The sequence below is a fragment of the Actinomadura luzonensis genome, assembly GCF_022664455.2.
GTDB lineage: Bacteria > Actinomycetota > Actinomycetes > Streptosporangiales > Streptosporangiaceae > Nonomuraea > Nonomuraea luzonensis.
Window position 1 is genome coordinate 1969093 of the sequence record NZ_JAKRKC020000002.1, and the last position, 56649, is coordinate 2025741.

Here is a 56649-nt window from a genome sequence, read left to right on the forward strand (position 1 = left end):
CCACGACTTCCGCCGCGACCCCTGTTACGCCTTCCTGGACCGGCTCACCCGATAGCGGGTGACCCGTGGGCGCGCCGGCCGGACCGGCGCGCCCCACCGGAGGGCTCAGTCGTCGTCGGCCTCGCCCTGGTCGTCGTCCGGCTCGGCCTGGGCGGCGGCCTGCTGGGTGACCGCGCCGCTGGCGGAGTCCACGGCCACCTCGTACACCTGCGTGCCCTTGGTCAGCTCGATCTCCCACTTGCCGGAGTCGTCGTGGTCCACCTCGCTCACCCAGGCGCCCTGGACCTTCTGGTGGGCCAGCTCGATGGCCTTCTCCGCGGTGACCTTGGGGGCCTCGGGCGCGGCGGTGGCGGCGTAGGCGGCGGCCCCGCCGCCCGCGAGCAGCGCGACGACCCCGGCACCGGCAACAATGATCTTCTTCGTGATTCGCATGACCCCAGGACATCGCGGACGCCGATAACCGCGCGCTAAGCCGCTCCTAAAACCACCTCAACCCGCGCCCCGCCCCCTTCCGCCGCGGAGACCTCCAGCCGGCCGCCGGACGACTCGGCGGTGCGCCGGACGATGTCCAGGCCGAGGCCGGTCGAGCCGCCGCCGCTGGTGCCGCGTTCCAGGAGGGCGGGCTCGAAACCGGGCCCGGCGTCGCGCACGGTGAGCAGCGCCCCCTCGGGGTGCCGCGCCAGCCGTACGGACAGGGCGGCGCCCTCGGGCGTGTGCGCGAAGACGTTGCCGAGCAACGCGTCCACGACCGCCGCCAGCTCCTCGGCCCCCACCGCGACCGGCAGCGGCCCGTCCGGCAGCGACACCGCGACCTCCCGCCCCTGGTCCTCGGCCAGCACCGACCAGAACCGCACCCGCTCGCGCACCACCGCGCCCGCCTCGCACGACCCCCGCCCGGCCGTGCGCTGCCGCGCCTCGGTGATGACGGCGCTCACCGCCCGCTCCAGCGCGTCGACCCTGGCCTGCAGCCGGGCCGCCTCCTCCGGGTCGCGCAGCGCCTCGGCGTCCAGCCGGAGGCCGGTCAGAGGCGTGCGCAGCCGGTGCGACAGGTCCGCCACCGACTCCCGCTCGGCGGCCAGCAGCGCGTCGATCCGCCCGGCCAGGTGGTTGAGCGCCAGCGCCACCGAGCGCACCTCGGGCGGCCCGCCGGGCTCGGCCCGCGCGGCGAGGTCGCCCCCGGCCAGCCGGTGCGAGACCCTGGCCAGCCCGTCCACCGGCCGCGTCACGGCCAGCGCCAGCCGGTCGGCCAGCACGATCCCCAGCACCACCAGCGCCAGCCCCAGCACCAGCAGCGCCGCCCACGCCTCGCGCACGCCCCTCATCAGCTCGGCGTCGGACACGAACACCCTGATCACCGCCGTGCCCTGCGGCGACTGCGCGGAGACCAGCACCTCCCGGCCGCCGCCGGCCTCGGCGGTCACGCTGCGCCCGGTCGCGGCCAGCCGCACCGCGGCCGAGCGCGGGGCGGGCGCGCCGAGCGTGCCGCCGTCCGGCAGGAACACCGTCACCGGCCGCGCCACCTGCTCCACCGCCACCGCGAGGTCGGGCGTGCCGGCGGCCACCGCGACGGACCCGGCCGCGGCCGTGGCCCGCTCCATCGCCCCGTTCGCGGCCACGGCCCTGATGAGCAGCGCCATCGGCACCAGCAGCGCGACCAGCACCAGCGACGTGGTGGCCGCCACCAGCAGCGCCAGCCAGCGCCTCACGCCGGCCCGACCAGCTTGACGCCGACCCCGCGCACGGTGTGCAGGTAGCGGGGCTCGGCGGCGGTCTCGCCGAGCTTCCTGCGCAGCCACGACAGGTGCACGTCCACCGTCTTGTCCGCGCCCCCGTAAGGGAGCTGCCACACCTCGGTCAGCAGCTCCCGCTTGGTCACCACCTCGCCCGGCCGGGCGGCCAGGTAGTGCAGCACGTCGAACTCGCGCGGCGTGAGGTCCAGCGGCGCGCCGTCCAGCGTCGCGGTGCGGGCCCGCGGGTCCACCCGCAGCGTCCCCACCGCCAGCGGCTCGGGCGCCGGGCCGCCGCCGGCCCGCCGCAGCACCGCCCGCACCCGGGCGTCGAGCTGCGCCGCGCTGTACGGCTTGACCACGTAGTCGTCGGCCCCGGCGTCGAGGACGGGCACCATCTCGGCGTCGCCGTCGCGCGCGGTGGCCACGATGACCGGCACCCGGCTGACCGCGCGCAGCATGCGCAGCAGCTCCACGCCGTCCAGGTCGGGCAGGCCGAGGTCGAGCACGATGAGGTCGGGCCGGTCCGCGACGGCCAGCTTCAGCCCGTCGAGCGCGGTCGGCGAGGAGGACACCGCGTGCCCCAGCTCCCTCAGCCCCCGGCTGAGCGCCGTGCGGATCGCCACGTCGTCCTCGATGAGCAGGATGTCGGCCATAGCACGAACGTAGCCGGTCGCGGCCCCTGGCCAGGAACGTCTTATCGTGCCCTTAACGTGGTCTTAGCCCGGCGTGGGGGAAGCTGGGAGCGATGAAGAAGTACCTGCTGGCCTGGGCGGCCACCGCGGTCGCCGCCACCGGGGCGTCCCTGGCCGTGCTCGGCCTGCTGGGCACCGGCGTGACCGGCACGCCCGGGCGCGTCCTCAGCGAGGAGGAGGTCGCCGCGGCGCTCGCCACCGCCACCGCCCGCGCCGCCGCCACCCCGGCGGGCACGCCGGGCCAGGGCCAGGAGGGCCGGCTGATCCGCGGCGCGGGCGGCACGGTCATCGCCTCCTGCGACGCCGCCGGCCTGGTGACGCTGCGCTCCTGGAGCCCCGCCCAGGACTGGTCGGTGGACGGCGTCGAGCCGGGCCCGGCCCCGGAGGCGAAGGTCGAGTTCGAGCCGCCCGAGGGCGAGGACGTCGAGCTGACGATCGCCTGCTCGGCGGGCCGTCCCGTGCTGCGCCAAGGCTGATCACGTGGGCCCCGCGGCTACCTGGTCTTCGAGGAGGCTCCCGCTGAGGCTCACGCCTCGGCGGTCAGCGCCGTCCTGGTCAGCTCGGCCTGCCGGGTGATCTGGCCCAGCACGATCGGGTTGACGCCTCTGGCCGTGAACAGCGCGACCATCTCCTCCAGCACCGCCCCGGCCCGGGCCAGGTCGCCCTGCCGGGCCTCGGCCCTGGCCAGGCGGCGCATGACGAGGTTGAGCGTGATGTTGTCCACGGTGCCGTCCCGCGCGACCCGGCTCAGGTGCTCGATGCCCTGCTTCGGGTCGGGCGGCCGCACCCGCAGGCGCTTGCCCGTGGTCAGCGCCTTGAACTCGCTCTCCGCGTTCAGTCCCTTCACCAGCCGCGCGTACGTGGCGAGCGGATGCTCGCCGTAGCGGTCGATGACCTCGTCCAGCGCCTGGTTGCCGGCCCGCAGCGCCGGCGAGTCGGAGCCCAGCAGGGAGAACAGCTTGCCCTGCTCCTCGCCCAGCATCAGCTCCGCCACCTGGTGGTCGTCGCGGGTGACCGGCAGCCGCACCCGCACGAGGCAGGCGGGGGAGACGATGCGCGAGCCGTCGGCCGCGACGTACTGGGCGCGGACCCGGTACTCGCCGGGCTGCTGGAAGTAGTGCCCGTCGCGGCCGTGCCCGATGTACGCGCTGCGGTACATGGCCGGGTTGCCCCCGTCCAGGCGGATGCCGGGCGAGGTGTCCACGCAGTGCCGCATCATCGGCCGGTAGAGCACGGTCCGGCCGCCCGGCTGGGTGATCGACACCTGGGTGAACTCGGTGTCGGGGTGCAGGTGCCCGTGCGTGACGGCGGGCCCGCCGGGCGCGGACAGCCTCAGCTCGACCACGACCGGCTCGCCCAGCTCGAACGACTCCTTGGCGCGCAGTTCCAGCCGCAGCCCGGAACGGTCCTCCACGGGCTGCTCGAACGGCGCGATCTCGGTCGCGCCGGTGCCGAAGGCGTTCGCGCCCATCGCCACGTCCCGGTAGCGGCCGTGGCGCAGGTGCACCAGCTCGGCGTCGGTGAACTGGAAGGGGAAGGCCGCCCAGTAGCCGCGCTCGCCGTCCGGGCGGTAGTTCTGCGCGTGGTTCATCCAGCTCAGGTCGCCGAAGCCGCCCTCGGGGCCGAGCGGCTGCGGCGGGACCGCGAGGTTCTTCTGCCAGGGGTGCAGCAGGTTGAAGGCGTGCCCGAGCTCGTGCACGTACGCCCGGAGCTGCGCCCGCCGCGCCTCCGGCGTCGTGCCCTTGATCGCGTCGTGGCACACGGCGGCGCCCTGGCGCTGGTGGGCGTCGTCGTAGTCGAACATGACGCCCCGGTAGCCGCCGACGTGCCGGCCGGCCACCAGCAGCCACACCCGCCAGGCCGGCGCGTCGGCGAACGCGCCGAACTGCTGCGTCATCGCGTGGTGCAGCTCGGCGTCGCTCCACGCCAGGTCATCCCCCGAGCCGTCCACCGGGATCACGCCGGGCTCGGCGAGGGTCAGCTCGACGCCCGCCTCCGCGTACGCGGTGACCACGCTCAGCTCGCGCGGCGGCGCGCCGCCCGGGGCCGGCAGCGACCCGGTGTGGTACGACCCGAACGGCACCGGCCCCACCACCGAGTCGACCTCCAGCCGCACCCGGCGGAAGCACGGCGAGGCGAAGGCCACCTGGAACGCGCGCCCGGCCAGCGCCGCCGTGCCCGCGCCCGCGCTGATCGTGACGCTCACGTCCTTGACCGGCGTCTCGAACGTGAACGTCCCCGCCCCCTCGATCCTGGCCCGCGACCCCTCCGCGTGCACGGCGGGGGCGTTGACCACGAACGAGCCGACGTAGGAGGTGGTGGCGCCGGTCACGGCGAACAGGTCGCCGCTCACCCGCCCGGTCGGCCTGCTCCCGTCGACGTCGACCCGGAGCGCCAGCCGCGCGTCGCCGCTCTGTCCCTCGTACAGCCCGCTGATCATGGGGAGCTCCCGGAGGTAGCTGGGGATGCCTGTCCGCGAAACGTCCCCCCGCCGGCGGGGCCTGTCAACGACTCCCGCGAACTTCGAGCGCGCCGAGCAGCTCCTCCGACGCCTTGGTGATCGCCTCGACGGCCCGCTCGAACGCCTCGGCGTTGTGCGCGGCCGGCGCCCGGAACCCGGAGATCTTCCTGACGTACTGCAGCGCCGCCGCCCGCACGTCGTCCTCGCTGACGCTCTCGACGTACGGGGGCCGCAGGGTCTTGATGCTCCTACACATGGCTCAACCGTAATAGCCGATGCGCTGGCTTATCTCCCGAGCGCCCCTGACCAGCAGCTCGCCCACTTCTGGCAGCCGCTCGGGCGTCAGCCGGTAGGACGGCCCCGACGCGCTCACCGCCGCCACCACGGCCCCGTCGCCGCCGCGCACCGGCGCGGCCACGGCGTTCAGCCCGACCTCCAGCTCCTCCACCGTGCAGGCCCAGCCGCGCTCCCTGACCTCGGCCAGCTCCAGCTCGGCGGCGGAGGTGCGGGTGCGCGGCGTGTAGCGCTCCAGCTCGCCCGCGGGCAGCCGCAGCGCGCCGAAGGCCAGCAGCACCTTGCCGCTGGAGGTGGCGTGGGACGGGGTGCGCTGGCCGACCCAGTTGTGGCCGCTGATCGCGGCCGGGCCGCGGACCTGGCTGATGTTGACCGTGGCGCCGTCCTGCGGCACCGCCACGTTGACGGTCTCGCCGATCGCCGACGCCAGCCGCAGGCACACGGGCCGGCTCTCGCGGGCCAGGTCGAGCTGGGCCGTGGCGGCGCCGGCCAGCCTGATGACCCCGAACCCCAGCCGGTAGCGGCCCCGGTCGCCGCTCTGCTCCACCAGACCGCCCTGCTCCAGCGCGGCCAGCAGCCGGAACGCCGTGGACTTGTGCACGTCGAGCTCCGCCGCGAGGTCGGTCACCCGGGTGGCGCCCTCGCGGGCGAGGATCTCCAGGATCGCGATGGCCCGGTCCACCGACTGGACCGTCGTGCTGTTGCTCATAGCGCAACAGGTTACTCGGCGTGCGGGCCGAACTCCCCGCCGAAGCCGCTCGCGATCCGCCGCAGGCCCGCGGCCAGCTCGGCGCGGTCCAGCGCGTCGATGCGCTCGGCCGGCCCCGACACCGACATCGCCGCCACCACCCGCCCGCCGTCGCACACCGGCACGGCCAGGCAGTGCACGCCCAGCTCCTCCTCGCCGAGGTCCATCGCCCAGCCGCGCTCGCGCACCGCGTCCAGCTCGGCGAGCATGTCGGTGACGGCGGTGATCGTGTTGGGGGTGCGGCGGGGCATGCCGGTGCGCTCGAACACCGCGAGCGCCTCCTGCGGCGGCCGGCCCGCCAGCAGCACCTTGCCCACGGCCGTGCTGTGCGGCAGCACCCGCCGCCCCACCTCGGCGAACATGCGCAGCCGGCGCGGCGAGGGCACCTGCGCCACGTAGACGACGAAGTCGCCTTCGAGCACCGCCAGGTTCGCCGTCTCGCCGGACAGCTCCACCATCTTCGCCAGGTACGGCTGCGCCCACACGCCGACCATGCCCCCCGCGACGCCGCCCAGCCGGACCAGGCCGCCGCCGAGCGCGTACCGCCGGTCGGTGTCCTGGCGCACGTAGCCGCGGGCGAGCAGCGTCTGCAGCAGCCGGTGGATGGTCCCGTACGGCAGGCCGGTGCGGGCCGCGAGCTCCGACAGCCCCGCCTCGCCGCCGTGCTCGGCCAGCGCCTCCAGCACGTCGAGCGCCCGCTCCACGGACTGCACGCTCACAGCGCGACCCCGCGCAGCGAGGCGTCCAGGACCTCGGCCGTGTGCGCGACCCGGATCTCCCGCCCGGCCCGCCGCATCGCCGCCGCGATCTGCATCGTGCACCCCGGGTTGGCCGACACCAGCAGCTCGGCTCCGGCCGCCGCCACCGCCCGCGCCTTGCGGTCGCCGAGCTCGCGCGCCGCCTCCGGCTGGAAGATGTTGTACGTGCCGGCCGAGCCGCAGCAGATCGCCGACTCCGGCACCTCGCGCAGCTCCAGGTCGGGGATGCCGGCCAGCAGCTCGCGCGGCTGGGACCGCACGCCCTGTGCGTGGGCCAGGTGGCAGGCGTCGTGGTAGGCCACGCTGAGCGGCAGCGGGTGCCGCTTGGCCGCCGGCCCCAGCTCGGCCAGGAACTCCGACAGGTCGCGCACCTCGAACCCCGGCTCGCGGCCCAGCAGCTCGCCGTACTCCTTCATGGACGAGCCGCAGCCGGCCGCGTTCACCACGACCGTGCGCACCCCGGCCCGCTCGAAGGCCCGCACCGTGCGCGCCGCCAGCCGCCTGGCCTGCTCCGCCCGCCCGGAGTGCACGCTGAGCGCGCCGCAGCAGCCCTGCGGCGGGATCACCACGTCGCAGCCCTCCAGCGCCAGCACCCGCGCGGTGGCCGCGTTGACCTGCGGGAAGAACTCGCGCTGCACACAGCCGGTGAGCATGCCGACCACCGCCCGGCGCTCGCCCCGCGCCCGCACCAGGCGCGGCAGCCGCTGCCGCCGCCCGGCCTCGGGCGCGAGCGCGGCCATCGCGCCGAGGCTCGCGTCCGCCCTGCCGAGGTAGCCCGCCATGCGCCGGCCCAGGGCCGCCGCCGGGCGCGCCAGCCGCAGCCGCCGCGGGTAGGGGAACAGGCTGAACACGATGCCGCGCACCGCCCGCTCCCGGGGGTCGCGCTCGTGCCGCCGCTCCACCTCCACCCGGGTCGACTCGATCAGCCGGTCGTAGCGCACCCCGGACGGGCAGGCGGTCACGCAGGCCATGCAGCCGAGGCAGGCGTCGAAGTGCCCGGCCATCTCCGGCGTCACCGGGGTGCCCTCGACGTGCTGCTTCATCAGGTGGATGCGGCCGCGCGGCGAGTCCATCTCCTCGCCCCACAACACGTACGTGGGACACGTCGGCAGGCAGAACCCGCAGTGCACGCAGTCGTCGATCAGCTTCGGGTCCATGCTCACATTCCTCCGACGAACCGGCCGGGAGACATCCTGCGCCCGGGGTCGAACCGTTCCTTGACCCGCCGCATCAGCGGCAGCCCGCTCACCTGCCCCCACCGGTCGAGGCCCGCGCACGGCGGCGCGGCGGTCACGCTCACCCGCCCGCCCGCGGCCTCCACCCGCCGCCGCAGCCCGGCGACCGTCGCGGCCAGCTCGTCACCGCCGACCGGCCGCCACGCCTCCAGCCACACGCGCCCGGCCAGCACCGACCCGCGCAGCGCCAGCCCGGCGCGCGCCGCCGCCTCCAGCACGGCGGCCAGGCCCGTGGCCGGGAAGCGCACCTCGACCAGCACCTCGTCCCGGGTGATCAGCCCCCACCAGGGCGGCGGCGCGTCGGTGACCTCGCCGCCACCGATCAGCTCCCGCACGGCCGCGGCGCGGCTGTCCGCCGCCGCGCCCTCGACCAGCACCGACAGGACCGGGGGCGCGTCCGGCTCGGGCCGGTCCACCTCGGCGGCGCTCGGCTCGGCCTGCGCGGCGGCCAGCGCGGCGGCCAGGCCCGGCAGCTCGGCGGCCGCGACCTCGGCGCTCACCCAGCGGCGCGCGGCGGGCAGCGGGTGCAGCCGGAACGTGGCCTCGGCGATGACGCCGAGCGTGCCGTGGGAGCCGGTGAAGAGCTTGCCGAGGTCGTAGCCGGCGACGTTCTTGACGACCTTGCCGCCCGAGCGGGCGACCGTGCCGTCCGGCAGCACGACGGTGACGCCGATGAGCAGGTCGCGGGCGGTGCCGTAGCGGAAGGCGCGCGGGCCGGCGGTCGCGGTGGCGAGCGTGCCGCCGACCGTCGCGCCCTCGCTGAAGGGCACGTCGAGCGCCAGCTCCTGGCCCTCGCCGGCGAGCGCGGCGGCCAGGGCGTCCATGGTGACCCCGGCCTGGGCGCGGACCACGAGGTCGCCGGCCGCGTGCTCCAGGATCTCGTTGAGGCAGCACAGGTCGAGCAGCACGTCGCAGCGCTCCGGCGGCAGGCCCCAGTGGAGCTTGGTGCCGCCGCCCGCGGGCACGACCGCGAGGTCCCGCGCGGCGCAGGCCCGCAGCACCGCCGCGACCTCCTCGACGCTCTCCGGCAGCGCCACCCACCGGGGGAGGACCCCGCCGACCGCGTCCTCGGCGTCCGCCGGCCGGACCGTCACGCCCTCGATCAAAACTGCTCCGCCTTCCCCGACTCGACCAGCGGGTGCACGCCCTTGCGCACGCCCGGCACCTCGCCGCACAGCCGCGGCGTGGGGAACACCTTGCCGGGGTTCGCCAGGCCCCGGGGGTCGAACGCGCACCGGACGAGCTGCATGGTGTCCAGGTCGGCCGCGCTGAACATGCGCGGCATGTAGCGCGCCTTGTCGACGCCGACGCCGTGCTCGCCGGTGATCGAGCCGCCGTGCTCGATGCACAGGTCCAGGATCGCGCCCGAGACCGCCTCGGCCCGCTCGCCCGCGCCCGGCTCGGCGTCGTCGAACAGCACCAGCGGGTGCAGGTTGCCGTCGCCGGCGTGGAAGACGTTGGCCACCCTGATGCCGTGCTCGGCCGAGAGCCGGTCGATGGCGGCCAGCACGCCGGGCAGCGCGGTGCGCGGCACCACGCCGTCCTGGACGATGTAGGCCGGGCTGATCCGGCCCACCGCCGCGAACGCCGACTTGCGGCCCTTCCAGATGGCCGCCCGCTCGGCCGCGTCCGCCGCCACGCGCAGCTCGAACGCGCCCGCGCACAGCTCTCTGAGCCGGGCGAACTGCCGCTCGACCTCGGCGGCCGGCCCGTCCAGCTCGACGATCAGCACGGCCCCCGCGCCCGCCGGGTAGGAGCAGGCCACGGCGGCCTCGGCCGCCTCGATCGCGAGGGCGTCCATCATCTCGATCGCGGCCGGCACGATGCCCGCCCCGATGATCGCCGAGACCGCCTGGCCGCCCTGCTCGATGCTCTCGAACGCGGCCAGCACCGTGGTGACGGCCTCCGGCGCGCGGCTCAGCCGTACCGTGATCTTGGTGGCGACGCCGAGCGTGCCCTCCGATCCGATGAACGCGCCCAGCAGGTCGTAGCCGGGGTCCATGCGGTCGAGCGTGACCAGGTCGCCGTCGGGGGTGACGATCTCGCACGCCTCGACGTGGTTGACGGTGAAGCCGTACTTGAGGCAGTGCGCGCCGCCCGAGTTCTCCGCCACGTTGCCGCCGATCGAGCAGACCTGCTGGCTGGAGGGGTCGGGCGCGTAGTAGTAGCCCTGCTCGCGCACGGCCTCGGTGATGGCCAGGTTCGTCACGCCCGGCTCCACCACCGCCCGCCGGTTCGGCAGGTCGATCTCCAGGATCGCGCGCATCTTGGAGGTGACGATGAGCACGCCGTCCTCGCGGGGCAGCGCGCCGCCCGACAGGCCCGTGCCCGAGCCCCTGGCCACGAACGGCACGCCGAAGTCGTTGCACAGCCGCACCACCCGCGCGACCTGCTCGGCCGTCGCGGGCAGCACGACCACGCCGGGGGTGGCCCGGTGGTAGGTCAGGCCGTCGCACTCGTACGTCCGCAGGCGCACCGGGTCGGTGATCACCGCGTCGCGGGGCAGCACCGAGCGCAACGCCGCCGTGAGCGTCTCCATCAGGCCTTTTTACGGCATCCGGGCATAGGCCGGAAGGGTCAGGAACTCGGCGAAGTCGTCGTCCAGCGCGACCTCCTTGAACAGCGCCGTGGCCTGGGCGAACAGCTTCTCGTCGTAGCCGGGCTCCATCGCGATTCTGGCCAGCTCCTCGGTGATGATGTGCTCGACCAGCTCCTTGGTCACCTGGTGGCCGGTGTCGGCGAGCTTGATGTCGTTGTGGATCCACTGCCAGATCTGCGAGCGGGAGATCTCGGCGGTGGCGGCGTCCTCCATCAGGTTGTGGATGGCCACCGCGCCCGAGCCGCCCATCCACGCGGCCAGGTAGCGGAGCGCCACGTCCACGTTGTTGCGCAGGCCGGCGTCGGTGATGTCGCCCGGGGTCTGCGCGACCGACAGCAGGTCGGCGGCCGTGACGGCGACGTCCTCGCGCAGCCGGTCGAGCTGGTTGGGCCGCGAGCCCAGCACGCCGTCGAACACCTCGCGGCAGATCGGCACCAGGTCCGGGTGCGCGACCCACGAGCCGTCGAACCCGTCGCCCGACTCGCGCGTCTTGTCCGCCCGCACCTTGTCGAGTGCCACCGCGTTGACCTCGGGGTCGCGGCGCGAGGGGATGAACGCCGCCATGCCGCCGATGGCGTGCGCGCCGCGCTTGTGGCAGGTGCGCACCAGCAGCTCGGTGTACGCGCGCATGAACGGCGCCGTCATCGTCACCGCGTTCCGCTCCGGCAGCAGGAACTCCCGGCCCCGGGTGCGGAACTTCTTGATCACGCTGAACAGGTAGTCCCAGCGGCCCGCGTTCAGCCCCGCCGAGTGCTCGCGCAGCTCGTACAGGATCTCCTCCATCTCGAACGCGGCCGGGTAGGTCTCGATGAGCACGGTGGCCCTGATCGTGCCGTGCGGGATGCCCAGCAGCTCCTGCGCCCGGGTGAAGACGTCGTTCCAGAGCCGCGCCTCCAGGTGCGACTCGATCTTCGGCAGGTAGAAGTACGGCCCCTTGCCCTTGTCGAGCTGGCGCTGGGCGCAGTGGAAGAAGTAGAGCCCGAAGTCGAACAGCGAGCCCGACACCGGCCGGCCGTCCACGCTCGCGTGCTTCTCGTCCAGGTGCCAGCCGCGCGGGCGGACCACGATCGTGGCCAGCTCGTCGTCGGGGCGCAGCGCGTACGACTTGCCGCCGGTCTCGAAGTCGATCGTGCGGTCGAGGGCGTCGCGCAGGTTGAGCTGGCCGCCGACGCAGTTCTCCCACAGCGGGGAGTTGGCGTCCTCGAAGTCGGCCAGCCACACCTTCGCGCCCGAGTTGAGCGCGTTGATGGTCATCTTCTTGTCCACCGGGCCGGTGATCTCCACCCGCCGGTCCTCCAGGCCCGGCGCCGGGGGAGCGACCCGCCAGTCGCCCTCCCTGATCTCCTTCGTCCCGGGCATGAAGTCGAGCGTGCCGCCCGCCGACAGCTCGGCCTGCCGCTCCTGACGGGCCTCCAGCAGCTCCAGCCGCCTCGCGCCGAACTCCCGCTGGAGAGCCGCCACGAACGCGAGCGCCTGCGGGGTGAGGATCTCGTCGAACCGGTCGAGCATCGGGCCGCTGATCTCCATTTTTTCCGCCTCGTGGAAAATAGATTCTGGATTGTGGAAGTGAAGCTACTCTGCTCGGGGTTCCCGGGTCAAAGACAGGGGTTCTTCCGGGGCGTCCTGGGGGGCATCCCGGATGGGAAGAGGGGGTCCGCGGCGCGACGATCGGAGCATGAGAACGATCGTGATCGCGGGCGGCCTGCTGGCCGGCGCCGCGCTGCTGACCGGGTGCGGCCTGGAGAGCCTGGCCGGGCCCACCAACCAGGACGTCGCGTCCTACGAGGTGACCGACCAGGTCACCGGGCTGCGCCTCACCAGCGGCTCCGGCGACACCGTGGTCACCGAGACCGGCGGCAAGGCCGTCAAGGTCACCGAGACGCTGCGCTGGCGCGGCGACGCCAAGCCGAAGGCCGAGCACAAGGTCGACGGCGGCGCGCTGGCCCTGTCCTACTCGTGCCCGTCCAACATCGGGACCTGCTCCGTCGACTACAAGATCGAGGTCCCCAAGGGGGTCGCCGTCGACCTCGACAGCGGCTCGGGCGACGTCACGCTGCGCGCCCTCAGCGGCGACGTGAAGGTCCACGTGGGCTCCGGCGACGTGGACGCCAGCGGCCTGGCCGGCAGGAACGTCGTGGCCGACGCCGGCTCGGGCGACGTCGAGCTCGCCTACGTCAGCGCCCCCGCCAGCGCGCGGCTCGAGGCCGGCTCCGGCGACATCACCCTCAACGTCCCCGACGGCGCCTACGACGTGACGACCGACCTGGGCTCGGGCGACGCGAACGTCTCGGTCAAGACCGACCGCTCCTCGCCGAACAAGATCTCGCTGAAGGCCGGCTCCGGCAACGTCAGCGTGTCAGCGGGATAACCAGGTGCTTACCCGGGGGATGTCGTGCCACCATCGGGGAAGACACCGAGGTGTCCAGACGTTCCCTCATAGAGATGACACGAATGCACGAAAACACCGCGCTCGACGAGTTCGAGACCACCGGCTTCGACACCGGGGAATTCGACCTTGAGGAGCGCCAGGCGCTGCGGCGCGTGGCAGGCCTCTCCACCGAGCTCCAGGACGTCTCCGAGGTCGAGTACCGGCAGCTGCGGCTTGAACGGGTCGTGCTGGTCGGCGTCTGGACCTCGGGCACCGCGGAGGAGGCCGACAACTCCCTGCTGGAGCTCAAGCTCCTGGCCGAGACCGCCGGCTCCCAGGTGCTCGACGGCCTCGTCCAGCGACGTCAGAAGCCCGATCCCGCTACCTACATCGGCTCCGGCAAGGCGCTGGAGCTCCGCGACGTGGTCGAGTCCAGCGGCGCCGACACCGTGATCTGCGACGGCGAGCTGACCCCCGGCCAGCTCCGCCAGCTCGAGGAGATCGTCAAGGTGAAGGTCATCGACCGCACGGCGCTGATCCTCGACATCTTCGCCCAGCACGCCAAGAGCCGCGAGGGCAAGGCCCAGGTCGAGCTGGCGCAGCTCCAATACCTGCTGCCGCGCCTGCGAGGCTGGGGCGGCAACCTGTCCCGGCAGGTCGGCGGCCGGGCGGCCGGCGGCGTCGGCATCGGCGGCCGCGGCCCCGGTGAGACCAAGATCGAGCTGGACCGCCGCCGCATCCGCGAGCGCATGGCCAAGCTGCGCCGCCAGATCGGCGGCATGTCCACCGCCCGCGACACCAAGCGCCACGCGCGCCAGCAGCGCGAGGTGCCGGCCGTCGCCATCGCGGGCTACACCAACGCCGGCAAGTCCTCGCTGCTCAACCGCATCACCGGCGCGGGCGTGCTGGTGGAGGACGCGCTGTTCGCCACCCTCGACCCGACCGTGCGCCGCGCGCGCACGCCGGAGGGCCGGCTGTTCACGATCGCCGACACCGTCGGCTTCGTGCGCCACCTGCCCCACCAGCTCGTCGAGGCGTTCCGCTCCACGCTGGAGGAGGTCGCCGACGCCGACCTGATCCTGCACGTGGTCGACGGCTCGCACCCCGACCCCGAAGGACAGCTCGCCGCCGTCCGGGAGGTCCTGGGCGACATCGACGGCGCCGCCGACATCCCCGAGATCGTCGTGGTCAACAAGGCCGACGCGGCCGACCAGGAGGTCATCGACCGGATCACGCGGCGCGAGCGGCACAGCATCGTGGTCTCGGCGCGCACCGGCAAGGGCATCCCCGAGCTCATGGAGCTCATCGAGCGGGAGCTGCCGCGGCTCGACCACGAGGTGCACCTGCTGGTGCCGTACGAGCGGGGCGACCTGATCTCACGGGCCCACAAGGAGGGCGAGGTGCTCTCCGTGGACCACGTCGAGGACGGCACGATCCTGCACGCCCGGGTGCTGGCCGGCCTGTCCCAGGAGCTGGAGCGGGTCGGGAAGCCGGTCGAGCGGGTCTCGTAGCGCCTCGCAGTTCGTAGAAGGACTTTCACGATTTACCGGGGACGCCCCGCCGTGCTGCGGTACGGTGGGGCGGTCCGGTTGTCGGGGTCATGTCACCGGCGAGACCGTCCGACCGGGGGGGCCTGGGATGGGCGGGCAGTCGGCGGCACGTCACGGCACGGTTGGGGAGGTCTTGCCGCAAAGCGTGCAGGGCTGCCCAAAAGCGGCAGTGGTCCCGGAACCCCGGCTATTGCTACGATTGGCCAGACCTGATGGAGGTCTGGCTGTCTTGGCTTAGGGTTCGGCTCTTGGGTTGCTCATGATGACTGTTGGTGTCGAAGTCGTCAGCGGGGGCCGCGTGAACGAGGTGGGGCTGGGTGACGGTTGGGATGTCTGGTCTTTCTTCCGAATAACCCTGTACACCGGCCCGATATGTGAAATAACGTAACTGAACTGAAATCGCCGGATCATGACTCCGGCGGTACGGTCACCGCACAACAAACGCGGATGAGAGCAGGAGACCCCCCATGTCGTCCGGACCCGGAGCGGACTCAGTGGGCGCGGCACAGGCCGTGCGCTGGGCGATGCGCTCGCGCGGGGGCTCGCGCAGGGCGGTGATGCGGTGACCGTTCGGCTCCTGACCAACATCGGCCGTCTGTGGACCGGCAACGAGGTCCTCAGCAACGCGGCCATCCTCGTGCACAACGACCGCATCGCGTGGGTCGGGCGGGCGCCCGACCTGCCGCAGAGCGTGCCCGGAGTCGTCGACGACATCGTCGACGTCGACCACGTCGAGAACCTCGGCGGCGCGCTCGTCACGCCCGGCCTCATCGACGCCCACACGCACCCCGTCTACGCCGGCAACCGCTACGCGGAGCTGGCCATCCGCACCGGCGGCTCCAGCGCCGCCTCCATCACCGCGGCGGGCGGCGGCGTCGGCTCGACCGTCACCGTGACCCGCGGCACCGACCCCTGGACGCTGTGCAACGGCGTGCGCGAGCGGCTGCGCTCCTGGCTGCTCAGCGGCACCACCACCGTCGAGGCCAAGACCGGCTACCACCTCACCCGCGACGGCGAGCTCGCCGACGTGCGGCTCCTGCGCGAGCTGGAGAAGGAGCCGATGATGCCGCGGGTGCACGTCACGTTCCTCGCGGCGCACGTCGTGCCGCCCGAGTACTTCGGCCGCCAGCGCGAGTACGTCGAGGCCGTGGGCGCCTGGTGCGCCGACGCCGCGGCGGCCGGGGCCGACAGCGTCGACGTCTACTGCGACGAGGGCCACTTCACCACCGAGGAATCCCGCTGGGTCCTCGCCTCCGGCCGCAACGTCGGCCTGCTGCCCCGCGTCCACGCCGGCATCTTCGCCCGGCGCGGCGCCGTCCAGCTCGCCGCCGAGCTCGGCTGCGCCTCCGCCGACGGCCTGCACCACATGTCCGACGAGGACATCGCGATCATGTCGCGCTACGGGGTGCCCGCCGTCGTCTGCCCCGCCACCGCCCTCCAGCGCGGCCACCTGCCGCCGGTGCGGCAGATGATCAAGCACGGCGTGCAGATCGCGCTCGGCAGCGACCACAACCCCGGCTACTGCGGCATCACCTCGATGTCGCTGGTCATCGCCATGGCGGTGTCGGCGTTCGGGATGAGCGTCAACGACGCGCTGCGGGCCGCCACGCTGGGCGGCGCGACCGTCCTCGGCGCCCCCGACCGCGGCGTCCTCGCTCCCGGGCGGCTCGCCGACATCGTCCAGTGGGACGCCGACCACGAGGGCGCCTTCGCCTGGTCCTTCGGCCTGCGGCCGCGCCGGGTGTGGCGGGGTGGGACGCCCGTCCAGTAGTTAAGCTCGGGTCCATGCCGCCGCACATCGCCGTCGTCACCGACTCGACCGCGTCGCTGGGCGGGGTGGTGGCGGGGGTCACGGTGGTCCCGATCACGGTCATCGTCAACGGCACCCCGTACGACGACCCCACCCCCTCCACCCCGTCGGCCTCCTTGCCCGCCCTCGATCCAGCCGACGAGGACACCTCCACCTCCCGCCCTTCCCCGGCCCGCTTCGCCGCCTGCTACGCCGCCCTCGCCGAGTCCGGTGCCACGGCCGTCGTCTCCGTCCACCTGTCGGCGGAGATGTCCGGCACCGTCGACTCCGCCCGCGCCGCGGCCCGCGACGCCCCCATCCCCGTCGAGGTGATCGACAGCCGCTCCATCGCGATGGGCCTCGGCTACCCGGTCCTCGCCGCCGCCCGCGCGGCCGCCTCCGGCGCTCCCTTAGCAGAGGTGGCGTCGGCCGCCCGTCACTCCGCCGCGTCCACCACGACGTACTTCTACGTCGACACCCTGGACAACCTGCGCCGCAGCGGCCGCATAGGCGCCGCCGCCCATCTCTTCGGCTCCGCCCTCATGATCAAGCCTCTGCTCCACATAGTGGACGGCCGGATCTCCCTCCTCGAAAAGGTCCGCACCGCCGCCCGCGCGATCGCCCGCCTGGAGGACCTGGCGGTGGAAGCCGCCGGCCACGCTCCCGTGAACGTCGCGGTCCAGCACCTTGCGGCCCGCCCCCGAGCCGAAGCCCTGGCCGAACGCCTCCGGAAACGCCTGCCCGCCCTGGCCGACCTGCAGGTGGTCGAAGTCGGTCCGGTGATCGGCGTGCACGTCGGCCCAGGGATGCTCGGCATCACCCTGACCCCGCGCACCTGACCGCGAAGGCAGCAGCGCACCCCCCAACCCCGAACTGCCACCACTATCCACAGAACGCCGCTCGGCCCCGCCCCGCACCCGCCCGCGGCCGTACGTTCTCTCGCGTGCGAACCCCCGATCCGGCCGCAGAGCGCGCCATAGCCGAGTCCCGGCTACGGTCGATCATCAACCCACCTCGCCGCCCCCGCCGTCTGTTCCCCTACCGCCACACCACGGACGCGACGAGCCACCCCGGCCTGCGCCAGATCACCACCCTCATCGCACAGCACAACGACGACCTCTCCGCCACCCGCACCCCTCTGCCCCCATCCCGTCCGAACACCTCCACCACCGCCTCACCACCAACCCCCCGTCCACCGGCTCCCGAGAGCGAAACCTCCACCTCGCCCCAACGCTGGGACGACCACCCTTCCCGGCACGCCCTGCCCAACGACGACCCCCACCCACCAGCGGCCGCCCTGGACAACCACCGGCCACCATCCACTGAGCCCCCGGCGCTTCAAGACCACAAGCATCGAGCCGAACCGCCTCCCTCCCCTCACCCGAGCTCCGGTCCAGCCCCCATCCCGCCCTCCTTCCAGGCATTCCGCGCCGCCCTGACCGCCCAGGCACCCACCCTCGACCCCGGCAGACCGGGCCTACGCGTACTCCTCGCCGTCGGAGCCCTGGCAATCGCCGTCGCCGCCTACTTCGCCTGGCGCTCACAGCCCACCCCGCAGCCCCTGCCACCCCCCACCCAGACCACTCCCATGGCGCCCCTGGCCACCGCCACCGCCACCGCCACCGCCAAGGTGACGGTCCACGTCACCGGCAAGGTCCGCAAGCCGGGCGTCTACCTGCTCCCGTCGGGCACCCGGGTAGCGGACGCGGTGAAGGCGGCCGGCGGCGTGCCCCGCCATGCCGCCACAGGCTCCCTCAACCTCGCCAGACGCCTGCTCGACGGCGAACAGATCGTGGTCGGCGCCCCCCAACCCAGCACCGTCGCCGCGGGCCCGAACCCCGCAGAGACGATCCTCGACCTGAACGCCGCAACCACCGACCAACTAGAACAACTCCCCGGCGTAGGGGAGGTCCTCGCCGCCCGCATAGCCGAGTTCCGCGACTCCCATGGCGGCTTCTCCAGCATCGAACAACTACGCGAGGTCTCCGGCATAGGCCCGCGCAAGTTCGAGGAGATCAAGCCGAAGGTCCGCCTCTGATGCCCCACCACCCCCGATGCGCACGTGCCGAAGCACCCGCCCACCCTCAAGGAGCTCCCACCCCATCCGCCGTTCCGCCCCGCAGCCCCGACACACGGACCGCGACCTCCGCCCGGGACGCGACCCCCGTGCAGGGCGCACCCCCCGTGCAGGGCGCACCCTTCGAAGCCCACAAACCATCCTGGCCACTCATGCTGCCGGCCCTGGCCGCCTGGGCCGGCGTCCTGACCCTCCCGGGCCATTCCGCGACCACGGCCACGATCACCGCAGCCTGCGCAACCGCAGCCGCGTTCACAATCGCCTGGCACACCCGCACCCACACTCGCACCCGCACCCGCACCCGCACCCAGACTCGCACCGGCCGCAGCCCTGGCTCCCGCACCGACACCTACACTGGCGCTTCTTCCCGCCGCCACCATGCCCGTCCTCCTTCCTCCCCCCGCCTCTGGCGCTGCCTGCTCCTCACACCCGCCTGGCGCAACATCACCCTCGCCACCCTGATCGCCACAGCAGCGGCCTCGGCATCGATCGCCCTCCGCATACACGCCCTCACCACCGGGCCGATCACCGACCTGGCGGCCCGGAACGCGACCATCACAGCCCAGATCACGATCACCGACGACCCAAGACGCAGACCCCGCCACCAAGGCCAACGGCGGCACTTCGACCAGGACAGCTACGTCGTACCGGCCACCCTCACCACCTTCGACCCCCCACCTTTCGCCCCCACGTCCGCCAACCCCAACCCCAACCTCGACCAGGACCGGTATCGACAACGACAGGAGACCAACGTCCCGATCACGGTCTTCGCCGACGGCCGCACCTGGGGCACACTGCTGCCCAGCCAGCAGGTAGAGGTCACCGGCCGCCTCGCGCTCCCCACCCCCGGCGACCTGGAAGCGGCCATCCTCCTGGTCCGCGACCCGCCACGCGTCCTGACCCCTCCCTCACCACTCCAAACAGTGGCCGGCAACCTGCGCACCGGCCTGCGCACCGCCGCCGGCATCCTCCCCCCGGACCAGCGCGGCCTCCTGCCGGGCCTGGTGGTCGGCGACGTCTCCCAGATGGACCCTCAGGTGTCAGCCGACCTCAAAGACACCGGCATGAGCCACCTCAACGCCGTCAGCGGCGCCAACCTCGCCATCGTCGCGGGCGCAACGCTCGCGATCTCCCGGCTGATCGGCCTCTCCCTCCCCATGAGAGCCGGGTTCGCCGCTCTCGCGATGCTCGGCTTCGCCGTCGTGGCCCGTCCCTCGCCAAGCGTCCTCCGGGCGCTCCTCATGGGCCTGGCCGCCTGCGTCGCCCTGGCCACCGGCCGCGCGAAGGACGGTCTGGCGGCGCTCTCGGCGACGGTGCTGCTGCTGACGTTGTTCGCTCCCGAGCCGGCCCGTTCCTACGGCTTCGCCCTCTCGACCGCGGCCACCGCCGGCATCCTGCTCCTCGCCCCCCGCTGGCGCGACCGCTGGTCCAAGGGCAGGGACAAGGACGACCACAAGGACGACCACAAGGACGACCACAAGCACGACGCACGAGCGGCGGAACGCCGGTCCCGCCGCCTCCGGCTGCCCCGCTGGGCGGCCGAAGCGGTGGCCGTGCCCGCGGCGGCGCAGGTCGCGGTGACCCCTGTCCTCGTGCTGATGGCGGGCCAGCTGACGCCGGTGGCGCTGCTCGCCAACCTGCTCGTCGCCCCGGCCGTGGCCCCGGCGACCTTGCTCGGGTTCGGGGCGGCGCTCGTCGCGCCTTTCTGGCCCGACGCCGCAGAACTACTGGTCATACCGGCCGGGTACGCGGTCGGCTGGATCATCATGGTCGCCGCCTGGGCAGTCGACCTGCCGCTCGCCACGGTGCCGTGGCCGGGCGGGCTCACGGGCCTCGGGCTGCTGGCGGTCACCGCGGCCACGTCGCTGTTCATCCTCCGTCGCCGCGCGTGGCGAGCGCTGGCCTTGACGATCGCGGCCGCTGCCCTGGTGGCCGTACTGGTCGTCCGCCCGCTCGTCGGACCCTGGCCGCCGAAAGGCTGGCTCATGATCATGTGCGACGTCGGGCAGGGCGACGGGATGATCATCGCTGCCGGCGCAGGCCGGGGCGTCGTGGTCGACACCGGTCCGGACCCGATCGTCATGGACAAATGCCTGCGAAAAGCTGGCGTGGACGAGGTGCCGCTGCTCGTCCTCACCCACCCACACGCCGATCACGTGGACGGCCTGACCGGCGTCCTCAGGAACCGGCGGGTGAGCGCGGTGCTCGTCACCCCGCAACGCACGAACGCGGCGACGAGCGCCCGCATCGCGGCCGATCTGGCCGGCCGCCGTATCCCGGAGTGGACGGCGGTCCCGGGCAGCCGGTGGAGGTTCGGGCCGTCGGAGGTGAGCGTGATCGCGCCCGAGCCCGGCCGGGCCGCGTCCCCGGGGCAAGGTCAGGGCAGCGAGATCAACAACGCGAGCGTCGTGCTGTACGTGCGCTGGCGCGCCGGCTCGATGCTCTTCGGCGGCGACCTGGAAACCGAGGCCCAGGACGAGCTGCTGCATCGGTTCCCGGTACGGGCCGACATCCTCAAGACACCGCACCACGGATCCAACCGGCAGTCGCCCGCCTTCCTGGCCTCCCTCGGGGCCCGGGCGGCACTGATCAGCGTGGGCGCCCGCAACGACTACGGCCACCCCGCACCGTCCACCCTCGCCCTGCTGCGACGCATCGGCGCAACCCCGTACCGCACCGACCGCTCGGGCGACCTGGCCGTGGTGGAGCGCGACGGCCGACTGGCAGTCCTCGCCCACGGCAACCCCACAGCCCCACCCGACCCAGTTCAATGACCGCCCTACCGCCCCTGCGTCCCGCCGTGTCACGCCACGTCCGTCGTGTCCGGCCGTGTCCCGCTACGTCCGTCGTGTCCCGCTGTCCCGCCGTGTCCCGCCGTGTCCCGCCGTGTCTCCGTGTCTTCGTGTCACCGCGTCTCCGTAGCGCTGAGTCGCTGGGCCGCCGCGCCTGCGCCTTGCCGCCGTCTCCGTCCCTGTCGGCGTCTCCGTTCCGTCGCGCTGCCGTCTCGCCGCCTGAGCACCCCTTGGCCGCACAGCCTCGCCGTCGCGGCACGCCTTCGCTGCGGAGCCTCGCCGTCGCGGCACCCCTTCGCTGTGGGGTCTCGCCGCCGCGAAGTCTCGCCAGGCCGCCAGACCGCTGCGCTGCCGCCCCGCTTCGCCGCCGCGTTGTCGGCGTCTCGGTCCCCCGGCGCCGCCGCCCATCGGGCGCTTTCGCCCTGCCGATGCCTTCGCCCTGCCGATGCCTTCGCCCTGGAGCACTGGCAGCAGGTGTGGTGTCTCGCGTGGATCTCCGCCCTCTGGCCGGGCGGCAGGAATGGTCCTTGGCGTCTTGGCCGTCCGATAGGGCGGGGCATGTGGGCTGTGGTGAGGGGGTGAGGGCGTTGAGTACCACGTTGTCGGTGGGGCATGGCATGCTGCCAGGCATGGCGGGAACCGATCCAGCACCTGTGACCTTGGTCCTCGGCGATGAGGAACTGCTGGCCGAGCGGGCGGTGAGTGGCGTGGTCGCGGCGGCGCGGGCCGTCGATCCGGCCGTCGAGGTGCATGATCTTGTCGGTGGCAAGGTGACGACCGGCGAGCTGAATCAGCTCACCTCGCCGTCGTTGTTCGGCGACCGGTCGGTGGTGGTGATCCGGTCGGCCCAGGATCTGAACAAGGACGTGATCGCCGAGATCCTGACCTATGCCAAGCAGCCGTCCGAGGACACCGTGCTCGTGCTGGCGCACCCGGGCGGGGTGAAGGGCAAGGCGCTGGTCGACGGGGTCAAGAAGGCCAAGGCGGCGGTGATCACGATAAACAAGGTCACCAAGGCGGGGGAACGGCTCGACTTCATCAAGGGGGAGTTCAAGCGGGTCGGCCGCGGCATCTCGCCGGACGCGGCGCAGGCCCTCCTCGACGCGGTGGGCAACGACCTGCGGGAGCTGGCCGCCGCCTGCAACCAGTTGGTGTTCGACACCGACGACCAGACGATCAGCCCGGCCTCCGTGGCCCGCTACCACAAGGGACGCGCTGAGGTCAGCGGGTTCAACGTGGCGGACTCGGCCATCGAAGGGCGGCTGGCCGAGGCGCTGGAGCAGTTGCGGTGGGCGCTGGGCACCGGGGTGGCGCCGGTGCTGCTGGTGAGCGCGCTCGCGGGAGGGCTGCGTTCGCTGGCCAAGGTCGCCGGTGCGCCGCGTAACGTGCGGGGCGGGCAGTTGGCCGGGCATCTCGGCATGCCGCCCTGGAAGGTGGATCGGGTGAAGCGGCAGCTCAGCGGGTGGGGGCCGGATGGATTGTCGAAGGCCATTCAGGCAGTGGCCGATGCGGATGAGCAGGTGAAGGGCGGGGGGGCGGATCCGGCGTACGCGCTGGAGCATACGGTGCAGGTCATCGTGGCGAGCCGCACAGGCAGGTAGGTCGTCGTTCGGGGGCGGTGCAGGCAGGTAGGTCGTCGTTCGGGGGCGGTGCAGGCAGGTAGGTCGTCGGTTATTTGCAGGTCGCATGGGCGGCAGGTGGGGCTGCGGGCAGGGGATGGGGCGTCGTGTGGTGGGGGCCCGTCCCCGTCTGTGGGGGCGGGCCGGTCGTTTGATCAGGGGGCGTTACCAGGGGACGGGGCCGCTTTCGTTGAAGAAGCCGCCGGTCGGTCCGTCCGGGGGGAGGGTGGCGAGGCGTACCACGCTCGCGGCGCCCTGGTCGGTGGTGAGGAATCCGCTGTGGGCGTTGATGTCCGTGTCGACGAAGCCCGGGTCGGCGGCGTTCACCAGGATGCCGTCCTTGCGTAGTTCGTTGGCGTACTGCACGGTCAGGGCGTTGAGCGCGGTCTTGGACGGCGAGTACGCGGCCGACGCCGGCAGGGCGGCCAGCGGGCCGTCCGGGAGGCTGTTGACGGTCAGCGAGCCGGCGGTGCTGCTGACGTTGACGATGCGCGGCGCGGGGGAGCGGCGCAGCAGCGGGAGCATGGCGTTGGTCACCGTGATCACGCCGAGGACGTTGGTCTCGAACACCGCCCGGACCATGTCCACGTCCACGGTGCTCGGGAGCTGATCGCGGGCGTCCTCGGGCCGGACCTGCCCGGAGCCGGTGATGCCGGCGTTGTTCACCAGCACGTCGAGGTGGCCGAAGCGCTCCTCGATCCAGCGCGCTGCCTCGCGGGCGGTGGCCGGGACGGTGACGTCCAGGGTGACCGCGTGCGCGTCGCCGCCCGCAGCGCGCACCTCTGCCGCGGCCGCCGCGCCGCGGTCCGTGTCCCGGGCGCCGATCAGGACGGTCATGCCGAGCGCGGCGAGCTGATCGGCGACCGCGCGGCCGATGCCCTTGTTCGCTCCGGTGATCAGCGCGACGACCTGCTGCTTCTCCAAGGGGTGGTGCATTGTCCGGCTCCTGTCAGAGATGTTGCTTCTCTTCCGGGACGAGACGGGGGCGTCGTTTTGTGACATGGGTCGATGTCACAGAACGACCGGGTCGTCTCGTCCCGGAAGAGAAGGCGCTGACGTCCTGGAGGGTGATGAGGCATGCGGGTGTTCGTGGCGGGCGGGACCGGGGTGCTGGGACGGCGGCTGGTGCCGCGTCTCGTGGCGCGCGGTCACCAGGTGACGGCGACGACGAGGAGCGCGGCCCGGCGCGGGCTGCTGGAGGAGCTGGGCGCGGAGGCGGCCGTGATGGACGGCCTGGACGCGACGTCGGTTGGCGAGGCGGTGGCCCGCGCCCGCCCGGACGTCATCGTTCACCAGATGACCGCGATCTCCGGAAAGCCGGACATCAAGCACTTCGACCGCTGGTTCGCCACCACCAACCGGCTGCGCACCGAAGGGACCGACCACCTGCTGGCCGCCGCCGCGGCGACCGGCGTCCCCCACTTCGTGGCACAGGGCTACGCCTCCTGGAACGGCATCCGCGAAGGCGGCTGGGTGAAGACCGAGGAGGACCCGCTGGACCCGACGAGCACCGGCGAGGGCGCGGCGGCCCTCCGCCACCTGGAAGAGGTCGTGATCGCGGCCGGGGGCGCGGTCCTGCGTTACGGCGCGTTCTACGGGCCGGGCGCCACCGACGACCAGGTCGAGCTGGTACGCAAGCGGCAGTACCCGGTGGTCGGGAACGGCGCGGGGCACAGCTCGTGGGTGCACCTCGACGACGCGGCCGACGCCACCGTCCTCGCCGTGGAGCGCGGGGCGAGAGGCGTGTTCAACATCGTGGACGACGATCCTGCCCCGGCCCGTGAGTGGCTGCCCCATCTGGCGGCGTGCGCCGGGGCCAGGCCGCCGTTGCGGATCCCCGTGTGGCTGGCCCGTCCGCTGGCAGGGGCGGCGGCGGTGGCGATGATGACCGAGGGGCGCGCCTTCTCCAACGCCAAGGCCAAGCGGGAGCTGGGCTGGGAGCCGCGCCATCCCTCCTGGCGCGAGGGCTTCAAGGAGGAGCTGGCGTGAAGGGGGAAGGTTGCGGGGGACTCGATGGGTTCGGAGGGATTCGCGGCATGGGGAGGGATGAGGAGTCGAGTGGGAGTGGGGAGGGGGGCGGTTTGGCGCGGGTCGAGGAGCCGGGCAGGGCGCAGGAGTCCGGTAAGGCGGAGGGACGCGGCATCATGCAGGAGTCTGGGGAGCGGGTCGGAGAGTTCGGGGGAGGGGGTGCCGGGCGGGGTGGGGAGTTCGAGGAGTTGCGGCCCATGTTGTTCTCCATCGCCTACCGCATCCTCGGCAGCGTCGCCGAGGCCGAGGACGCCGTCCAGGAGACCTGGCTGCGTTACGAGGCTTCCCCGGTCCGTCCCGCCTCGGTCAAGGCGTACCTGTCCGCCATCGTGTCCAGGATCGCGATCGACGTGCTGCGCTCGGCGCGGGTGCGGCGGGAGGAGTACGCGGGGCAGTGGTTCCCCGAGCCGCTGCTGGCCGACCCGTACGAGGACCCGGAGCGCTCGGCGGAGCTGGCCGACTCGGTGTCGATGGCGGCTCTGCTGCTGCTGGAACGGCTCAGCCCGCTGGAGCGGGCGGTGTTCGTGCTGCGCGAGGTGTTCGGGTTCGGCTTCGGTGAGGTCGCCGCCGCGGTGGGACGTTCGGAGGCGGCCTGCCGCCAGCTCGCGGTGCGGGCCCGTCGCCACATGGACGCGGGGCGGGCCCGTTTCGCGGCCGACCGCCGGGAACGCGAGGAGCTGGCCGGTCGCTTCTTCGACGCCTTCCGCGAAGGGGATGTGGCCGGGCTGCGTGAGCTGCTGGCCGCCGACGTGCAGATGGTCGGCGACAGCGGCGGCAAGGCCCCGCTGTGGGGTGCGGGCATCGTCGGCGCGGCGAACGTCGCCCGGCTGCTGGCCTCGATCGCCGGGCCGTTCGTCCGCATCGGCGGCACGGTGCAGCCGCACGAGGTGAACGGCCAGCCGGGCGCGATCTTCCGCGATCGGGACGGCAAGGTCGTCAACACGCTGTCGCTCGACATCCTGGACGGGCAGATCCAGATGATCCGTTCGGTGATCAACCCGGACAAGCTGCGGCATCTCGGCCCGGTCGCGGACGCCTGGCGGGTCGTCCGCGAGGCGAACCAGGCCCGCCGCTCGGAGCCCTGAGCCCGCCCGTCGAAGACGGCGAGCCCCACCGGAGGAGGGCGGGCCCGGCCCGGGCGGGCGGTGGCGGGTCAGACGGCCGGGCGGTCGGGCGGTGGGTGGTCAGGTGGTGGGGGCGGTCTCGTGGACGATGCCGTCCCTGATCTCCAGGACGCGGTCGGCGAGCGTGATCAGGCTGGGGTCGTGCGTGGCGACCAGGGCCGTCACGCCCTCGCTGCGCACCAGCGCCCGCAGCAGCTCCATGATCTGCCGCCCGGTCTGCGAGTCGAGCTGCCCGGTCGGCTCGTCGGCGACCAGCAGCCGCGGCCGGTTGGCCAGGGAGCGGGCGATCGCCACCCGCTGCCGCTGGCCGCCGGACAGCTCGAACGGCCGCTGGTTGGCGTGCTGCTCCAGCCCCACCAGGGCGAGCAACATGCGCACGCGGGCCTCGCGCTCGTCGGCCGGCATCCGTACCAGCCGCATCGGCACCCCGACGTTCTCGGCCGCCGACAGCACCGGGATCAGGCCGAACGACTGGAACACGAAGCCGATCACGTCGCGGCGCAGCTCCAGCAGCGCCTCCTCGGACATCGCCGTGACGTCCTGGCCGGAGACCAGCACCCGGCCCGCGTCCGGCCGGTCGAGGCCGCCGATCTGGTTGAGCAGGGTGGTCTTGCCGGACCCGGACCGGCCGCGTACGGCGACCAGCTCGCCGGGGCGGACGGCGAAGGACACCTCCCGCAGCGCCACCACCTCCTTGGGCCCGCTGCGGTACACCTTGCGCAGGCCCTCCACCAGGACCAAGGGCTCATCGCTCATCGTCGGGCTCCTCCCGGGCGGGCCACACGCCGATGTGGTCGGGCTCCAGCTCCAGCCGCACCCGGCGTTCCATGTTCAGCGCGTTCATGAAGTCGCGGGGGAGCTGCAGCCGGCCCACGCGGTCGAGCACGGCGTACTCCTCGGCGACGATCTCCCCCTCCGCGCCCTCGCGGCGCAGCGTCTCGCTGCTGGTACGCCCGTCGCGGATGCCGATCGTGCGGTCCACCTGGGAGGCGACCAGCGGGTCGTGGGTGACGATGACGACGGTGACGCCGAGCTGCCGGTTGGCGGTGCGCAGGGCCTCGAAGACCTGTTCCGAGGTCTCGCTGTCCAGCTCGCCGGTGGGCTCGTCGGCCAGGATGAGCTGCGGGGAGTTGGCCAGAGCGACGGCGATGGCGACGCGCTGCTGCTCGCCGCCCGACATCTCGGGAATCTTGCGGTCTGCGCAGGAGGCCACGCCCAGCAGCTCCAGCAGGTCCATGGCCCGCCCGCGGTCCCCGCGCGGCATGCCGGCCAGCTTCATCGGCAGCTCGACGTTCTCGCGCGCGTTCAGGTACGGCAGCAGGTTGCGCGCCGTCTGCTGCCAGATGAACCCGACCACCGAGCGCCGGTAGCGCAGCCGGTCCTTCGGCGTCATGGACAGCAGGTCCATGCCCGCCACCCGGGCCACCCCGGCGGTCGGCACGTCCAGCCCGGACAGCACGTTGAGCAGCGTCGACTTGCCCGACCCCGAGGCGCCGACGACGGCGACCAGCTCGCCCTCCTCGATCACGAGGTCCAGGCCCTGCAGCGCGACGACCTCGACGCCCTCGGTCTTGTAGATGCGGACGAGGTTGTCGCAGACGATGTGCGCGTCGCCGCCGAAGGCCGCCTTCCCGCGCGCGGCCTCGGCCTCCAGCTCGGACAGAGTGGGATTCATGGAGGTTCCTCCGGCAGTCATGACAGGTCTCCCGCGCGCAGCGCGTCGCCCAGGCCGCGCCGCCGGTTGAGCGCGGTGTGCGCGTACGCGCCGAGCACCGCGACCATGGCCAGCCCGGCGGCCAGCGCCGCGGGCGTGAGCAGGCCGGGGTCGTACCCGCCGACGGGCAGGTCCCCGGCATAGGCGGACAGGTCGATGCCGGGCCCGAGCGCGGCCGGCAGGCCCAGCCCCAGCGCGAGCCCGGCCGCGGCCGTCACCAGCACCATCGGCAGCACCTCCAGCATGGTCAGCCGCCGCGCCTGCCGGTCCGACAGGCCGAGCGTGCGCAGGAACGACACGGTACGCGCCCGGTCGGCGGCCCCCACGACCAGCGACAGGACCACCGCCACCAGGGCGTAGAACGCGAGCGCTGCGGTCACCACGGCGAGGGTCGTGCGCACCGCGCCGGTCAGCGGGTCGTCGCGGATGGCGGCAAGGGCCCGCTCCTGGGACTCGACCGCGCCGGACGGGACCAGCCGCGCCAGCGCCTCCGGCGCGACGTCGCCCTTGACCAGGAGCGTGTTGACGGCGGGCCGGGTCAGCACGGTCATCGGCAGCACGAGGAACTTCCCGCCGCGGGCGAACCCGGGCACCGACTCGGCCACGCCCTGGACGCGGACCTTGACCCGCGACTGCCACCCGACGTCGAGCGTCCCCCGCCCGCGCAGCTCGGGCGAGACCAGCGCGGACCCGCCGCGGGGCGGCTCGGGCAGGGCGACGGGCGCCCCGTCGAGCAGCCGCCGCCACTGCGCGACGTCCACGGCCAGGGCTTCGGCGCTCTCGCTGGCGTAGCCGAGCTGCACCCGCCCGGTCTGGGCGGTCACCACCTGCTCGACGCCCGGGGTCGCGCGGATCCGGTCGATCGTGGCGGCCGGGATCTCGATCGGCGAGGTGATCCTGATGGGCGCGCCCACCTGCTGCCAGGACGCGAGCCGCTGCGTCCCGTCGATGCCGTCCGCGATCACCGCCGCGAACACCGACACGGCCAGCGCCGGCAGCAGGATCAGCACCGGCAGCCCGCCGGCCGCCCGGGCCCGCGCGGCCCGCGTCAGCCCCAGGAACGGCACGGCGGCCCGGCCGCGCGCGGCCACCCGCACGAGCAGCCGCAGCGGGTACGGGTAGCAGCGCGCCGTGACCAGCGCCGCCGCCAGCGTCAGCGCGATCGGCACCAGCAGCAGGAACGGGTCCAGCCCCGCCGCCGCCGACAGCCCGCGCTGCCGCAGCAGGTACGCCCCCGCCAGCGCGAGCACCACGACCAGCACCTCGACCGTGATCCGCCGCGCCGACGGCCGGGCGGCGGCGCCGTCGCCGCGCCGCTCGTGCAGCGGCGCGCGGTGCGCGAGCGCCGTCCGCGCCGCCGCGAACCCCACCCCCGCCACCAGCACGAACGCCGGCCCGAGGTGCGCCACCGGGAGCGCCGGTCCCGGCACGAGGCCGGCCAGCGCCCACCCGGCGAGCACGGCCGGCCCGACCGCGACCGCGGTCAGCGCCGCGCCCGTCCCGGCGACCTGCCGCAGCGACCCGCCGCGCGCCCGGGCCAGCGCCAGCGCCTGGTCCAGGCGGTCGGTCAGCAGCCGCACGCCGAGCACGATCACGCCGAGCGCGACCGCGAGCAGCCCGGCGAGCACCAGGTACATGACGGTCTGGGCGGTGGTGAGAGCCGCGGCGAAGTCGCCGAGCAGCTTGGGCAGGCCGGTCTCCAGCCGGTAGGGGCCCGCGCTGGTGGCCTGGAGGGTGAGCAGGCGGCCGAGCTCGGCGACCCCCGCCTCGACCTCGGACACGCTCATCGCGCTCGCCGCCCGCGCGTTCACCGGCAGCACCCAGCGGTAGGTCAGGTTGCGGGCCTCGCCGCTCAGCGCGGCGAGGCCGGCGTCGGAGATGAGCGTGGTGGTGTGGAACTCGAAGTCCAGCTCGCCGGGCGGCTGCAGCTTGGTGACGTGCAGGAGGTCCTGGTCGTGGCCCCAGGCGCGGTCGGACGGGTCCTTGGCGCGGAAGACGCCGACGACGCGGACGGCGGCGAAGTCGCTCTCGCCGAGCGTCCTGGTCTGGCCGACGCGCAGGTCCATCTGCCGCACGGCCTCCTCGACGACGCCCACCTCGAACAGCGGGATCGTCTGCCCGCGGAAGCGCGTGGTGGACGGCGCGCCGGGCGCGCGGCCGGCGACCCACTCCACCCGCCGGCCGGCGTCGGACAACCAGCCGAGGTTGACGTAGGTCTGCCCGCCCGTCCCGGTGACCGGCGTGCGGCTGGTCTTGGCGCTCATGTGCCCGGCGGCGACCAGGGGACGCAGCGCGGCGGGCAGCAGCGGCCGCAGGCGCCGCTCGCGTTCGGCGAAGGCGGCCGGGTCGCGCAGGTCCTCACGGGGCGAGCGGGACTCGCCGGCCACGGTCAGGTCGGCCTGTACGGCGGGCGCCGCGCTCAGCGCCTCCCGCAGCGCCCGGTCGTAGGCCCCTTGCGTGGCGCGGGGCAGCCCCGACACCAGCAGGCAGGCGAGCGCGCTCAGCGCGAACAGCACGGCCAGCGTGCCCGCGTGCGCCCGGGCCAGCAGCGCGATCCTCACCGGTCCTCCAAGATCTGCCCGCGCCGCAGGCGCCGCGCCAGCCCGGCGACGATCGCGAACAGCACCGCGGCCACCGCCGCCAGCATCAGCGCCGTGGCCCCCCACGGGATCTCCAGCAGCACGCCGGGCGTGACGGCCGAGGCCTGCCCGGTCAGCACGATGTGCGGCACGACCAACGCCGCGACGGCCACGGCGAGCCCGGTCCCGGCCGCCAGCGAGAGCCCGACGACGAACGCCTGCTCCACCGCCAGCAGCCCGAACAGCTGCCGCGAGCCGGTGCCGAGCGCCCGCAGCACCGCGAACTCGGCCCTGCGCTCCCGCGCCGCGACGGCCGCGTTCACCAGGAAGCCGAGCGCGGCGAACACCAGCGCCGCGCCGAAGCCCAGCATCAGCGCGCCCTGCAGGCCGCTGGCCAGGGGGTCGTCCTGGAGCGCCGCCGCCAGCTCGCGCTCGTCGACGACGGTGACGTCCCAGGCGGGCCGCTCGCGGAGCGCGGCGCGGGCGGGCGCGGGGTCGGCGGCGGCGAGCCACCACTCGGTCGCCGGCCTGGGCGGCTGCGCCCCGGCCAGCTCGTACGCCTGCAGCGTCCCCCAGTCGGCCAGCAGCGCCTGCTGCCCGGCGGCGGCCGTCGGCATGCTGTCCACCACGCCCACCACGGTGACCTGGAGCACCCGCCGGTCGATGCTGGCCGGGCCGGTCTGTCCGGGGGACAGCTTGAGGGCGGCGGCGAGGTCGGCGGTGAGCACGACGGGCAGCGGCCCCGGCGCGGCGGCCGTCCCGAAGGCCGCGCCGGCCGGCCGGTCGCCCGCGCCGATCGACGCCGTGGCGCCGGGCACCTCGCGGCCGCCGGCGCTCACCCCGGTCACCTTGAGGGAGGCGGCCTCGCGGGACGCGCCCGCGATCACGCCGCGCAGCGTCAGCGGGTAGGTGATCTTCCCGGTGCGCCCGGCCAGCTCGCGCAGGTCGAGATCCACCCGGTTGTCCCCGGGCCGCAGCGTGCCGAGCGGCAGGTCCCGCCACACGCCGAGCGCGTCCGACAGCACCAGCCGGGCCGGCAGCGCGGCGTCCGCCTCGGCCCGCACGCTCAGCGTGACCGGCTCGCCAGGCAGCTCCAGCCCGCCGGGGCGGGCTCCGGCGAGCGCCCTGGACAGCTCGGCGACCGGCCGGTCCGACAGGTCGGGGCGCAGGTGGAACAGCTCGCCGAGGCGGGCCGCGTCCAGGCCGAGCAGCAGCGCGCTCGCGCCGCTGACGTCGCTCTGCCCGCGGAAGGCGGGGGAGAAGGCGGTCACGCCGGGCAAAGCGGTGAACGCCGTGCCGCGCCCGAGCGCCCCCAGCTCCGGCCCGTCCGGCGGCCCGGACAGCCGCAGGTCGGCCCCGGCCTGGTGGCGGGCCTGGTCGAGCTGCGAGGCCCGCCAGGTGGCCGCGGTGGCCATGGAGACCACGCCGATCGCGATCGCCATGGTGAGCAGCAGCGCCGGGCCCGCGTACGTGAGCGGCCGGCGGCTCACCTGCCAGGCGCCGAGCGCGGGCGCCAGCGAGCGCCGCCGCGAGGTGATCCGCGCGGCCAGCCGGGACACCCGCGGCACCAGCCGCAGCCCGAGCATGCCGCCGGTGAGCAGGGCCAGCGCGGGCCCGGAGATGATGAGCGGGTCGATGCCGAGCCCGCCGCCGGCCGTGACGGTGACCGGCGCGCCGTAGCGGCGCAGCTGCCAGATCGCGAGGCCGGCCACCACGAGCAGCGCGAGGTCCGCGCCCGCCCGCTCGACCAGCCCGCGCCCGCCGCGCCCGCGCGCCGCCTGCTCCTCCACGTACGTGCGCCGCGCCCCCGCCAGCGCCGGCAGCGCCAGCAGCCCGGCCGCGGCCAGCGCCACCGCGAACGACACCAGGAACGTCCCGAGATCGGCGGACGGCGTCAGCCGCACCCCCGCCGACCTGATCCACGGCAGCGCGCTGACCAGCGTCAGCAGCGGCGGCCCGAGGAACGGCGCGACCACCGCGCAGGGCAGCGCCACCAGCAGCGCCTCGCCTCCGGCCAGCGCCGCGAGGCGGCCGGTGCCCGCGCCGCGCGAGCGCAGCAGCGCGACCTCCATGCGGCGGTGCTCGGCCAGCAGCCGGGCGGTCAGCATCAGCGCGTACGCGGCCAGCAGCAGGAGCTGGAGCACCGGGATCAGCATGGTGGAGCGCGCCACCAGGGACGCGGTGTCGAGCTGGGTGAGGATCTCGGGCAGCCGGCCGGTCGCCGAGCAGGTCGCGCAGCCGCCCTCCTTGAGGCGGTCGCCGACCCCGGCGAGCGCGCCGGCCAGCGGGCGCAGCCGTTCGGGCGTGAGGGCGCTGAGGTCGGGCTCGGCGGTCCAGGTGGCGTTGACGCTGGTGGCGAAGCGGGCGAGGAAGGTCTCGCGGGGGATCATGAGCGGGCCGTACGTGGTGAACTCGCCGCGCTCGACGCCCCTGCTGAGCAGCTGCTCGTTCGCCCATCGCTCGCCGGCGGGGTCGTCGAGCTGGAAGACGCCGACGACGCGCACGGTGACCGGGCGCGGGTCCAGGCGGCCCTTGGTGGTGAACTCGCGGCCGACCTCCAGCCCCGCCGCCGAGGCCGCGGGGAGCGAGAGCGCCGCCTCGACCGGGCCGGGGCCGGGGCGCGGCCAGCTTCCCGAGACGAGCCTGGCGTGCCGGTCGAGCCCGTCGTGGCTGCCGAACCTCAGCAGCTCCGGCTGCGGCTCGCCGTCCTGGCCCGGCATGACGTAGGAGTCGGAGCGGAAGCTGGTGGTGAACGCGGGTGCGGTGCCGTAGGCGCGGGTGAGCTCGTCGCGGACGGCCCGGTCGTAGCGGGGGAAGGTCTCGGCGGTGACGGGGGTGCTGACGACGGCGGCGGTCTGCCGGAAGGAGGCGGTCTCCATCGCCCGGCGCACGCCCGCGTCGGCGATGGAGGAGGCGTACATGGTCAGCGCGACCAGCGTGGTGGTGGCCAGCAGGATCGCCCCGAACGCGGCCAGCAGGAGCAGCGGCTCGCTGAACGCCCTCTTGACGACCAACGGCCCCCGCATCCGTCCCCCTTCACCCGTTTAGTGAACCTTCGGGGAGAGGGCGGAGGGCAAGCAAGGTGATCTAGGGAACGGTGACGGAGACGATACGGGCATGTGATATCGAAACCGTGACAAAACCATCGATAGAACAAGAACGCCGCCCCCTAAGGGAGCGGCGTTCGTCCTGCCTCGCTACGTCACTTGGCGGCGAGAGCGGCGGCCTGCTTGGCGATCGCCGACTTGCGGTTGGCGGCCTGGTTCTTGTGGATGACGCCCTTGCTGACGGCCTTGTCGAGCTGGCGGGCGGCCACCCGCTGAGCCGCGACGGCCTGCTCCACGTCGCCCGACTCGGCGGCCTCGCGGAACTTGCGGACGGCGGTCTTCAGAGAGGACTTGACCGCCTTGTTGCGCAGACGAGCCTTCTCGTTCTGCTTGTTGCGCTTGATCTGGGACTTGATGTTCGCCACGAAGAAGCCTCGGTGAAAGTCTGGGTGATGGATGGGGCGCGCGGGCTCGAGAGAGGGCGCGCCACACACGCAGTTGAACAGGTTACCAATAACCCAGGCGGCTCCTCAAATCAACAGCCTGGGTGCATGGGCTTTCATGAGTGTACGGCCATCCAGCGGGTCATGTACTCGCGCCAGTCCTCCTCCGTGGCGGCGAAGTCGACGTACAGGGCGAGGCCGAAGCGCTCGCGGCGGCCGTGGTCGGACAGGGCCAGCCGGGCGCCTTCGGCGGCCATGGCGACGCTCTCGGCCGCGTCCAGCCAGGGCAGGCCGTGGTCGTGGTAGGCGGGCGCGCCGATGAGCAGGTGCTTGTCCGGCGGGACCAGGTCGAGGGCCAGCTCCGCCTGGCGGGCCGCGTAGCCGCCGTACAGGGACCGGGCGGGCGTGCCGGAGTCGTAGGTCATGACGGCGACCTGGTCCACGCGCGCGACGACCTGCCGGAAGTAGCCGCGCGACCAGTACTTGTCGTGGCCGAGCAGGCCGCGGGCGGCCAGCCGCAGGCCCGGGTACGGCTCGATCTGGGGGACCGAGGTGGACAGCAGGCCGGTGAGCGGGCGGGTGTGGTCGAGGAGGTCGAGGAAGTCGGTGTCGTCGTCGCCGACGGGCTCGAAATTGTAGTGGATGCCGTCGTAGCCCTGCTTCATGATCGCGGCGACGCCGGCCAGGACGTTGCCGCGGGACTTCGGGTCGTCGAGGTCGAGGCCGTTCTTCACGGCCTGGCCGAGCCAGGCGGAGACGCGGACGCCCGGCAGATATTTATGCATCCATTGAACAAAATTTCGGGCGTTGGGGTATTTGGCGGGGTCCAACCGGCCGTCCCATTCGAAAGGACCGGAGTGGACGTACACGTCCTTGACCCCGGTGGCGCGCAGCCGCTGCGCCAGCCGCTCGACGTCGGCCTCGGCGCGGCGGCCGTCCACCCACATGTGGCCGAGCCACAGGGCGTCGTTGCCCGTGCTCTTCGCCCAGGCCGCCGGGGCACCGGTAAACTGGAGGCGGAGCGCGGCGGCCAGCAGGGCGGCCAGCGCCACCACGACGGCCGAGGCCAGCGCGAGCAGGCGCAGGCCGCGGCGGATGACGGTTCGGGCAATCACCCGGGCATGTCACCATGAAAGACTGCTCGCCCTCAACCCTGTCGAAACGGACTTCGGTGCGCACTCAGCCTGGCCAGACCGACCCCGCGTTGATCCGCAACTTCTGCATCATCGCGCACATCGACCATGGCAAGTCGACCCTTGCCGACCGGATGCTGCAGATCACCGGCGTGGTCGACGACCGCTCCATGCGCGCCCAATACCTCGACCGGATGGACATCGAGCGCGAGCGCGGCATCACGATCAAGTCGCAGGCGGTCCGCCTGCCGTGGAACGGCCACGTGCTCAACATGATCGACACGCCGGGCCACGTCGACTTCACCTACGAGGTCTCCCGGTCGCTGCAGGCGTGCGAGGGCGCGATCCTGCTGGTCGACGCCGCCCAGGGCATCGAGGCGCAGACCCTGGCCAACCTCTACCTGGCCATGAACGCCGACCTGCAGATCATCCCGGTGCTCAACAAGATCGACCTGCCCGCCGCGCAGCCGGAGAAGTTCGCCGAGGAGCTGGCCGGGCTCATCGGCTGCGACCCGTCCGACGTGCTGAAGGTCTCCGGCAAGACCGGCGAGGGCGTGCGCGAGCTGCTCGACCACGTGGTCGAGACCATCCCCGCGCCCGTGGGCCGGGCCGACGCCGCCGCCCGCGCGCTCATCTTCGACTCCGTCTACGACACCTACCGGGGCGTGGTCACCTACGTCCGGGTCATCGACGGCCACCTGAGCAAGCGCGAGCGCATCCTCATGATGTCCACCAGCGCCACCCACGAGACGCTGGAGATCGGCGTCATCTCACCCGAGCCCAAGCCCGCCGACCTCGGTCTCGGCGTCGGCGAGGTGGGCTACCTCATCACCGGCGTGAAGGACGTCCGCCAGTCGCGGGTCGGCGACACCGTCACCTCCGCCGCCAAGCCCGCCGGCGAGATGCTGGCCGGCTACGAGCACCCCAAGCCGATGGTGTTCTCCGGCCTCTACCCGATCGACGGCGACGAGTACCCCGAGCTGCGCGAGGCCCTCGACAAGCTCCAGCTCAACGACGCCGCGCTGGTCTACGAGCCCGAGACCTCCGCCGCGCTCGGCTTCGGCTTCCGCGTCGGCTTCCTCGGCCTGCTGCACATGGAGATCGTGCGCGAGCGGCTGGAGCGCGAGTTCGGCCTGTCGCTCATCTCCACCGCGCCCAACGTGATCTACCGGGTCGTCATGGAGGACGGCAAGGAGTTCACCGTCACCAACCCGTCGGAGTTCCCGGCCGGCGGCAAGATCGCGACGGTGTTCGAGCCGGTCACCAAGTCCACGATCCTCGCGCCGTCCGAGTTCATCGGCGCGATCATGGAGATCTGCCAGGGGCGGCGCGGCCAGCTCCTCGGCATGGACTACCTGTCCGAGGACCGCGTCGAGATCCGCTACACGCTGCCGCTCGGCGAGATCATCTTCGACTTCTTCGACCAGCTCAAGTCGCGCACCCGCGGCTACGCCTCGCTCGACTACGAGCCGGCCGGCGAGCAGGAGGCCGACCTCGTCAAGGTCGACATCCTGCTCCAGGGCGAGCCGGTCGACGCCTTCAGCGCCATCGTGCACAAGGACAAGGCGTACACCTACGGCGTCGACATGGCCAAGAAGCTGCGCGAGCTGATCCCGCGGCAGCAGTTCGAGGTGCCCATCCAGGCCGCGATCGGCGCGCGGGTCATCGCCCGCGAGAACATCCGGGCCATCCGCAAGGACGTCCTCGCCAAGTGTTACGGCGGCGACATCTCGCGTAAGCGCAAGCTGCTGGAGAAGCAGAAGGAAGGCAAGAAGCGGATGAAGATGGTCGGGCGCGTCGAGGTGCCGCAGGAGGCCTTCGTCGCCGCGCTGTCCACCGAGTCCAGCTCCGACAAGCCGAAGAAGTAGCGCCTCAGGGGTCTGCGGCGCTCAGAGGTTCAGCAGCGCCGGCCGGCGGGCGAGCGCCCGCCGCCTTCCTGAACTCCTGCCCGATCCGTGACGTGCGCCCCTCGCCTCACTCGAACCCGCACGTCACGTACGCCGGCGGCACGCGGGCACTCCCAGTAGGCGTGGCCGCCGTCATGACCGCTCCTCCAGCCAGGCGTGCGACTTCGGGGTGAGGTAGCGCAGGCCGTCGTCGCCGAGCTCCACCCACTCGCCGCGCGCCCACCCGCCCGTCGTCTGCGGGGCGAAGCCGTGCCGCTGGAACAGCGCGGACGCCTCCTTCTGCGTGAGGCCGCGCCGGCCCCACTCGCGGATGACCCGCGCCGTGCGCTCGTCCTCGCCGGCCTCCTGCTCGTCGCCGAGCGCCCCCGCCAGCTCCTCCAGGCCGCGCGCGAGGGTCCGCAGCGCGCTCTGGATCCTCGGGACGTCCATCGTATCGCCCTTCGATCGGTAGCGATTGCCGTTCCATGGTAGGGGATACGCTGAAAGCATGGAAGTGGTGCAAACGGCGCGGATGCTGCTGTCTCGCGTCACGGCCGACGACCTGCCGGCCGTGCACGAGCTTCACGCGGACCCGCGTACGAGCATGTACAACCCCGCCGGCCCCTCCCCGGACCTGGAGTCCAGCCGGGCGATGCTGGACCTGTGGCTGGCCGACTGGGACGAGCGCGGGCTCGGCTACTGGGCGGCCCGCCCCTTGGGGCAGCCGGACGTGCTCGGCTTCGGCGGCCTGCGGCACGCGGTGGTGGACGGCGCCGAGGTCCTCAACCTGTACTACCGATTCCGTCCGTCGGCCTGGGGCCACGGGTACGCCGTGGAACTGGCGCAGGCGGCCCTGCACGTCGGCAAACGGCTCGGGACCGTCGTGGCGGTCATCAGGGACGTCAACGCGCCGTCGCTGCGGGTCGCGGAACGGGCGGGCATGCGGCGGGACCGGGCGATCCCGTACGGCGGCGTCCCGAGCTACGTCTACGTCGCCTGACCGCCCCGGGCGGCCCCGGCCGCTTGACCGGCTCCGGGTGGTCCCGGCCGCCTGCGACGCCGCTTGTCACGCCGCCCCGCCCGCCGCCCCGGCCGCCCTCCTAAAGCCCCTGGCCGGCCTTCTTCCCGGCCCGCAGGACGTAGGCCGCGAGCACCCCGGCACCCAGCACCGCCTGCGCCACCAGGTAGCCGGCCGGATGCGAGGGCGCCGACGTCAGCGCGAGGAGCGCCGGCAGGCACCCGGCCAGCGCCAGATCCACACCGGCGACCGCCCAGAGCACCGGCCCGAGCGGAACGGCCCCCGCCCCGGTCTCGATGACGGGCAACGAATGGTCGACCGGCCGCCTCCGCGCCATCCGCAACGCCCCGGCCGCCAGCGCCGGCGCCACCGCCACCCCGAACAACCACCACAGACCAGACACGGAAGCACCGCCGACGCCCGAACCGACGCCATCCACGAGACCACCCACAACACGACCGCTGCCCGGACCGGCGGCACCCCCGGGGCCGCTCACGGCGGGACCGGCGGCACGCCCGAGGCCACCCACGCCGGGACCGGCGTCACGCCCGAGGCCACCCACGCCCGGACGGGCGGCACCCACGGGGCCGCCCACGCCTGGATCCGCGGAACCCGTGGTGCCGCTCATGGCCGAACTCGCCGCGACCGCCGGGCTGCCGATCGTCCGACCAGCTGCGGAACTGCCGATCATCTGGCCCCCCGAGCTGCCGGTCGTCCGACCAACTGCCGGGCTGCTGGTCGTCTGGGCCGCCGGGCTGCCGATCGTCTGGCCCGCCGCGCCCGCAGGGGTGGGCAGGGTCGTCAGGGCCACCAGCGCCGCGGTCGTCCAGACGGCGCTGAGCAGGGCGGGCAGGAGCGCGCGAGCGGCCAGCGCCGGCCGGTGGCCGACGCCGATGAGCCGGGCGAGGGCCGGGTTGTCGGCGTCGCGCCGCGCGCCGGTCGCCGCGGACGCCGCCACCGCCAGCCCGCCCCCAAGCACCGCCACCGCCAGCGGCCCGGGCGCCGCGCCCGCCCCCGCGAGGACGGCCGGCAGCACGGCGGTGGCCAGCGTGAACGCCAGCCGTCCCGGCCGCCGGGCCAGTCGCCGCCAGTCCTGCCAAGCGAGCGCGAGGGGCGCGGGCATCGACGGCCACCTCCGCGACCGCAGCTTCCTGGCCCGCCAGTGGTTGTCCTCGGCGATCCAGGTGAACGTCCCGGGATCGACCCCCATGGCGGCGCTCGCCACGTGCCCGCCCCTGGTCGAGGCGGCGACGACCTCGCGGGCCGGTACCCTGCCCAACGCCGCCCACGCCCGTCCGGCCAGCAGCGCCGCCGCCGCCACCGCGCCCGCCGCCGCTGCCGCCATCGCCCCCAGGGGAGCGCCCGCGGCGACGGCGAGCACCGTACGGGCCTGCCCGGCGACCGCCGCCACGGCCAGCACGAGCAGCGCGACCACCGCCACCGTCAGGCACGCCTGCCACGACTGGGAGACCCGGGACAACACCGCCAGCGCCATCGCCCCCACGCTCGCCGCCACCCCGGCCGCCAACGCGCCGAGCAGCCGCCACACGAGCTGGTCGGGCGCGCCCAGCACGGCCAGCAGCCCCAGCCCGAGCACCAGCCCGGCGGCCACGGCGACCATCAGCAGCGCCCGCACGGTACGCCCGAGCACCTGCCGGCGGTCGAGCGGCGACAGCAGCAGCCAGGACGCGTCCGGCCCCGACACGAGCACCGGCCCCGCGGCCCGCGCGGCGGCCAGGAACCCGGCCAGCCCGAGCGCGAGCAGCGCCGCCCCCGCCCCCATCCGTCCCGGGTCAGCGTGCGCCGCCAGCCCGGTCACCAGCTCCGAGACCGGCTGCCCGGCGACGGCGGCGAACATCAGCAGGCAGAAACCAGTGACATACCGATCCAGGGAGGTCACCCGCGCCCGGCTCCGCTCCCGCAAAAACCCCCGAACCCCCCGCACACTCCCGACCCCGACCCCGCCCCCGATCGGCACCCCGACCCCGCCCCCGATCGGCACCCCGACCCCGGCCCTGTCCTCGGCCCCGGCCCCAAGTCCGGCCCTGCCCTCGGCCCCGGCCTCGCCTGTCTCCACCCGGCTCACCGCCTCGTCCGGCCCGCCGTTCCGTCCGCTCACCCGTCACTCCCGCCCGCGCCGTCGCTGCCGCCCATCAACGCCTCCGGTCGGTGCCGTCGCTCCTGAGCGCGTCCGTGACGCCCGTCGTGGCCGGTGACGCCTCCCACAGCCACAGCGGCGGAGGCGTTCATGCGGTGACCCCCGCCGATGTCGGCGAGACCTGGCGGCCGTGCGCGGCCAGGCCCTCGTCGTGCGTGGCCATGACCACCGTGCCGCCCTCCTCCCGGTACGCCTCCAGCAACTCCGCGAGGCGTCGCCGGAAGCCGGCGTCCAGCCCGCGTTCCGGCTCGTCCAGCAGCAGCAAGGCGCTCGGCCTCAGCAGCGTCGCGGCCAGCGACAGGCGCTGACGCTGCCCGGTGGACAGGTTGAGCGGTGCCGCGTCACCCCGTTCCACCAGCGCGAACACCTCCAACGCCAGCTCTACGTCCATCCGGGGCCGCGGGTGCACGGCCGCCATCAGCTCCAGGTGCTCGCGCGCCGTGAGCCCCGGGTACCAGGCGGGTTCGTCGCCGAGCAGCGCGACCCGCCGCCAGAAGGCCGCGTCGTCCACCGGCGGCCCGCCGAACACCCGCACCTCACCGCCCGAGGCCGGCTGCAGCCCGGCCAGGCAGCGGAGCAACGTGGACTTGCCGCATCCGTTCGGCCCGACCACCGCCACGATCTCGCCGCGGGCGACGGTCAGGCCGAGCCCGCGCAACACGGGGTTGCCGCCCAGCTCGACCGTGAGGTCCTCGACCTCGATGACGCTGCCGTCGCTGCCGCCGCTGGGGTCGCTGAGGTTGCTGTCACTGGCACGCACGGCTGGAAGCCTAGCCACGTCCCCGCGCCCGGCGCGTTTTTGTCGGTGCCGTCGTCTACCGTCTGTTGTCTCCGAACACTTGTGCGACTGGAGGGTGACGTGATTGCTTCTGAGCGTTTCGAGCGGGCCGCGGTGCTGGGGGTCGCCGTGGCGGAGGAGACGAGACGGCTGCTGAGCCGCCACCTGGACGCGACGGCGTCCGAGGAGGGGGCCGACGGCACCGTGCTCGTGGACGTGCCCTATCCCGACGCGGCGGTCGTCACGGCGCTGCTCGACGTGGCGGCCGAGTGCTTCGGCGAACGGGGCGGCTCGGTGGAGGAGACCCGGCAGGCCGCGCTGGAGACGTTGTTACAGCTCGCCGGGTTCGACGACGAGTCGCAGCTCAACTCGGGCGGGCGAGGCCATGTCGATACGCGTACGTGACGGCCTGGGCGCGGTCCCGCAGGCGCGCCTTGGCGAACAGGTTGTTGATGTGCGTCTTGACGGTCGCCTCGCTGATGTAGAGGCGGGCGGCGATCTCGGCGTTCGACAGGCCGTCCGCGATGAGCCGCAGCACCTCGCCCTCGCGCCGGGTCAACCCGTCGGGCAGCCCCGCACCGCTCTCCGGGCCGGGCCCGCGGTCCTGCTCACCGCCGCGCTCCCCTTCGCGCGCCCGGTCGGCCCGCTCCTGGTCCGGCTCGACGTCCGCCCCACCGGCGGCCTCGGCCGCCCGGGGCCCAGCGGCGAGATTCCCTGGGTCGGCGGAAGCGGGAGCGGGATCGTGGCGACGGCGAGAAGGACGCTCGTCAGCGGGCGGGAGCGGAGGGCTGGGGGCGGTGGCGGAGGGCGGCATGGCGTCCAGGAGGCGGCGTTGCACGGTCGGGTCGAGCTGCGCGTCCCCCCGCACCACGGTCGCGATCGCCCTGGCGATCTCGTCGGAGTCGGCGTCCTTCGTCAGATAGCCGCGCGCGCCCGCCCGCAGCGCCGCGAAGACCGACTCGTCGTCGGAGTAGGTGGTGAGCACCACGACCTGCGTGCCCGGGTACGCGGCCCGGATGCTGCGGGTCGCCTCCACACCGTCCATGCGCGGCATCCGCAGGTCCATGAGCACGACGTCCGGCCGTTCCCGCTCGACCAGGCGCAGCGCCGCCTCGCCGTCGGCCGCCGACCCGACCACCTCGATGCCGGGCAGCAGCCCGAGCAGCAGCACCAGCCCCTCGCGCACGACGGCCTGGTCGTCCGCCACGACCACTCTCGTCACCCGCCCACCTCGCCGGCCCGTGCTGCGGGCACCTTCAGACTCACGTGGAAGCCGCCGTCCCACTCCTCCGCCGACAGGGCGCCGCCCAGCAGCTCGGCGCGCTCGCGCATGCCCATCAGACCGTACCCGCCGCCCGGCGGCCCCTTCTCGGCGGGGACGGGGTTCGTGACGCGGAGGTCGCACCACGACGGGCCGAAGGTGAGCTCGACCGTGACGGGGCAGCCGGGCGCGTGGCGGCGGACGTTCGTGAGCGCCTCCTGGGCGGTGCGGAGCAGCGCGAGCTCCGTCTGCGGCGCGAGGCGGCGCTCCGGCCCCGCGACGCGCAGCGTGCACGGCTGGTGCGCGGCGCTCTCGAACTCCTCGGCGAGGGCCCGGAGGGCCGCCGGCAGCGCGGGTGGGTCCTCGCGCAATGCCGCGACCGCCCGCCTGGCCTCCTCCAGGCCCGTCCTGGCCAGGTCGCGGGCGCGGGTGACCCGGTCGAGGGCCTCGTCGGTGCGCTCGGCGCGCAGCAGCAGCTTGGCGCCCTCCAGGTGGACGAGCTGGGCCGACAGGGAGTGGGCGAGGATGTCGTGGATCTCCCTGGCGATCCTCGCGCGCTCGGCGAGCACGGCCTCACGCGCCTCGGCGGCCCTGGTGGCGGAGCGCTGCTTGGCGGCGTACGAGACGAAGAAGATCAGGCAGACGGTGAGGACGAGGGTGAGGTCGTGCGGGAAGGCGCCGGCGAGCAGGTCGGCGACGAGCAGGCCCGTCACGGCGAGCACACCGACCGGCAGCGAGTGCTTCAGCGGGTGGCGGGTCACCGCCGTGATCACGCAGAGGAACAACCCGATGACGGCCGCCGTGCTGCTCCGGGTCACGGCGTTGAGCGCGGCGGCGGAGACGACCGCGACCCCGAGCGCGATCACCGTCACCGGCACCCCGAACACCGCCCGCTCCGCACTCTCAGCGGGGACGGAACCCCCGGCCCGGGCGGCCTCTCCAGGGGCCGGGGAACGCGGCGCGGGATTCGGGAGCGGGGGAAGGTCGGAGGGGGTGGCCAGGCGGTGGCGGGCGGCGCGGTGGGTGTGCCAGGCGGGTTCGAGAAGGGCGACCAGCAGGGAGAGGACCAGGGTGGCGGTCAGGAGGGTCACGGCCAGGGGCAGGCCGGAGAGCCCGGGGGCGGGGGTCGTTCGCGCCTGGGAGACCACGAGCAGCACGATCGCCCCCACGCGGAGCACGACAGGGGCGATCCCGGAGGGCGCGCGCATCACCTCACGACGGTACCCGGTCGGGCCGTGGCGCCGGTGAGCAGGCGTCCCCGGCGGATGATCAGGTACGCCTGGGCGCCCAGGGTCAGGCCGACGAAGAGCAGGAGCCCGCCGGTGCTCACCGTCACGCCCAGGGAGTCGCCGGCGAAGTACAGGCCGGCGCGGACCGCGATCGAGACCAGCCAGGCCAGCAGCGTCCAGCCGGTGGCCTTGGTCCAGGCCGTGCCCTCGCCGTCCAGCCACACCCGGACGGTCGCCGCCCGCCACGCGGCGAGCCCGAGCGCGCTGACGACCTCCGCGACGAGCAACGCCAGGCTGAGGGCGAGGTGCGCGGGATCGACGAGACCGCCGGCGACGAAACTCAGCACGATCATGGCGCCCGCGACATAGAGGGCGGAGGGCCGGTCGGTCCGGTACGTCTTCGTCTGCCGGTAGATGAAGAGGGCGATGACCAGCAGCGGGACAAGGATCTGAAGGATTTCCACGGACTCGACGTTAGGGACGGCAGGAGCGCGGGGGATCGGACCCAGGGTTGAGGTCCAGGATCTCCACCCTGGGGTGGAGAGGCCGCCCGGGCGACGGGTACGAGGGTGCGGCGGCGGGACGGCGATTAAGGGGTCGCTTGGCGGGAGGGCGCTCGGTTACCGTGCAGACGTGCGCATTCTCTCCGTGAACATGGGCAGGTCGGTCGCGGCCGAGTGGGCGGGACAGCTGGGACGGACCGCGATCGACAAGCGGCCGGTCCAGCACCGGGTGCCGGTCGGCGTCAACGGGCTGTCCGGCGACGAGCGGGCCGACCAGAAGCACCACGGCTCCTTCGAGCAGGCCGTGTACGCCTACGCCCGCGAGGACTACGACTGGTGGGAGGACCAGCTCGGCCGGGAGCTGCGCGACGGCCGGTTCGGCGAGAACCTCACCACCCTCGGCCTCGACGTCAACGGGGCCTTCATCGGCGAGCGGTGGCGGATCGGCAGTGCCGTCCTGGAGGTGACCGGGCCCCGGGTGCCGTGCGTGGTGTTCCGCAACTGGATGGACGAGCCGGGATGGGTCAAGCGGTTCACGGAGGCGGCGCGGCCCGGCGCGTACCTGCGGGTGATCGAAATCGGCGAGCTGGGGGCGGGGGACGAGGTCGCCATCGTCGCGCGGCCCGAGCAAGGGGTGACGGTGGCCGACTGGTTCCGGGCCCGGCACGGGAACGAGGACGCGTTGCGTCGCATCCTGGCCGTGCCGGGACACGACGCCCGGTGGGACGAAATGGCGGAGAGGGTGCTGGTGGCCGGGCCACCGAGCGGGACGGACGAGCAGGCGGTGACCCCGACCGCGTGACGACGACCTCCGAGGCGGCGGTGGCTCGGGTGGCGGTGGGTGAGGTGATTCGGGCCTACGGTAGCTCCGTTGGTGAGTGATTGTGCTCGGGTGGTGGTGCTCGGGTGGCCGTGCTCGGGTGGTAGATGGGGTGGCGCGGGGGCGGCTGGTGGCTCGGGTCGTGGGGTGACGTGGCCCAGGGCGGCGATGGCTGTGGTCGTTCAGGGACGGCACGGTCCGGCGTGGTACCGGTCACTGGGGGAGTGGTGCCGGTCATGGGGCGGCCCGGATCGGTGGCGGCTTCGGACGTGGATCATGGCTCTGAGGCGCTGTCGATGGCCTTGTTGAGAAGGTGCCGACGCGAGCCCGCTCGGCGGTTGCCGCCGCTGGAAGAGACCCGGCCCGGAGGCCGTAGCCGGGTTGAGAGGGAAAGCCGGGACTGAGGGTGCCGGTCCGTCGAGGAAGGTCACGTCGGCGCCGGCGGCTCGTCGTGAGAAGGCCGCACGGCCGGCCGTGGCGGCCCATCGGAAGGGCGGCCGCGTTGCGCGGTGGCGCTCGTCGGAAGGGCGGGCGCGTTGCGCGGTGGCGCCCGTCGAAAGGGACGCTCGCGTTCGACGGGCCGCCCGTCAAGGGAGAAGGCCCGTTCGGTGGTGGCGGCCCATTGAGAGGGGGGGTCGCGTTTCGCGATGGCGGCCCATCGGAGGAAGGGAAGGTCGCGTTTCTCAGAGGGCGGTCTGTGGGCTAATGCCCTCGATGTCGTAGTGTGATTGAGTGAATCTGTAGCGTTATGCCTAGCTGGTGGGCGTGGACGTGTTGAGATGGCCAGGTGAGTGAACGCAAGCCCTACGCCACGGACTTATCCGATGAGCGGTGGGCGTTGATCGAGCCGGTGATCACGGCGTGGAAGGCCGCGCACCCCTCGGTCAGCGGTCACCAGGGCAGATATGAGATGCGGGAGATCGTTAACGCGCTGCTGTACCAGAGCCGCACTGGCTGCCAGTGGAACATGCTGCCCCACGACCTGCCGCCGCGCAGCGCGGTCATGTACTACTACACCGCCTGGCGTAAGGACGGCACCGACCAGGCCATCCATGACCTGCTGCGGTTTCAGGTCCGGGAGAAGGCGGGGCGATTAGCCGACCCGAGCCTGGTGGTGCTCGACACCCAGAGCGTGCGCGCTGCGGCCGGCGTCCCGAAGTCCACGACCGGTCGGGACGCGGCCAAGAAGGTACCGGGTCGTAAGCGTGAGCTGGCCACCGACGTGCTGGGCCTGGTCATCGCGGTGGTGGTCGCGGCAGCCTCGATGCACGACAACGCCATCGGCAACGCGCTGCTGGACCGGGTCACCGCCGCCACCACGCCGGGCAGCGTCCGCACCGCCCTGGTCGATCAGGGCTTCAAGAGCAGCGTGGTGGCCCATGGCGCTACCCGCGGCATCGACGTGCAGATCGTCGAGCGTAACCCCGCCGAGGCCGGGTTCGTCCCTCAGCCAAGCGATGGGTGGTGGAGCAGACCTACGGCACGATGTCCCTGCACCGCCGCCTGGTACGCGACTACGAACACGATCCGGCCAGCTCCGAATCGCGCGTGTACTGGGCGATGACCGACATCATGTCGCGCCGGCTGACCGGCACCTCCACCCCTACCTGGCGCTCGACGTGAGCACACCGGACCCCGGCACATGGCTGCTGGACCGCATCGACGCCCGCGAAAGGGCTCTGACCAGCCAGATCGAACAGATACGAGAGCAGATCGAGGAGTTGACCGGCCACCTACGGGACCTCGACCAAGATCTCGATCATCTCCGGATCACCCGCAAGACCCTGCTCGTCCTGGCCGCCGAGCCGATCCGGCACCGGTGCCGCCACCGACTCCCGTGCTCCCCGATCACCCCGCCTACCAGCACATTCTCACCCTCATGACCAGCACCGGCCAGCCCACCCGAGCGCGCGACCTCTGCCTGGCCCTGGACCTGCCCCAGGAGCGTAAGAACATCGAGAACACCCGCGCCAAACTCCAACGCCTGGTCACCCTCGGCATGCTCGTGGAGACAGAGCCGGGACTGTTCACTCAGCCGCGTCCGTAACCCGGCAACGAGCCCGTGACCAGCCCTCCTCATGCAGAGCAAGCGATCAAAGGGACATCAACCCGCGAACCGCCCTCTCAGAGTTCAGTGAAGGGGAGTCTGGTCCGCGATGTCGATACCGGCCGAGCGCAGGCGCGCTTCGATCAGCGCGGTCAGCCTGGTCCAGGCCGGTTTCTGCTCGTGTCCGTGGTGGGTGAGCAGGCTGTACCGGATCGCGCTGTCGGTGCGGGCCTGGAGTCCGGCCGGGATGGGCAGCAGCGCGGGATGGGCGAGGAAGTGGCCGGCGATGGCCGTGGCGAGTTCGTCGATGCGGGGGTCGTCCGATTCCCACTCGGCGGCACGCCACATGCGCTTGATCAACGACAAGTACCGAGGATCGTTGAGGGCGCGCTCGATCCGGCCGAGGTAGTCATTGAAACCCTCCGGCACCAGGGCTTTGATCAGCACCAGGCCCTCCCGGGCCATCCTCACGTCATCCGGGGTCAAGCCGACATCGGCGGCCCTGTCGAGGAGGGCGAGAGCGCGTTCGGGCAGCAGGGCCCGGTCGCCGGTGGCGAGCCGGCGCAGCGTCTCACGCCGCGCGATCAGATCGTCGATCCGGTCGGTGAGGTGCCGTTCGGCGTCGACGAGTGCGGTGGCGAACCGGTCGGGATCGGCGTCGAGGATCGACCCGATCTCGGCCAGCGGCACGCCGGCGCCGGCCAGTGTCCGGATCTGGACCAGCCGCAGCAGGTCGGCCGATCCGTAGCGCCGATAGCCGGAGCTGTCGCGCGCGGGTTCGTCGATCAACCTGTGCTGGTGGTAGTGCCGGATGGCCTTCACCGTGACGCCGGCGAAGGCCGCCGCCTGGCCGATCGTGACGCCGTCCGTCATCTGCTCTGCCGACCTCGTGATCGTGGGGCGACGGCCAGCTCGCGAACCGCGTCCGCGATCGCGCGGAAGTCCTTGCGCACGATCTTGCTGTGGTTGCTGGCGACCTTCGCACTCACCTTGATGTTCGGGTTGCGAGCGAGCACCGGGGTGAGGGTGGCGCGCGCGCTTTCCATTTCATCATGGCCGCCCCCGAGGTTGGCACCCGTGGCGACCACGTACCGGACCGGAACCGTCACACCGTCCAGGATCGGGCCGAGGGCGGCGCTGATCTCGATGAGCTCGATGTTGCTCTGGGCATGCTGCTCGGCGGGCATCCTCGCGGCCATGCCCAGCCTGGAGAGCAGTGGCAGCAGCAAGCGCATCCGGCGCCAGAACTGCCGGACCTGTTCCGGGGGTGCGTCGGGATAGTCGTGCGGGTAGGCGCCGTCCACGGGCACCACGCCCAGGGCGCGGTCCGGATTGCGGGCGGCCCAGTGCACCGCGACCGCCGCGCCGTAGGACCAGCCGACCACAAGCGGCCGGTCCACGCCCCTGGCCGCGAGGACGGCGTCGACGTCACGGACGTGCGTCTCGAACGAAGCGGCCGCGGCCGAACGCTTCGATCGGCCGCGGGCCCGCATGTCGTAGGTGATGTGCCGGTAGTCACTGCCGAGTTCGACGATGACCTGCCGCCAGTACGCCTGACTGGCGAACTGGCCATTAAGGTAGATCACGGGGCGGCCGGGCCCACCGGTGTCGGTCACGGCCAGTGCGGTGTCGTCGACCGGCACCATGCCGCTCCAGGAGGAGTTGATGTTGCTCACCCGCTCAGCGTGCACCCTGACCTAGGGTCAAGGTCAAACCCAGGGCGCAGGCATCGCGCGCATTCGCCGAGCGGGGATGCGACCAAGCGCCTGACCTCCGCCTGAACGCAAGGCGGGCAGTCACTCCGGACCGGTAGGCCGGTCACGACAAACACACCCCCAACCCTGCGCCCCGACTACGACCTTTCCCGGGCCTCCTTTAGCTGGCGGGGCACGGTGTCGCCCTTCAGTGCCCGTACACCGTCGAGCGCGGCACACCAAGCAGGTCGGCGATCTGCTGGACGGTCTTGACTCGCGCGTCGTACAGCTCTTGGGCCAGCGCTGCCTGCTCGGGCGTGAGGCGGGGGCGACGGTCCCCGACCCGTCCGCGCGCGCACGGGCGGAGGCCAGGCCGTCCATCGTGTTGGCGACGATCAGCAATCACAAAGAGTAGCGGCGATCACGCAACGCGACTTTGCGGCTGGGTGACGCGGACCCCGAGTGGGGCGCAGGATGCTGCCATCGCGTCGCCCTCCACCACGAACCCAGGTCCGGGGTCGCGGAACTCCACCAACCCGGCACCGCGCACGATGATCCAACACCGTGATCGAACCAAGACGTCAGCCCCAGGTGATTTTGTTACCGCAGGTTAGACGCTACTTCATGGGAGAGTTCTGCATTGCTACCGAGACCCCCGGATCGACGGTCACGCTCACCATCCCGTCCATGGACGTCGCCGTGTGCTCCAGGGCGGAGAGTTCCTCGGACGTCTCTCGAACGGCGAGATCTGCTGGTCGATCCTCGCCGCCAGCTTCTCGATCTCCGCCTCGAACGCGTTCGCCACCGATCACCTTTCGCCTGCCCTGTACCTGAATGCCGGCACGCGACCCCAACGGCGCACGCTTCCGCGCGAATCCGTCACCTGACCGGCCTTCCGCGAGCTTCTTCACAAGGCGCTCCGGGCCGGTCAGGGAGCGGTGCGATCCAGGCCGGCGGGCGGGCCGTCGAGAGCAAGGAGGCCCGCCTCCCGCAGGGCGGTCGTGACGGTCTCGACGTCCTGACCGTGGACGGCGACGTGGCGCCCCGCCAGCTCGGCGTGCGACACGGCGTGAATCGCGGTACGGCCGTCCTCGGCGGTCCAGATGTCCTCGCGCCACGGCTCGTCATCGCGCGAGACGACCTCGATGAGCCAGTCCTGATCGCAGGTGAACGCCGGAATGGGATCGGTGACACCGGCGGGAACCCGCCACCAGCTCACGGGACGAGGAATCGCCCGCCCGGGAACGCCCGGCCGGACCGTGACCCAGTCCTCCTCGCCCTCCACGGGCAGCGCCGGGCGCAACACCTCCGCCAGCTCCTGCTCCTCCTGCGCGGCTGCCACGACCATCGGGTCGTGACGGAGCTCCCTGGCCACCTCTTCGGCGTATTCGGCGGCGGCTCGTACATCTTCGTCCTCGTGCCGCAACGCCTCCCGGAGCAGCTCCGCAGTCCCGGGCTCAAGCTCCGCGCCTCCGGCCGCCATCACCAGCGGCACCAGAATCCACGACTGCCCGCCGAGGTCCTCCCGTGCCTGGGCGCGCAGCTCCTGTTCCGTCCGTACGCGGTACCGCTCGCCAATAACGGCTCGGGCCGCGATGGCCCGTTCCTCGGAATCCGCGCGTACGAGCAGCGCCTTCGACCCGGTGTCGGGGTCGGTCGCCTCGATCAGGACGATGTCGCGGGACTCGTCGGCGTAGACGTCGGCCACCGGGCCACCGCCGAACCCGCCCTGGCCGATGCCGGTCAAGGCCGTGCCCGTCCGGGCGGCGAGCGCGACCAGCAGCCCGTCGTCCACCGAGTCGTTCTTCCCGACGGCCAGCGCGCACCAGAACGGCCCGCTTCGCACCACAGTGATCATGGACGCTACCCTTCCATGGATTACGGGGGCCGGGACAACCAGTCACGCCGGCGTGCAGTGAGTCCTCGGCTACGCCCACCTCAGCACCACAAAGATCCGGGGCCGGTGCATCGCGCTGATGCCGTACTACGCCGGGGCCCGCATCAGCGAAGTCGTCCGCCTCGACGTCGACGATGTCCAGATGCCGGCCCTCAAGGGCAGGGTGCGCCTGTACGGAAAGGGCGGCGAATTCCGCGAGGCCGACAGCCACCCCGAGCTCCGCACCGAGCCACAGCTCTGGCTGGATGATCCGACAAGGAAGACGCCCTCACGCTGATCACGGTTGACCGCTGACCGCCCGCCTGCCTGCCTGCCTGCGGAAACGAGCGTCAAGATCGACTCATGGCCGGTTTTGCCAGTGCTGGTCGAGCCGGGGGCGGTGCACCTGCCGGAGCAGCCCGTCATGCGGCCCCTGGGCCAGGGCGGGATCTGCATCGCGGGCGGCGTGGCCAGGAGAGCCTGACCACGCCGGCGCCCTCGGTCAGGAGACCCGCACCTCGTGGCCGGCCTGCGCGGGCTGGTAGACGCCGTTGCCCGGCCACGTGACGGTGAACCGGTACAGCCCGCCGGCCCCGACCGTGTGGACGAAGTCGAACGACCCGTTCTCGTCCACGGTCACGCTGGGGAGCGGCCGCGTGGTGGAGTTGTCCGTCCACGTGCGCTCGACGCTGAGTGCGGCGCCCTCCGGGCGCAACCTGTCACCTTCGAGCGTGCCCCTGAACCGCAGCTCCTTGCCGACGGACCCGGTCTGCTGGCCGGTCAGCGTCAGCGTGGCCGGCCGCCTGGCGACCTCGGTGGTCGCCGAGGCGGAGCTCCACCGGGCGTCCTGGCTGCCGTCCCAGACGGCCTTGTAGGTGACCGTGCCCCCGACCGGCGGAGTGTCGGTGAGCGTGAACGAGCCGTCCGCCGCGGTCGTCACCTCGGCGACGGTCGCGCCGGTGCCGTCGGGCGTGTGCCGGGTCACCAGATGGGCCGCCCGCCGGCGTGCAGCCCGCCGGGCAGCGTGAGCGGTTCGAGCACGTCTCCCGAGGCGGGGGCGATGGGCGTCATCGACGAGCGCGGCAGCAGGGCGCCGTGCAGCCGCCGACCTCCAGTACCTGCTCCACCCAGCCGGGCGCGGCGGCCGACAGCGCTTCCAGCGCCGCGCGCACGCATTCCCCGGCCAGCTCCAGCCGGTTCAATGGGGCCCGTTGACAGGGGAGGCCGCGTTCAGCCGTGGCGGCCCGTGGTGAGGGGAGGTCGCGTTGGTGGTGGCGGCCCGTCGGGAGGGCGGGCCCCGTTCGGTGGCTGGGGCCCGCCTGGTGGGGTGGCGGCCGGGGCCGCTGGTGGTGGGCGGGTGGGTCAGCGGAGGACCGAGTACAGGGCCGTGGTCAGGGACGCGCGGGAGTCGTCCTGGTCGATGGACCACATCATCGACCCGCCCAGCCCCTTCAGCCGGATGTACGCCGCCTTCTGCACCATCATCGCCGGGTCGTCGTACGACCAGAACTCGTTGCCGTCGTACAGCCACATCGCCCCGGTCCGCAGGTCCCGGTACCGTTTGCCGGGCTTGTTCACCAGGTCCTTGTAGTCCTCGTTGCCCGGCGCCCACTTGCCGGGCGCGGGGCCGGTGGCCGGCTTGTAGAGGCCGTCGCCGCCCGCCGTCACGCCGGTCCAGCCCTGCCCGTAGGCGGGCACGCCGACGACGAGCTTGCGGCCGGGCGCGCCCCGCGACAGGTAGTCGCGTACGGTCTGGTCGACGCTGTACTTGACGGGGTTCGGGTCGCGGCGGTCGGTGAAGAGGTTGCCGTTGTGGCCGGTCTGGGGCTCCCAGGTGCCGTGCAGGTCGTACCCCTGGACGGTGGCGAAGTCGAGCTGCCTGAAGACGCGCCGCACCTCGAACCCGGCGTCGATCTTGGCGGCGGCGGCCGGCAGGAAGGCGGTGAGCTGGGCGTCGGCCGCGTACGCCGTGAGCTGCCGCCGCAGCTCCTCCACGAACAGCGTGAAGTTCTGCTTGTCCTCGGCCCGGATCACGTTGCCCTCGGCCCCGGACGAGCCCGGCCACTCCCAGTCGAGGTCGATGCCGTCGAAGACGCCGGCGCCGGCGCCCGGCTCCAGCCCCGGCAGGTCGCCGCGCAGCCACAGGCCGATGCACGACTGTGCGAGCCTGGCCCGCGACTCGGCGGTGAGCACGGCGTCGGAGAAGTACTTGGAGCCGGTCCAGCCGCCGAGGGAGATCAGCACCTTCAGCCCCGGATGCTTGGCCTTGAGCTTGCGCAGCTGGTTGAGGTTGCCGTTGAGCGCCTGGCCGGGGGCGTCGGCCACGCCGTCCACGCTCTGCTCGGCCGGCACCGGCCGCTGCCAGTCGGCCCACGGGTCGGCGGAGTAGCAGGAGCTGTCGGCGCCGACGAAGCCGAAGGCGTAGTTGAGGTGGGTGAGCTTGGCGGCCGCGCCCGTGGTGTCCACGTCCTTGACGTGGTAATTGCGGCCGTAGACGCCCCATTGGATGAAGTACGCGACCCGCTTGAAGCCGGTGCGGGCGGACTCGGCCTGGGCGGGCGCGGAGATCGCCGTGAGGCCCAGTAAGAGCGAGAGCGTGATCAGGGTCTTGTTCTTCAGCGAGCGATTCACCGAGCGACTCCCGGAAGCCTCAACTCATAGGAAACTTTCCTATAAGTTGAGGTGATGGTAGAGCCGCCGTACCAGGGCGTCAACGGGCCGGGCACTCCCCGGCGACCGGCACACTGGAGGGGTGCCATCCACCCTGCCCGACGGCGATCCCGCGCCCACCACGGGCGAGCTTCCCGGCAGCGCCCTGCGCGGCCTCGGCGAGCGGCCGTTCGGCTTCTACGTCCACGTGCCGTTCTGCGTGACCCGCTGCGGCTACTGCGACTTCAACACCTACACCGCCGCCGAGCTGGGCCCCGGTGCCTCGCAGCGCGACTACGCCGACACGGTCGTCGCCGAGATCCGGCTGGCCCGCCGCGTCCTGGGCGAGCGCGAGCTGCCGGTGGAGACGGTGTTCTTCGGCGGCGGCACGCCCACCCTGCTGCCGCCCGAGGACCTGGCGCGGATCCTGGCGGCGATCGGCTCCGAGTTCGGGCTGCGGCCGGGGGCCGAGGTCACCACGGAGGCCAACCCCGAGTCCGTGGACCCCTCCTACCTGGAGAAACTGCGCCACGGCGGCTTCAACCGGATCAGCTTCGGCATGCAGAGCGCGCGCGAGCACGTGCTGCGCGTGCTCGACCGCAAGCACACGCCGGGACGCCCGGCGGCGGCCGTGCGCGAGGCCAGGCAGGCCGGGTTCGAGCACGTCAACCTCGACCTGATCTACAGCACGCCGGGCGAGTCCGACGACGACTGGCGGGCCTCGCTCGCCGCCGCGATCGAGGCCGGGCCCGACCACGTGTCGGCGTACTCGCTCATCGTCGAGGAGGGCACCCGCCTGGCGGCCAGGATCCGGCGCGGCGAGCTGCCCATGCCGGACGACGACGTCGCCGCCGACCGCTACCTCATCGCCGACGAGATGCTCACCGAGGCCGGCCTCCACTGGTACGAGGTGTCCAACTGGGCCGCCTCCGAGCAGGCCCGATGCCGCCACAACCTGCTCTACTGGACCGGCGGCGACTGGTGGGCCGCCGGCCCCGGCGCGCACAGCCACGTCGGCGGCACCCGCTGGTGGAACGTCAAGCACCCGGCCGCCTACGCCCAGCGCCTGGCCGCCGATGCCTCGCCCGCCCACGCCCGCGAGGTCCTGGACGAGGAGGACCGCGCGGCCGAGCGGCTCATGCTGGAGCTGCGCCTGGTCACCGGCTACCCCCTGAGCGAGGTGCCGCCGGCGGCGCGCCCGGTCGTGGCGGACGCGCTGGCGGGCGGGCTGCTCGCGCCCGAGCCGTTCAAGGCCGGGCGGATGGTGCTGACGCTGCGCGGGCGGTTGCTGGCCGACGCCCTCGTCAGGGACCTGCTGGTCTAGGTGATCATCCGGATGGAGAGCGGGTAGCGGTAGCGCTGGCCCTTGTTCGTGGCCACGGCCGCCTGGATGTGGAAGATCAGCGACAGCACCCAGATCACCGGGAACAGCAGGAAGCCGATGAACAGCAGCGACAGGAGGCCCGCCACGATGTAGCCGATGAACATCGTGATCTGGAAGTTCAGCGCCTCCGCCGCCTGGTCGCGGACGTAGGGGGACTGGTCCTTCTTCATCAGGTAGATGATCAGCGGGCCGAGCCAGGAGGCGAGCAGGCCGAGGAGGTGGGCCAGCATCGCCATCGTGTTGTCGTCGCTGCCGGGGCGCGGGCCGAAGCGGCCGGGGACGTACGGCTCGCCGGGGGCCTGGGCGGCGTAACCGGGGGCGTAGCCGTTGCCGTAGCCCGGCGGGGGCTGCTGGCCGTAGCCGGGGCCGTAACCGGGCGGGGGCTGCTGGCCGTAGCCGTAACCGGCCTGGGACGGGGGCTGCTGCCCGTAACCGGGCTGCTGGCCGTAGCCGTAGCCGCCTTGGGACGGCGGTTGCTGGCCGTAACCGTAGCCGCCCTGGGAGGGCGGTTGCTGGCCGTAGCCGTAACCGGGCTGGGACGGAGCCTGCTGGCCGTACCCGTAGCCGGGCTGGGAGGGCGGCTGCTGGCCGTAGCCGGGCTGGGACGGGGGTTGGTTGCCGTAGCCGGGCTGGTGGGGGCCGCTGCCGGGGTGGCCCTGGGGGATGTCCGACGGCGGGACGTAGCGCGTCGCGTCGTCATCGGCCGGCGGCTGATGCGGATCCTGGCTCATGGTGTCTCCGTAACGAAGTCGATCAGTTCCTCGACCCGGCCGAGCAGTTCCGGCTCCAGGTCGGTAAAGGTCGAGACGGCGCCGAGGATGCGCCGCCAGGCGTCGGCCGGCTCCATGCGCCAGCCGAGGGCCGCGATCACGCCTTCCTTCCACGGCACCCCGCGCGGCACCTCGGGCCAGGCGGGGATGCGCAGCACGGACGGCTTGACCGCCTGCCAGATGTCGACGAACGGGTGGCCCACCACGAGCACGTCCGGCGAGGTGATCCCGGCGGCGATCCGGCTCTCCTTCGAGCCGGGGACGAGGTGGTCCACCAGCACGCCGAGCCGCCGCCCCGGCTCGGGCCCGAACTCCGCCACGATGTCCGGCAGGTGGTCCACGCCCTCCAGGTACTCCACCACGACCCCTTCGACCCGCAGGTCGTGGCCCCAGATCTTCTCCACGAGGGCGGCGTCGTGCACGCCCTCGACGTAGATGCGGCTCTCCCTGGCGACCCGCGCCCGCAGGCCCTCCACGGCGATCGAGCCCGACGCGCTGCGCCGGGGCGCGGCCGGCGCGGCCGGCACGGGCCGCACCAGGGTCACCGGCCGGCCCTCCAGCAGGAACGCGGCCGGTGCGAGCGGGAACAGCCGCCGCCTGCCGAACCGGTCCTCCAGCGTCACGGCCTCCTTGTCGCAGGCCACGACCGCGCCGCAGAAGCCGCTGTCGGCGTCCTCCACGACCAGGTCCGGCTCGGCCGGCACCTTCGGGATCTTGCCCTTGCCGGGCCGCCGCCAGTTACCCGCCAGAACATCGCCGTCGTACACAGGGGGGACCGTAGCAAATCACCCGGCCGCCGCAAGGCGCTTGCGCGCGGAGCTGCGGCGCACCAGGACGACGACGGTGGCGATGACGGCGGCGAGCAGCCCGGCGCCGCCGGCCAGCAGCCCGGTCAGGGTGCCGCCGGCGATCCCGCTCACGGCCGACGACAGCGGCTTGCCCACGCCGTACCTGACGGTGGCGGTCCCCTCGTTGCCGCAGGTCACCTGGTAGTCGCCCTTGGCGGGGGCGTTGACCACGAGGATCTGCTCCCAGACGACGCCGTTGAGCGTGACCGTCTCCGAGCCGGTGGTCCTGGCCAGCTTGGCCTGGCCGGTGCCGCCGGAGATCTGGCAGGTGTAGTTCACGGGAGTGTCGGTGGAGATGTAGATCGCCGGCTTGTCGGCGGGGTCGGCCGTGATCGTGACGCTCTCGCCCGAGGCGAACGTCTTCGTCGGCGCGAGGTCGCTCACCCCGCCGACGACGCCGCCCACGAAGAGCACGACGCCGAGGATGCCGCACAGCACCGCCACGATCCAGGCCACCGCGACCCACCACAAGCTGGGTTTGATGGCTTTGGAATCGATTCGTGGTGGGAAGGGAGCTTGTTGGCCGTATTGTCCGTACTGAGGCGGCGGGCCGTACGGCTGCGGCGGCGTACCGAAACCAAGCTGGCCACCGTAACCGGGCTGGCCACCGTAACCAGGCTGGCCACCGGAACCGGGCTGACCCCCGTAGGCGGGCTGGCCACCGGAGCCGGGCTGGCCACCGTAGGCGGGCGGGCCTCCCTGACCGGGTGGCGGGCCGTAGCCGGGCTGAGGAGGATGTGGTTGACCGTGGTGCGGACCCTGCCCGGGCGGCGGCCCGTACGGGGACTGTGCTTCGTCCGACATGTCCGCAAGTGTGAAGCCTGCCGCTTGTAAGACGCTAGCAAGAGGATGGGAGCCGGTGTTATCGCACCCTGTGGGCGAGAGCCGTACACTTGGCACTCGGGAACACAGAGTGCTAGGCGCCGCGTTCCCCGTAAGGGCAGAGGC

General features: G+C 73.1%; 53 protein-coding genes. 20 read left to right on the forward strand and 33 right to left on the reverse strand.

Annotation, left to right across the window (positions count from 1 at the left end; translation table 11 throughout):
• Positions 1 to 105 precede the first annotated feature (105 nt).
• Genes MF672_RS39615 through MF672_RS39625 form a run of 3 tightly spaced genes read right to left on the reverse strand, consistent with a single transcriptional unit; the run spans position 106 to position 2383 of the window.
• Entirely contained in the window at positions 106 to 432 is a 327-nt protein-coding gene (locus MF672_RS39615; protein WP_242383591.1) for a PepSY domain-containing protein, read from the reverse strand.
• Between the two features lie 35 nt (positions 433 to 467).
• On the reverse strand, positions 468 to 1706 hold the full coding sequence (locus tag MF672_RS39620; protein ID WP_242383592.1) for a sensor histidine kinase: 1239 nt from the start codon (positions 1704 to 1706) through the stop codon (positions 468 to 470).
• Positions 1703 to 2383, reverse strand: a complete 681-nt coding sequence (locus MF672_RS39625; RefSeq protein ID WP_242383593.1) for a response regulator transcription factor — start codon at positions 2381 to 2383, stop codon at positions 1703 to 1705. Before MF672_RS39625 ends, MF672_RS39620 begins: the two co-directional genes overlap by 4 nt.
• 92 nt (positions 2384 to 2475) lie before the next feature.
• Here MF672_RS39625 and MF672_RS39630 point away from each other — a divergent pair, with 92 nt between their 5' ends.
• The gene (locus MF672_RS39630) at positions 2476 to 2898 is read left to right on the forward strand and encodes a hypothetical protein (RefSeq protein ID WP_242383594.1); all 423 of its coding nucleotides are present in this window, start codon (positions 2476 to 2478) and stop codon (positions 2896 to 2898) included.
• A gap of 50 nt (positions 2899 to 2948) precedes the next feature.
• Here MF672_RS39630 and MF672_RS39635 read toward each other — a convergent pair whose 3' ends face one another.
• The 8 genes from MF672_RS39635 to aceB all read right to left on the reverse strand — a co-directional run bounded on the left by MF672_RS39635 (position 2949) and on the right by aceB (position 12044).
• Positions 2949 to 4862 carry a hypothetical protein gene (locus tag MF672_RS39635; protein ID WP_242383595.1) on the reverse strand — a complete coding sequence of 638 codons (1914 nt, stop codon included), beginning with the start codon at positions 4860 to 4862 and terminating at the stop codon, positions 2949 to 2951.
• Positions 4863 to 4926: 64 nt separating this feature from the next.
• Positions 4927 to 5139 (reverse strand): DUF2277 domain-containing protein, encoded by a 213-nt coding sequence (locus MF672_RS39640; protein WP_242383596.1) that lies wholly within the window; start codon positions 5137 to 5139, stop codon positions 4927 to 4929.
• 3 nt (positions 5140 to 5142) lie between these two features.
• Positions 5143 to 5886 carry an IclR family transcriptional regulator gene (locus tag MF672_RS39645; RefSeq protein ID WP_242383597.1) on the reverse strand — a complete coding sequence of 248 codons (744 nt, stop codon included), beginning with the start codon at positions 5884 to 5886 and terminating at the stop codon, positions 5143 to 5145.
• An 11-nt stretch (positions 5887 to 5897) separates the two neighbouring features.
• A complete protein-coding gene (locus tag MF672_RS39650) occupies positions 5898 to 6644 on the reverse strand; it encodes an IclR family transcriptional regulator (RefSeq protein ID WP_242383598.1) in 747 nt (248 codons plus the stop codon).
• Positions 6641 to 7840 carry a (Fe-S)-binding protein gene (locus MF672_RS39655; RefSeq protein WP_242383599.1) on the reverse strand — a complete coding sequence of 400 codons (1200 nt, stop codon included), beginning with the start codon at positions 7838 to 7840 and terminating at the stop codon, positions 6641 to 6643. The genes MF672_RS39650 and MF672_RS39655 overlap by 4 nt, the downstream gene beginning before the upstream one ends.
• Before the next feature lie 2 nt (positions 7841 to 7842).
• Positions 7843 to 9012 (reverse strand): FAD-binding oxidoreductase, encoded by a 1170-nt coding sequence (locus tag MF672_RS39660; RefSeq protein WP_247815659.1) that lies wholly within the window; start codon positions 9010 to 9012, stop codon positions 7843 to 7845.
• A gap of 8 nt (positions 9013 to 9020) precedes the next feature.
• Positions 9021 to 10457 (reverse strand): FAD-linked oxidase C-terminal domain-containing protein, encoded by a 1437-nt coding sequence (locus MF672_RS39665; RefSeq protein ID WP_242381857.1) that lies wholly within the window; start codon positions 10455 to 10457, stop codon positions 9021 to 9023.
• 9 nt (positions 10458 to 10466) lie between these two features.
• Entirely contained in the window at positions 10467 to 12044 is a 1578-nt protein-coding gene (gene aceB, locus MF672_RS39670) for a malate synthase A (RefSeq protein ID WP_242381858.1), read from the reverse strand.
• A gap of 148 nt (positions 12045 to 12192) precedes the next feature.
• On the opposite strand from aceB, the gene MF672_RS39675 reads away from it, so the two are divergent.
• From MF672_RS39675 to holA, 7 genes are all read left to right on the forward strand, one after another.
• Positions 12193 to 12885, forward strand: coding sequence for a DUF4097 family beta strand repeat-containing protein (locus MF672_RS39675; protein ID WP_242381859.1), 693 nt, complete (start codon positions 12193 to 12195; stop codon positions 12883 to 12885).
• Between the two features lie 83 nt (positions 12886 to 12968).
• On the forward strand, positions 12969 to 14396 hold the full coding sequence (hflX, locus tag MF672_RS39680) for a GTPase HflX (protein ID WP_242381860.1): 1428 nt from the start codon (positions 12969 to 12971) through the stop codon (positions 14394 to 14396).
• 601 nt (positions 14397 to 14997) lie between these two features.
• A complete protein-coding gene (gene hutI, locus MF672_RS39685) occupies positions 14998 to 16206 on the forward strand; it encodes an imidazolonepropionase (RefSeq protein WP_242381861.1) in 1209 nt (402 codons plus the stop codon).
• A 14-nt stretch (positions 16207 to 16220) separates the two neighbouring features.
• On the forward strand, positions 16221 to 17063 hold the full coding sequence (locus MF672_RS39690) for a DegV family protein (protein WP_242381862.1): 843 nt from the start codon (positions 16221 to 16223) through the stop codon (positions 17061 to 17063).
• Positions 17064 to 17812: 749 nt separating this feature from the next.
• Positions 17813 to 18262 (forward strand): ComEA family DNA-binding protein, encoded by a 450-nt coding sequence (locus MF672_RS39695; RefSeq protein ID WP_242381863.1) that lies wholly within the window; start codon positions 17813 to 17815, stop codon positions 18260 to 18262.
• Positions 18263 to 18453: 191 nt separating this feature from the next.
• Complete coding sequence (locus MF672_RS39700) at positions 18454 to 21075, forward strand: ComEC/Rec2 family competence protein (protein WP_242381864.1); 2622 nt, start codon at positions 18454 to 18456, stop codon at positions 21073 to 21075.
• Positions 21076 to 21722: 647 nt separating this feature from the next.
• Positions 21723 to 22694, forward strand: a complete 972-nt coding sequence (gene holA / locus MF672_RS39705; RefSeq protein ID WP_242381865.1) for a DNA polymerase III subunit delta — start codon at positions 21723 to 21725, stop codon at positions 22692 to 22694.
• 183 nt (positions 22695 to 22877) lie between these two features.
• On the opposite strand, the gene MF672_RS39710 is transcribed toward holA, so the two are convergent.
• Positions 22878 to 23648, reverse strand: a complete 771-nt coding sequence (locus MF672_RS39710) for an SDR family NAD(P)-dependent oxidoreductase (protein WP_242381866.1) — start codon at positions 23646 to 23648, stop codon at positions 22878 to 22880.
• 141 nt (positions 23649 to 23789) lie between these two features.
• Between MF672_RS39710 and MF672_RS39715 the strand changes: the two genes are divergently transcribed.
• Together MF672_RS39715 and MF672_RS39720 are read left to right on the forward strand one after the other, a co-directional pair.
• The gene (locus tag MF672_RS39715; RefSeq protein ID WP_242381867.1) at positions 23790 to 24701 is read left to right on the forward strand and encodes an NAD-dependent epimerase/dehydratase family protein; all 912 of its coding nucleotides are present in this window, start codon (positions 23790 to 23792) and stop codon (positions 24699 to 24701) included.
• 155 nt (positions 24702 to 24856) lie between these two features.
• On the forward strand, positions 24857 to 25825 hold the full coding sequence (locus MF672_RS39720) for an RNA polymerase sigma-70 factor (RefSeq protein WP_302893357.1): 969 nt from the start codon (positions 24857 to 24859) through the stop codon (positions 25823 to 25825).
• 99 nt (positions 25826 to 25924) lie between these two features.
• On the opposite strand, the gene MF672_RS39725 is transcribed toward MF672_RS39720, so the two are convergent.
• From MF672_RS39725 to MF672_RS39750, 6 genes are all read right to left on the reverse strand, one after another.
• A complete protein-coding gene (locus MF672_RS39725; RefSeq protein ID WP_242381869.1) occupies positions 25925 to 26620 on the reverse strand; it encodes an ABC transporter ATP-binding protein in 696 nt (231 codons plus the stop codon).
• Positions 26610 to 27539 (reverse strand): ABC transporter ATP-binding protein, encoded by a 930-nt coding sequence (locus tag MF672_RS39730; RefSeq protein WP_242381870.1) that lies wholly within the window; start codon positions 27537 to 27539, stop codon positions 26610 to 26612. Before MF672_RS39730 ends, MF672_RS39725 begins: the two co-directional genes overlap by 11 nt.
• Positions 27540 to 27556: 17 nt before the next feature.
• Positions 27557 to 30139 (reverse strand): FtsX-like permease family protein, encoded by a 2583-nt coding sequence (locus tag MF672_RS39735; protein ID WP_247815660.1) that lies wholly within the window; start codon positions 30137 to 30139, stop codon positions 27557 to 27559.
• Positions 30136 to 33183 (reverse strand): FtsX-like permease family protein, encoded by a 3048-nt coding sequence (locus MF672_RS39740; RefSeq protein WP_247815661.1) that lies wholly within the window; start codon positions 33181 to 33183, stop codon positions 30136 to 30138. The genes MF672_RS39735 and MF672_RS39740 overlap by 4 nt, the downstream gene beginning before the upstream one ends.
• A gap of 176 nt (positions 33184 to 33359) precedes the next feature.
• On the reverse strand, positions 33360 to 33629 hold the full coding sequence (gene rpsT / locus MF672_RS39745; protein ID WP_173528861.1) for a 30S ribosomal protein S20: 270 nt from the start codon (positions 33627 to 33629) through the stop codon (positions 33360 to 33362).
• Positions 33630 to 33763: 134 nt separating this feature from the next.
• Positions 33764 to 34762, reverse strand: coding sequence for a glycoside hydrolase family 18 protein (locus tag MF672_RS39750; protein WP_242377769.1), 999 nt, complete (start codon positions 34760 to 34762; stop codon positions 33764 to 33766).
• Positions 34763 to 34776: 14 nt separating this feature from the next.
• Here MF672_RS39750 and lepA point away from each other — a divergent pair, with 14 nt between their 5' ends.
• Positions 34777 to 36648, forward strand: a complete 1872-nt coding sequence (gene lepA, locus MF672_RS39755; RefSeq protein ID WP_247815662.1) for a translation elongation factor 4 — start codon at positions 34777 to 34779, stop codon at positions 36646 to 36648.
• A 171-nt stretch (positions 36649 to 36819) separates the two neighbouring features.
• On the opposite strand, the gene MF672_RS39760 is transcribed toward lepA, so the two are convergent.
• On the reverse strand, positions 36820 to 37116 hold the full coding sequence (locus MF672_RS39760) for a hypothetical protein (protein WP_242377765.1): 297 nt from the start codon (positions 37114 to 37116) through the stop codon (positions 36820 to 36822).
• A 58-nt stretch (positions 37117 to 37174) separates the two neighbouring features.
• On the opposite strand from MF672_RS39760, the gene MF672_RS39765 reads away from it, so the two are divergent.
• Positions 37175 to 37666 (forward strand): GNAT family N-acetyltransferase, encoded by a 492-nt coding sequence (locus MF672_RS39765; RefSeq protein WP_242377764.1) that lies wholly within the window; start codon positions 37175 to 37177, stop codon positions 37664 to 37666.
• A gap of 100 nt (positions 37667 to 37766) precedes the next feature.
• Here MF672_RS39765 and MF672_RS39770 read toward each other — a convergent pair whose 3' ends face one another.
• Positions 37767 to 39584 carry a DUF6297 family protein gene (locus MF672_RS39770; protein WP_242377763.1) on the reverse strand — a complete coding sequence of 606 codons (1818 nt, stop codon included), beginning with the start codon at positions 39582 to 39584 and terminating at the stop codon, positions 37767 to 37769.
• Positions 39585 to 39930: 346 nt separating this feature from the next.
• Complete coding sequence (locus MF672_RS39775; RefSeq protein ID WP_242377762.1) at positions 39931 to 40602, reverse strand: ABC transporter ATP-binding protein; 672 nt, start codon at positions 40600 to 40602, stop codon at positions 39931 to 39933.
• Positions 40603 to 40701: 99 nt separating this feature from the next.
• Between MF672_RS39775 and MF672_RS39780 the strand changes: the two genes are divergently transcribed.
• Positions 40702 to 41025: a hypothetical protein gene (locus MF672_RS39780; protein WP_242377761.1), complete on the forward strand. Its 324-nt coding sequence runs from the start codon at positions 40702 to 40704 to the stop codon at positions 41023 to 41025.
• Here the strand turns inward: MF672_RS39780 and MF672_RS51610 are convergent.
• The 3 genes from MF672_RS51610 to MF672_RS39800 are packed head-to-tail and all read right to left on the reverse strand — an operon-like array spanning position 40985 to position 43574.
• The gene (locus MF672_RS51610) at positions 40985 to 41842 is read right to left on the reverse strand and encodes a response regulator transcription factor (protein ID WP_302893358.1); all 858 of its coding nucleotides are present in this window, start codon (positions 41840 to 41842) and stop codon (positions 40985 to 40987) included. The two genes, MF672_RS39780 and MF672_RS51610, sit on opposite strands and share 41 nt — an antisense overlap.
• Positions 41839 to 43089 (reverse strand): sensor histidine kinase, encoded by a 1251-nt coding sequence (locus MF672_RS51615; protein ID WP_302893394.1) that lies wholly within the window; start codon positions 43087 to 43089, stop codon positions 41839 to 41841. Before MF672_RS51615 ends, MF672_RS51610 begins: the two co-directional genes overlap by 4 nt.
• Positions 43089 to 43574: a hypothetical protein gene (locus MF672_RS39800; RefSeq protein WP_242377760.1), complete on the reverse strand. Its 486-nt coding sequence runs from the start codon at positions 43572 to 43574 to the stop codon at positions 43089 to 43091. Before MF672_RS39800 ends, MF672_RS51615 begins: the two co-directional genes overlap by 1 nt.
• A gap of 169 nt (positions 43575 to 43743) precedes the next feature.
• On the opposite strand from MF672_RS39800, the gene MF672_RS39805 reads away from it, so the two are divergent.
• The 4 genes from MF672_RS39805 (at position 43744) to MF672_RS39820 (ending at position 46480) form a co-directional block, all read left to right on the forward strand.
• A complete protein-coding gene (locus tag MF672_RS39805) occupies positions 43744 to 44415 on the forward strand; it encodes an MOSC domain-containing protein (RefSeq protein WP_242377755.1) in 672 nt (223 codons plus the stop codon).
• Between the two features lie 805 nt (positions 44416 to 45220).
• Positions 45221 to 45997 carry an IS5 family transposase gene (locus MF672_RS39810; protein WP_242377750.1) on the forward strand — a complete coding sequence of 259 codons (777 nt, stop codon included), beginning with the start codon at positions 45221 to 45223 and terminating at the stop codon, positions 45995 to 45997.
• Between the two features lie 55 nt (positions 45998 to 46052).
• Complete coding sequence (locus MF672_RS39815) at positions 46053 to 46316, forward strand: hypothetical protein (RefSeq protein WP_242377747.1); 264 nt, start codon at positions 46053 to 46055, stop codon at positions 46314 to 46316.
• The gene (locus tag MF672_RS39820) at positions 46313 to 46480 is read left to right on the forward strand and encodes a hypothetical protein (protein WP_242377745.1); all 168 of its coding nucleotides are present in this window, start codon (positions 46313 to 46315) and stop codon (positions 46478 to 46480) included. Before MF672_RS39815 ends, MF672_RS39820 begins: the two co-directional genes overlap by 4 nt.
• 84 nt (positions 46481 to 46564) lie before the next feature.
• On the opposite strand, the gene MF672_RS39825 is transcribed toward MF672_RS39820, so the two are convergent.
• The 3 genes from MF672_RS39825 to MF672_RS52310 form a co-directional block, all read right to left on the reverse strand.
• Positions 46565 to 47353 (reverse strand): MerR family transcriptional regulator, encoded by a 789-nt coding sequence (locus MF672_RS39825; RefSeq protein WP_242377743.1) that lies wholly within the window; start codon positions 47351 to 47353, stop codon positions 46565 to 46567.
• Positions 47350 to 48156 (reverse strand): alpha/beta fold hydrolase, encoded by an 807-nt coding sequence (locus MF672_RS39830; RefSeq protein WP_308210617.1) that lies wholly within the window; start codon positions 48154 to 48156, stop codon positions 47350 to 47352. The genes MF672_RS39825 and MF672_RS39830 overlap by 4 nt, the downstream gene beginning before the upstream one ends.
• A 226-nt stretch (positions 48157 to 48382) precedes the next feature.
• Positions 48383 to 48580, reverse strand: a complete 198-nt coding sequence (locus tag MF672_RS52310; RefSeq protein ID WP_407654794.1) for a helix-turn-helix domain-containing protein — start codon at positions 48578 to 48580, stop codon at positions 48383 to 48385.
• Positions 48581 to 48875: 295 nt separating this feature from the next.
• Here MF672_RS52310 and MF672_RS39835 point away from each other — a divergent pair, with 295 nt between their 5' ends.
• Positions 48876 to 49061, forward strand: coding sequence for a hypothetical protein (locus MF672_RS39835; RefSeq protein WP_242377741.1), 186 nt, complete (start codon positions 48876 to 48878; stop codon positions 49059 to 49061).
• A gap of 41 nt (positions 49062 to 49102) precedes the next feature.
• Here MF672_RS39835 and MF672_RS39840 read toward each other — a convergent pair whose 3' ends face one another.
• Positions 49103 to 50032, reverse strand: a complete 930-nt coding sequence (locus MF672_RS39840; protein WP_242377739.1) for a hypothetical protein — start codon at positions 50030 to 50032, stop codon at positions 49103 to 49105.
• A 118-nt stretch (positions 50033 to 50150) separates the two neighbouring features.
• On the opposite strand from MF672_RS39840, the gene MF672_RS39845 reads away from it, so the two are divergent.
• Entirely contained in the window at positions 50151 to 50348 is a 198-nt protein-coding gene (locus MF672_RS39845; protein WP_242377737.1) for a hypothetical protein, read from the forward strand.
• A 204-nt stretch (positions 50349 to 50552) separates the two neighbouring features.
• Here MF672_RS39845 and MF672_RS39850 read toward each other — a convergent pair whose 3' ends face one another.
• Both MF672_RS39850 and MF672_RS39855 read right to left on the reverse strand, forming a co-directional pair.
• Positions 50553 to 51035 carry a hypothetical protein gene (locus MF672_RS39850; protein ID WP_242377734.1) on the reverse strand — a complete coding sequence of 161 codons (483 nt, stop codon included), beginning with the start codon at positions 51033 to 51035 and terminating at the stop codon, positions 50553 to 50555.
• 377 nt (positions 51036 to 51412) lie between these two features.
• Positions 51413 to 52681, reverse strand: a complete 1269-nt coding sequence (locus tag MF672_RS39855; RefSeq protein WP_242377732.1) for a glycoside hydrolase family 18 protein — start codon at positions 52679 to 52681, stop codon at positions 51413 to 51415.
• A gap of 121 nt (positions 52682 to 52802) precedes the next feature.
• On the opposite strand from MF672_RS39855, the gene hemW reads away from it, so the two are divergent.
• Positions 52803 to 54023 carry a radical SAM family heme chaperone HemW gene (hemW, locus tag MF672_RS39860; RefSeq protein ID WP_242377729.1) on the forward strand — a complete coding sequence of 407 codons (1221 nt, stop codon included), beginning with the start codon at positions 52803 to 52805 and terminating at the stop codon, positions 54021 to 54023.
• Here the strand turns inward: hemW and MF672_RS39865 are convergent.
• From MF672_RS39865 to MF672_RS39875, 3 genes are read right to left on the reverse strand one after another with little or no spacing between them, the layout of a single operon-like run.
• The gene (locus tag MF672_RS39865; RefSeq protein ID WP_242377727.1) at positions 54020 to 54814 is read right to left on the reverse strand and encodes a DUF4870 domain-containing protein; all 795 of its coding nucleotides are present in this window, start codon (positions 54812 to 54814) and stop codon (positions 54020 to 54022) included. The two genes, hemW and MF672_RS39865, sit on opposite strands and share 4 nt — an antisense overlap.
• Positions 54811 to 55620, reverse strand: a complete 810-nt coding sequence (locus MF672_RS39870; protein ID WP_242377725.1) for a DUF3097 domain-containing protein — start codon at positions 55618 to 55620, stop codon at positions 54811 to 54813. The genes MF672_RS39865 and MF672_RS39870 overlap by 4 nt, the downstream gene beginning before the upstream one ends.
• 18 nt (positions 55621 to 55638) lie before the next feature.
• Positions 55639 to 56157, reverse strand: coding sequence for a hypothetical protein (locus tag MF672_RS39875; RefSeq protein WP_247815663.1), 519 nt, complete (start codon positions 56155 to 56157; stop codon positions 55639 to 55641).
• Between the last annotated feature and the right edge of the window lie 492 nt (positions 56158 to 56649).

What these genes read in the sequence shown, in the direction of transcription:
- MF672_RS39615 (WP_242383591.1), bottom strand. Translation starts at nt 432, where the DNA reads ATGCGAATCACGAAGAAGATCATTGTTGCCGGTGCCGGGGTCGTCGCG.
- MF672_RS39730 (WP_242381870.1), bottom strand. Translation starts at nt 27,539, where the DNA reads ATGAATCCCACTCTGTCCGAGCTGGAGGCCGAGGCCGCGCGCGGGAAG.
- MF672_RS39675 (WP_242381859.1), top strand. Translation starts at nt 12,193, where the DNA reads ATGAGAACGATCGTGATCGCGGGCGGCCTGCTGGCCGGCGCCGCGCTG.
- MF672_RS39700 (WP_242381864.1), top strand. Translation starts at nt 18,454, where the DNA reads ATGCTGCCGGCCCTGGCCGCCTGGGCCGGCGTCCTGACCCTCCCGGGC.
- MF672_RS39630 (WP_242383594.1), top strand. Translation starts at nt 2,476, where the DNA reads ATGAAGAAGTACCTGCTGGCCTGGGCGGCCACCGCGGTCGCCGCCACC.
- MF672_RS39690 (WP_242381862.1), top strand. Translation starts at nt 16,221, where the DNA reads ATGCCGCCGCACATCGCCGTCGTCACCGACTCGACCGCGTCGCTGGGC.
- hflX (WP_242381860.1), top strand. Translation starts at nt 12,969, where the DNA reads ATGCACGAAAACACCGCGCTCGACGAGTTCGAGACCACCGGCTTCGAC.
- MF672_RS39825 (WP_242377743.1), bottom strand. Translation starts at nt 47,353, where the DNA reads ATGACGGACGGCGTCACGATCGGCCAGGCGGCGGCCTTCGCCGGCGTC.
- MF672_RS39635 (WP_242383595.1), bottom strand. Translation starts at nt 4,862, where the DNA reads ATGATCAGCGGGCTGTACGAGGGACAGAGCGGCGACGCGCGGCTGGCG.
- MF672_RS39655 (WP_242383599.1), bottom strand. Translation starts at nt 7,840, where the DNA reads ATGGACCCGAAGCTGATCGACGACTGCGTGCACTGCGGGTTCTGCCTG.
- lepA (WP_247815662.1), top strand. Translation starts at nt 34,777, where the DNA reads ATGAAAGACTGCTCGCCCTCAACCCTGTCGAAACGGACTTCGGTGCGC.
- MF672_RS39645 (WP_242383597.1), bottom strand. Translation starts at nt 5,886, where the DNA reads ATGAGCAACAGCACGACGGTCCAGTCGGTGGACCGGGCCATCGCGATC.
- MF672_RS39725 (WP_242381869.1), bottom strand. Translation starts at nt 26,620, where the DNA reads ATGAGCGATGAGCCCTTGGTCCTGGTGGAGGGCCTGCGCAAGGTGTAC.
- MF672_RS39840 (WP_242377739.1), bottom strand. Translation starts at nt 50,032, where the DNA reads ATGATCACTGTGGTGCGAAGCGGGCCGTTCTGGTGCGCGCTGGCCGTC.
- MF672_RS39740 (WP_247815661.1), bottom strand. Translation starts at nt 33,183, where the DNA reads ATGCGGGGGCCGTTGGTCGTCAAGAGGGCGTTCAGCGAGCCGCTGCTC.
- MF672_RS39865 (WP_242377727.1), bottom strand. Translation starts at nt 54,814, where the DNA reads ATGAGCCAGGATCCGCATCAGCCGCCGGCCGATGACGACGCGACGCGC.
- MF672_RS39720 (WP_302893357.1), top strand. Translation starts at nt 24,857, where the DNA reads ATGCAGGAGTCTGGGGAGCGGGTCGGAGAGTTCGGGGGAGGGGGTGCC.
- MF672_RS39640 (WP_242383596.1), bottom strand. Translation starts at nt 5,139, where the DNA reads ATGTGTAGGAGCATCAAGACCCTGCGGCCCCCGTACGTCGAGAGCGTC.
- holA (WP_242381865.1), top strand. Translation starts at nt 21,723, where the DNA reads ATGGCGGGAACCGATCCAGCACCTGTGACCTTGGTCCTCGGCGATGAG.
- aceB (WP_242381858.1), bottom strand. Translation starts at nt 12,044, where the DNA reads ATGGAGATCAGCGGCCCGATGCTCGACCGGTTCGACGAGATCCTCACC.
- MF672_RS39715 (WP_242381867.1), top strand. Translation starts at nt 23,790, where the DNA reads ATGCGGGTGTTCGTGGCGGGCGGGACCGGGGTGCTGGGACGGCGGCTG.
- MF672_RS39710 (WP_242381866.1), bottom strand. Translation starts at nt 23,648, where the DNA reads ATGCACCACCCCTTGGAGAAGCAGCAGGTCGTCGCGCTGATCACCGGA.
- MF672_RS39820 (WP_242377745.1), top strand. Translation starts at nt 46,313, where the DNA reads ATGACCAGCACCGGCCAGCCCACCCGAGCGCGCGACCTCTGCCTGGCC.
- MF672_RS39665 (WP_242381857.1), bottom strand. Translation starts at nt 10,457, where the DNA reads ATGGAGACGCTCACGGCGGCGTTGCGCTCGGTGCTGCCCCGCGACGCG.
- MF672_RS39760 (WP_242377765.1), bottom strand. Translation starts at nt 37,116, where the DNA reads ATGGACGTCCCGAGGATCCAGAGCGCGCTGCGGACCCTCGCGCGCGGC.
- MF672_RS51615 (WP_302893394.1), bottom strand. Translation starts at nt 43,089, where the DNA reads ATGCGCGCGCCCTCCGGGATCGCCCCTGTCGTGCTCCGCGTGGGGGCG.
- MF672_RS39625 (WP_242383593.1), bottom strand. Translation starts at nt 2,383, where the DNA reads ATGGCCGACATCCTGCTCATCGAGGACGACGTGGCGATCCGCACGGCG.
- MF672_RS39765 (WP_242377764.1), top strand. Translation starts at nt 37,175, where the DNA reads ATGGAAGTGGTGCAAACGGCGCGGATGCTGCTGTCTCGCGTCACGGCC.
- MF672_RS39695 (WP_242381863.1), top strand. Translation starts at nt 17,813, where the DNA reads ATGGCGCCCCTGGCCACCGCCACCGCCACCGCCACCGCCAAGGTGACG.
- MF672_RS39845 (WP_242377737.1), top strand. Translation starts at nt 50,151, where the DNA reads ATGCCGTACTACGCCGGGGCCCGCATCAGCGAAGTCGTCCGCCTCGAC.